This window comes from Planotetraspora thailandica (assembly GCF_016863335.1).
In the GTDB taxonomy this organism is placed as follows: Bacteria; Actinomycetota; Actinomycetes; order Streptosporangiales; family Streptosporangiaceae; genus Planotetraspora; species Planotetraspora thailandica.
Genome location: NZ_BOOR01000078.1, coordinates 1 through 51,884, shown reverse-complemented (window position 1 = coordinate 51,884; position 51,884 = coordinate 1). Strand labels below are relative to the sequence as shown.

General features: G+C 68.9%; 38 protein-coding genes, 1 other RNA gene and 2 pseudogenes. 16 read left to right on the top strand and 25 right to left on the bottom strand.

Features of this window, described 5'->3' with window-relative positions:
* Positions 1–227: 227 nt before the first annotated feature.
* Complete coding sequence (locus Pth03_RS37340) at positions 228–1,763, bottom strand: gamma-glutamyltransferase family protein (protein WP_203949213.1); 1,536 nt, start codon at positions 1,761–1,763, stop codon at positions 228–230.
* Between the two features lie 97 nt (positions 1,764–1,860).
* Between Pth03_RS37340 and Pth03_RS37335 the strand changes: the two genes are divergently transcribed.
* Positions 1,861–2,514, top strand: a complete 654-nt coding sequence (locus Pth03_RS37335; RefSeq protein ID WP_239119673.1) for an HAD family hydrolase — start codon at positions 1,861–1,863, stop codon at positions 2,512–2,514.
* Between the two features lie 13 nt (positions 2,515–2,527).
* Here Pth03_RS37335 and Pth03_RS37330 read toward each other — a convergent pair whose 3' ends face one another.
* Positions 2,528–4,078, bottom strand: a complete 1,551-nt coding sequence (locus tag Pth03_RS37330) for a serine/threonine-protein kinase (protein WP_203949212.1) — start codon at positions 4,076–4,078, stop codon at positions 2,528–2,530.
* A gap of 37 nt (positions 4,079–4,115) precedes the next feature.
* On the bottom strand, positions 4,116–5,381 hold the full coding sequence (locus Pth03_RS37325; protein WP_203949211.1) for an SGNH/GDSL hydrolase family protein: 1,266 nt from the start codon (positions 5,379–5,381) through the stop codon (positions 4,116–4,118).
* Positions 5,382–5,598: 217 nt separating this feature from the next.
* Between Pth03_RS37325 and Pth03_RS37320 the strand changes: the two genes are divergently transcribed.
* Positions 5,599–8,133, top strand: a complete 2,535-nt coding sequence (locus tag Pth03_RS37320; protein ID WP_203949210.1) for a tetratricopeptide repeat protein — start codon at positions 5,599–5,601, stop codon at positions 8,131–8,133.
* Positions 8,134–8,203: 70 nt separating this feature from the next.
* A complete protein-coding gene (locus Pth03_RS37315; RefSeq protein ID WP_203949209.1) occupies positions 8,204–9,001 on the top strand; it encodes a tyrosine-protein phosphatase in 798 nt (265 codons plus the stop codon).
* Between the two features lie 10 nt (positions 9,002–9,011).
* Here Pth03_RS37315 and Pth03_RS37310 read toward each other — a convergent pair whose 3' ends face one another.
* Together Pth03_RS37310 and Pth03_RS37305 are read right to left on the bottom strand one after the other, a co-directional pair.
* Entirely contained in the window at positions 9,012–10,085 is a 1,074-nt protein-coding gene (locus Pth03_RS37310; protein ID WP_203949208.1) for a Gfo/Idh/MocA family oxidoreductase, read from the bottom strand.
* Positions 10,086–10,108: 23 nt separating this feature from the next.
* Positions 10,109–11,014 (bottom strand): proteasome assembly chaperone family protein, encoded by a 906-nt coding sequence (locus tag Pth03_RS37305; RefSeq protein WP_203949207.1) that lies wholly within the window; start codon positions 11,012–11,014, stop codon positions 10,109–10,111.
* Between the two features lie 106 nt (positions 11,015–11,120).
* Here Pth03_RS37305 and Pth03_RS37300 point away from each other — a divergent pair, with 106 nt between their 5' ends.
* Both Pth03_RS37300 and Pth03_RS37295 read left to right on the top strand, forming a co-directional pair.
* The gene (locus Pth03_RS37300) at positions 11,121–11,516 is read left to right on the top strand and encodes an ankyrin repeat domain-containing protein (protein ID WP_203949206.1); all 396 of its coding nucleotides are present in this window, start codon (positions 11,121–11,123) and stop codon (positions 11,514–11,516) included.
* Positions 11,517–11,598: 82 nt separating this feature from the next.
* Entirely contained in the window at positions 11,599–12,621 is a 1,023-nt protein-coding gene (locus tag Pth03_RS37295; protein ID WP_203949205.1) for a terpene synthase family protein, read from the top strand.
* 1 nt (position 12,622) lies between these two features.
* Here Pth03_RS37295 and Pth03_RS37290 read toward each other — a convergent pair whose 3' ends face one another.
* Positions 12,623–14,725 (bottom strand): ATP-binding protein, encoded by a 2,103-nt coding sequence (locus tag Pth03_RS37290; RefSeq protein ID WP_203949204.1) that lies wholly within the window; start codon positions 14,723–14,725, stop codon positions 12,623–12,625.
* A gap of 218 nt (positions 14,726–14,943) precedes the next feature.
* On the opposite strand from Pth03_RS37290, the gene Pth03_RS37285 reads away from it, so the two are divergent.
* Positions 14,944–15,111 (top strand): hypothetical protein, encoded by a 168-nt coding sequence (locus Pth03_RS37285; RefSeq protein ID WP_203949221.1) that lies wholly within the window; start codon positions 14,944–14,946, stop codon positions 15,109–15,111.
* Between the two features lie 172 nt (positions 15,112–15,283).
* On the opposite strand, the gene Pth03_RS37280 is transcribed toward Pth03_RS37285, so the two are convergent.
* From Pth03_RS37280 to Pth03_RS37270, 3 genes are all read right to left on the bottom strand, one after another.
* Positions 15,284–16,552: an ATP-binding protein gene (locus Pth03_RS37280; RefSeq protein ID WP_239119671.1), complete on the bottom strand. Its 1,269-nt coding sequence runs from the start codon at positions 16,550–16,552 to the stop codon at positions 15,284–15,286.
* 188 nt (positions 16,553–16,740) lie between these two features.
* Positions 16,741–17,607 carry an ABC transporter permease gene (locus Pth03_RS37275; protein WP_203949203.1) on the bottom strand — a complete coding sequence of 289 codons (867 nt, stop codon included), beginning with the start codon at positions 17,605–17,607 and terminating at the stop codon, positions 16,741–16,743.
* The gene (locus tag Pth03_RS37270; protein ID WP_203949202.1) at positions 17,604–20,303 is read right to left on the bottom strand and encodes an alpha/beta fold hydrolase; all 2,700 of its coding nucleotides are present in this window, start codon (positions 20,301–20,303) and stop codon (positions 17,604–17,606) included. Before Pth03_RS37270 ends, Pth03_RS37275 begins: the two co-directional genes overlap by 4 nt.
* A 125-nt stretch (positions 20,304–20,428) precedes the next feature.
* Between Pth03_RS37270 and Pth03_RS37265 the strand changes: the two genes are divergently transcribed.
* A complete protein-coding gene (locus tag Pth03_RS37265; RefSeq protein WP_203949201.1) occupies positions 20,429–21,676 on the top strand; it encodes a hypothetical protein in 1,248 nt (415 codons plus the stop codon).
* Positions 21,677–21,769: 93 nt separating this feature from the next.
* On the opposite strand, the gene Pth03_RS37260 is transcribed toward Pth03_RS37265, so the two are convergent.
* From Pth03_RS37260 to Pth03_RS37235, 6 genes are all read right to left on the bottom strand, one after another.
* Complete coding sequence (locus tag Pth03_RS37260; RefSeq protein ID WP_203949200.1) at positions 21,770–22,801, bottom strand: CopD family protein; 1,032 nt, start codon at positions 22,799–22,801, stop codon at positions 21,770–21,772.
* Entirely contained in the window at positions 22,798–23,499 is a 702-nt protein-coding gene (locus tag Pth03_RS37255) for a copper resistance CopC family protein (protein WP_239119670.1), read from the bottom strand. Before Pth03_RS37255 ends, Pth03_RS37260 begins: the two co-directional genes overlap by 4 nt.
* Before the next feature lie 228 nt (positions 23,500–23,727).
* Entirely contained in the window at positions 23,728–26,298 is a 2,571-nt protein-coding gene (locus Pth03_RS37250) for a chitinase C-terminal domain-containing protein (RefSeq protein ID WP_203949199.1), read from the bottom strand.
* 612 nt (positions 26,299–26,910) lie between these two features.
* A complete protein-coding gene (locus tag Pth03_RS37245; protein ID WP_203949198.1) occupies positions 26,911–29,157 on the bottom strand; it encodes an alpha/beta fold hydrolase in 2,247 nt (748 codons plus the stop codon).
* A gap of 133 nt (positions 29,158–29,290) precedes the next feature.
* Positions 29,291–30,301, bottom strand: coding sequence for a LacI family DNA-binding transcriptional regulator (locus Pth03_RS37240; protein WP_203949197.1), 1,011 nt, complete (start codon positions 30,299–30,301; stop codon positions 29,291–29,293).
* A 526-nt stretch (positions 30,302–30,827) separates the two neighbouring features.
* Complete coding sequence (locus tag Pth03_RS37235) at positions 30,828–31,619, bottom strand: SDR family NAD(P)-dependent oxidoreductase (protein ID WP_239119669.1); 792 nt, start codon at positions 31,617–31,619, stop codon at positions 30,828–30,830.
* A gap of 340 nt (positions 31,620–31,959) precedes the next feature.
* Here Pth03_RS37235 and Pth03_RS37230 point away from each other — a divergent pair, with 340 nt between their 5' ends.
* From Pth03_RS37230 to Pth03_RS37220, 3 genes are all read left to right on the top strand, one after another.
* A complete protein-coding gene (locus Pth03_RS37230; protein WP_203949196.1) occupies positions 31,960–32,943 on the top strand; it encodes a 2-hydroxyacid dehydrogenase in 984 nt (327 codons plus the stop codon).
* Between the two features lie 98 nt (positions 32,944–33,041).
* Positions 33,042–33,629: a hypothetical protein gene (locus tag Pth03_RS37225; RefSeq protein WP_203949195.1), complete on the top strand. Its 588-nt coding sequence runs from the start codon at positions 33,042–33,044 to the stop codon at positions 33,627–33,629.
* A 6-nt stretch (positions 33,630–33,635) separates the two neighbouring features.
* The gene (locus tag Pth03_RS37220; RefSeq protein WP_203949194.1) at positions 33,636–36,386 is read left to right on the top strand and encodes an NACHT domain-containing protein; all 2,751 of its coding nucleotides are present in this window, start codon (positions 33,636–33,638) and stop codon (positions 36,384–36,386) included.
* Here Pth03_RS37220 and Pth03_RS37215 read toward each other — a convergent pair.
* From Pth03_RS37215 to Pth03_RS37175, 9 genes are all read right to left on the bottom strand, one after another.
* Positions 36,377–37,294 (bottom strand): SCO2521 family protein, encoded by a 918-nt coding sequence (locus Pth03_RS37215; RefSeq protein ID WP_203949193.1) that lies wholly within the window; start codon positions 37,292–37,294, stop codon positions 36,377–36,379. The genes Pth03_RS37220 and Pth03_RS37215 overlap by 10 nt on opposite strands.
* 14 nt (positions 37,295–37,308) lie before the next feature.
* The gene (locus Pth03_RS37210; protein ID WP_203949192.1) at positions 37,309–38,265 is read right to left on the bottom strand and encodes an SCO2522 family protein; all 957 of its coding nucleotides are present in this window, start codon (positions 38,263–38,265) and stop codon (positions 37,309–37,311) included.
* Positions 38,262–39,176 (bottom strand): SCO2523 family variant P-loop protein, encoded by a 915-nt coding sequence (locus tag Pth03_RS37205; protein ID WP_203949191.1) that lies wholly within the window; start codon positions 39,174–39,176, stop codon positions 38,262–38,264. The genes Pth03_RS37210 and Pth03_RS37205 overlap by 4 nt, the downstream gene beginning before the upstream one ends.
* Positions 39,177–41,018 (bottom strand): SCO2524 family protein, encoded by a 1,842-nt coding sequence (locus Pth03_RS37200; RefSeq protein ID WP_239119668.1) that lies wholly within the window; start codon positions 41,016–41,018, stop codon positions 39,177–39,179.
* A 224-nt stretch (positions 41,019–41,242) separates the two neighbouring features.
* A complete protein-coding gene (locus Pth03_RS37195) occupies positions 41,243–42,553 on the bottom strand; it encodes a HAMP domain-containing sensor histidine kinase (RefSeq protein ID WP_239119667.1) in 1,311 nt (436 codons plus the stop codon).
* 132 nt (positions 42,554–42,685) lie between these two features.
* Positions 42,686–43,789: an o-succinylbenzoate synthase gene (gene menC, locus Pth03_RS37190; RefSeq protein WP_203949189.1), complete on the bottom strand. Its 1,104-nt coding sequence runs from the start codon at positions 43,787–43,789 to the stop codon at positions 42,686–42,688.
* Positions 43,786–44,700 carry a GNAT family N-acetyltransferase gene (locus tag Pth03_RS37185; protein WP_239119666.1) on the bottom strand — a complete coding sequence of 305 codons (915 nt, stop codon included), beginning with the start codon at positions 44,698–44,700 and terminating at the stop codon, positions 43,786–43,788. Before Pth03_RS37185 ends, menC begins: the two co-directional genes overlap by 4 nt.
* Positions 44,697–45,812 carry a M20/M25/M40 family metallo-hydrolase gene (locus Pth03_RS37180; protein WP_203949188.1) on the bottom strand — a complete coding sequence of 372 codons (1,116 nt, stop codon included), beginning with the start codon at positions 45,810–45,812 and terminating at the stop codon, positions 44,697–44,699. Before Pth03_RS37180 ends, Pth03_RS37185 begins: the two co-directional genes overlap by 4 nt.
* Positions 45,809–46,858, bottom strand: coding sequence for a dipeptidase (locus Pth03_RS37175; RefSeq protein ID WP_239119665.1), 1,050 nt, complete (start codon positions 46,856–46,858; stop codon positions 45,809–45,811). Before Pth03_RS37175 ends, Pth03_RS37180 begins: the two co-directional genes overlap by 4 nt.
* An 83-nt stretch (positions 46,859–46,941) precedes the next feature.
* On the opposite strand from Pth03_RS37175, the gene Pth03_RS37170 reads away from it, so the two are divergent.
* The 6 genes and pseudogenes from Pth03_RS37170 to Pth03_RS37145 all read left to right on the top strand — a co-directional run.
* Positions 46,942–47,766, top strand: coding sequence for a Nif3-like dinuclear metal center hexameric protein (locus tag Pth03_RS37170; RefSeq protein WP_203949187.1), 825 nt, complete (start codon positions 46,942–46,944; stop codon positions 47,764–47,766).
* An 8-nt stretch (positions 47,767–47,774) separates the two neighbouring features.
* Positions 47,775–48,515, top strand: a complete 741-nt coding sequence (locus Pth03_RS37165; RefSeq protein ID WP_203949186.1) for a zinc ribbon domain-containing protein — start codon at positions 47,775–47,777, stop codon at positions 48,513–48,515.
* Entirely contained in the window at positions 48,512–49,702 is a 1,191-nt protein-coding gene (locus Pth03_RS37160) for a bifunctional RNase H/acid phosphatase (protein WP_373318668.1), read from the top strand. Before Pth03_RS37165 ends, Pth03_RS37160 begins: the two co-directional genes overlap by 4 nt.
* Positions 49,703–49,749: 47 nt before the next feature.
* Positions 49,750–50,137, top strand: an RNA gene (gene rnpB / locus Pth03_RS37155) — RNase P RNA component class A.
* A gap of 197 nt (positions 50,138–50,334) precedes the next feature.
* Complete coding sequence (locus tag Pth03_RS37150; RefSeq protein ID WP_203949184.1) at positions 50,335–50,547, top strand: putative quinol monooxygenase; 213 nt, start codon at positions 50,335–50,337, stop codon at positions 50,545–50,547.
* Positions 50,540–50,677 (top strand): annotated as a pseudogene (locus Pth03_RS37145) (helix-turn-helix domain-containing protein); the annotation flags it as partial. The gene Pth03_RS37150 and the pseudogene Pth03_RS37145, both read left to right, overlap by 8 nt.
* 75 nt (positions 50,678–50,752) lie before the next feature.
* Here the strand turns inward: Pth03_RS37145 and Pth03_RS41835 are convergent.
* A pseudogene (locus Pth03_RS41835) lies at positions 50,753–50,920 on the bottom strand (helix-turn-helix domain-containing protein); the annotation flags it as partial.
* Positions 50,921–51,884 lie beyond the last annotated feature (964 nt).

Here is a 51,884-nt window from a genome sequence, read left to right as displayed (position 1 = left end):
TCGCAGCCCGGCCACTTCGCCTGACCGACCAAGCCCACTCGGACCAAATGACGATCCGCCTCCCTTCTGAAGGACCGTCGGCCGCCCGAGGCAGCCGACCCGACAGGGTGCGGAACCCAGACGCTCAGCTGTCGATGCTGTGGGTGGTCCAGAACGGTGGGTGGTTCAGAACAACGGCAGGTCGTCCGAGGTACGGCCGGCGACCGCACGCAGAGGCCCTGAGATCGTCAGAGGCCGGCGACGGCGCCGATCAGCGCCCGGGGGTCGGCCGCTCCCGCGAGCACGCCAGAGGGGAGGACGTCGATCACGTGGGCGTGCCCGAAGTTGGAGCCGTACTCGACGGCGGTCACGGCGTGGCCCCGCTCGCGCAGGCCGTCGGACCACGGGGCGCCGTCCTCGACCTCGACGACAACCTCGGCGCCTGGCCGCCAGGTGTCGAAGCCGGTCTCGCCGGTGCCGAGCACCCACCGCGGCGCGGCGATGAGCTCTCCCGGCGTCTGGCCGAGGTCCAGCAGCCGGGTGACCAGCTGCAGCAGGATCTGCGGCTGGGCGTCGCCGCCCATCGTGCCGATGACCGAGCGCAGCCTGCCGTCCGGGTGGGTGATCAGGGCCGGGCTGAGCGTGTGCGGAGGCCGCTTGCCGGGGCCGTACTCGGCGGGGTGGCCGGGCGTGAGCGAGAAGCCGATGCCGCGGTTGTGGAGGTTGATCCCCGTACGGGGCTCGAACAGGAGGCTGCCCAAGCCGGCCGCGTTCGACTGGATCAGCGATACGGCCAGGCCGTCGCCGTCCACGACGCACAGGTAGGTGGTGTCGCCCGGAGCGGTGTGGTCCGCGAACGGGGAACGCCGCTCGGGGTCGATCCGTGCCCGCCGGGCGTCGGCCGACTCCAGAGGCGCGGTCGCGCCCTCGTACAGCACGTCGAGCCGGTCGTGCCCGGCCGCGCGCGCCGCCTCGACGAGCAGGTGCGCCCAGCGCGGGTCGGACGGGTCGGAGGGCAGGTCGAGCTTGCCGAGGATCGCCAGCGACAGCAGCAGCAGATAACCCTGGGAGTTCGGCGGGATGGTCCAGATCCGGTGGCCGAAGACCTCGACCTCGATCGGGTCGACCCAGTCCGCGTTGGAACGGGCGAGGTCCGCGGGGGTGTATTCGCCTGCCCCGAGCTCCAGCAGCCCCGCGCCGAACTCGCCCTCGTAGAACGCGGCGCGCCCGCCGGTCGCGATGGCCTCCAGCGTCCTGGCGACTCCGGGGCGGCGGATGACGTCGCCCGCCCGGCGGGCCGAGGCGAAGTCTCCGGCGCCCGGCAGGGAGCCGATGAACTCGCCTCCCGGCGCGAGCAGCGGCGAGCCCGGGAAGCCGCCCGCGGCGAGGCGGACGGCCGGGGCGAGCAGGTCGGAGAGCGGAAGCCGCCCCCAGCGCTCGTGCAGCGCGGCCCAGCCGTCGACGCAGCCGGGCACGGGCACCGACCTGATGTCGTTCAGGTGCGGCATGCGGTCCCGGCCCTCGGCGCGGAGCCGGTCGGGGTCCGCGCCCGAGCCGGCGCGGCCCGACGCGTTGAGCGCCGTGACCGATCCGTCGTGGACGAGGGCGAAGAGGTCGCCGCCGAGCCCGCACATGTGCGGGGAGGTGACGGCGAGGACGGCGTTGGCGGCGATGGCGGCGTCCACGGCGCTGCCACCACGGTCGAGAGTGATCACGCCGGCCGAGGACGCCAAATGATCCACGGTGCATACCATGCCGTTCACGGCGTATCGGGTGTCACTCATGAATCGGGACTCTACGACGAGGTGGGGGCCCGAAGGAGACCGCCCCCTAGAGTGTCCGCGATAGTGACGAAATAGTGACGAAAGATGAGGAGCGACAGTGATCCGGACGCTGGTCTTCGACGTGGGCGAGACGCTGATCGACGAGACGCGCATCTGGACGCGCTGGGCAGACAGGCTGGCCGTGCCCCGGTCGACCTTCATGGGCCTCATCGGCGCCATGGCAGCGGTCGACCGGCCGCTCCGGGATGCGTTCGAGCTGGTCAGGCCGGGCATCGACCTGGACGCCGAGATCGAGGCGTGGCGGGCGGACGACCCCGCCGGCCTGCGGGAGAACTTCGATCAGGACGACCTGTATCCGGACGTGCGCAGCGGGCTGGCCGGGCTGCGCTGCGCCGGGTTCCGCTTGATCGTCGCCGGGAACCAGCCGCCTCAGGCGTTCGACGCCCTCGTAGCGATGGACCTGCCGGTCGACTCCGTCCACACCTCGGCGGCCTGGGGGGTCGAAAAGCCCGATCCCGGGTTCTTCGCCAAGGTCACGGCGGTGGCCGGGCACGCTTCCGAGGAGATCCTCTACGTGGGGGACCGGCTCGACAACGACGTGATCCCGGCCAGGAAGGCGGGCATGCGGGCGGCCCTGCTGCGCAGGGGGCCATGGGGTTTCATCCACTCCACCCGCCCCGAGGCCGCTCAGGCCGACCTCGTGATCGACTCCCTCGACGCTCTGCTCCCCGCCCTCACCCCCAGGGCGTGATCATGCCGCCCGCCTACTCGACCTTGGTGAGATCCCCGTTCTCCGTGAGCAGGCCGAGGTCGTCGCTCCACTGGTATGAGAGGCCGTCGCCCTGGCGTGCCAGCCGTACCGTGCCGGGGACGCACTGTCCGGCATCCTCCAGGCGGAAGGTGAGCGCCGCGGCGGTCACTCCGGTGAGCGAGAGTTTGCCCTCGCAGTCGCCCGAGGTCTGCTTCCACTTGCCGGTGTCGTCGCCCGCGTCCAGGTCGATCTCGAGGTCGTACTCGCTCGTGGCGATGGCCGGAGTCCCGGTGATGTGCCCCCTCCAGGTGCCCGCGAACGCCGCGGGAATCTCACCGTTGCCGTAGCCGTCACCACCGTCGCCGGTGCCGGGAGTGGCCGGGTCGGTATACGTGTCGGTCCCGTGCGTCACCTCGGAGGCGGGCGGCTGCGTGGACTCCCTGGAGACGCCGCCCTTCGAGGAGGGGAGCAGGCTCGGCAGGACCAGGGCCGCCGTGACCACGGCCGCCGCCAGCACGACGAGTCCGCCGATCAGGCCCTTCCGCGACCTGCGGCGCCCGTTCCCCGCCGGTTCGGTGGCGAGCGGCTCGGCCGCCCGCGTGCCGTACGGCGCGGCCGGCTGCGGGTCGTACGGCCCGGGCATCGGCGTGGCTCCCTGCTGCGGGACCGGAGGCTGCGGGACGGGAGGCTGCGCGCCGTACGGCGTCGCCGGCGGCTGTGCCGCCGCGTTCGTGGCGTCGGCGACCGCCGCCCCCGCGGCGAGAGGGTCGGGGGTCGACCCCACCAGACCGAGCAGCAGGTCGCGGGCCGTGGGCCGTGCGGCGGGATCCTTGGCGAGGCACCGCTGCACCGTGTCTCTCAGTGGAGCGGGGACGGCGGAAACGTCGGGGTCGGTCGTCATGATCTGGTGCAGGACGGAGGCGACGGTGCCGCCGTCGAAGGCCCGCTTGCCGGTCGCCGCGAAGACGATCGTGGCACCCCACGCGAAGACGTCGGACGCCGGGCTCGCCGGGCTTCCCGAGATCTGCTCTGGGGCCAGGTAGGCGGGGGTGCCGATGGGGCCCGCCGTGATCGTGTCGCTCTCGCCCTGCCGTGCGATGCCGAAGTCGACCACACGGGGCCCGTCGGGGCCGAGCAGCACGTTGCCGGGCTTGAAGTCGCGGTGCACGATCCCGGCTCCGTGGATCGCCGTCAGGGCGGTGGCGGTGCCGACGGCGAGCCGGTCGAGCTCGCCGCCCCGCAGGGGCCCGCCGTCGGTGACGCGCTGCTGAAGGGAGGGCCCATCGACGAACTCCGTCACGATGTACGGCTCGCTCCGGTCGACCTCGGCGGTCAGCACGCGGGCGGTGCAGAAGGGGGCGATGCTGCGCATCGCGTCCAGTTCCCGGGACAGGCGAGTGCGTACGGCCGGATCGAGCCCGGTCTTGATGAGCTTCACGGCCACCGGCTCGCCGTCCGGGGTGTGACCGAGGTAGACGACGCCCTGGCCACCCTCTCCGAGGCGGGCGCTCAGGCGGAACGAGCCGAGGACGGTGGGGTCATCGGGGTGCAGGGGGGCGACCATGGCCATACGGTAGCGACCGCGGCGGGCTCCGCGCGCATCAGAGTTCGCGGAGCGGGATCGTGTAGGCCAGTTTGCGCCGCCCGGCGTCGCTCAGATGAAGGTGGTCGCCGGAGTCGTAGGCCGGGGCCAGGCGGTCGGGTGCGCCGGGGCGGCGTACCGCACGGTCGAAGTCGACGACGGTGTCGAAGGCGCCGCTCGTCCTGATCCAATGGTTGACCTGCTGGCGGAGCCGCTCCTTCTCCCTGGCCCAGGAACCGGCGCCGCGGAACGGCGTGAGCGTGGCGCCGATCACCTTGAGCTTCTTCGCGTGAGCCTCCCTGATCAGCTTTTTGTATCCGTTGATCAGCGGTTTGGCCGACGTGTAGGAGCCCCGGGCGATGTCGTTGATGCCCTCGTAGACGATGACGGTCCGCACGCCGGGCTGCGACAGCACGTCGCGCTGGAAGCGGGACAGGCCGCTCGGCCCCGTGGTGGGAAGCAGAACCCGGTTCCCCGCGATTCCGGAGTTGAGCACACCGAGCGTCTCGGAGGCGTCCACGAGCCGGCGGTGCAGGAAGTCGGTCCAGCGGCGGTTCACGTCGTTGGCCTGGCCCGTCCCGTCGGTCAGGGAGTCTCCGAGCGCCACGACCGAGCGCACGTCGGAGTCGGCCTGCACGGTGAGGCGGTCCACGAAGAACCACTGGTTGCTGACGTAGGTGAACTCGTCCGCCGACTCGTCGGCCGCGTGGTCTCCGGGGCCGGACATGTACGTGGTCGCGTACGCGCGATCGTGACCGGTCACCCCCTGGACGTACTCCGGCACGTAGACGCTGATCGCGACGTCCTCGCCGCCGGCGACCGGCTCGTCGAGCGGGTCGCTCCACACGCCGGCGCCCGCGGGCACGGTCACCGAGGACCGGCCGCCGAACGTGACCGGGCGGTTGCTTCCCGCCTCGATCCGCCCGCCTGTCCCGTGTCTGCCGAGGTGCACGTTCTCGAATGTCACGGGAGCACGGCCGTACGCGTTGGACAGGTGCACGCGCACGGCGGGGCCGCCGATGCTCACCCGCACGACCATCCGGACGGTCTGGCCGCCGACGGCCGTGAGGATCGCGTTGCTCGCCGTCGACCACGAGCCGACCATGTGCTGCGGCTCTGTCTCAGGTACGGCGGGCGGCGACGCCACCGGTGGCGACGGATTCGGAGTGGCCGGACTGTTCGGGCCGCCCGCCTGCGCCGGCGCAGGCGCGGCAGCAACGGTCACGACCATCGACGACGCGAGAGCCAGGGTCGCCACGGTCAGCCGATGAGCCGGTCGTGCCATCCGGTTCCTCCCCGAAGAGGCGCGCCTCGGATCAAACCGAGACGGATCTGCGGGGCCATACATTACCCATGTTTTGTGCAGTGCAGACGATCTACGGCCTCTCGCCGCGCGAACGTAGATCGATTCTGCTTGAATCACGGGTGAGACGCGGTCATCTTCGCGGCCCTCGACGCGCTCGGGGCCACGAAGCCACGAATGCCCCCGAAGGAAACGACGGATGCGCCGCTCCGACGACAAAGCCCTTGCCCGCCGCCGCCCGTCGATCGCGGGTCCCGCCACCGTGGGGACCCTCGCCGCCGTCGCCAGCGCTCTCGGCACCTCGCTCGGCATCTTGAACTTTCCGGTCACGGCCCGTATCGCGATCACCGTGGTCGTCGCCCTGCTGGCCGGCTGGCTCGCCTGGATCGCCGCGGCGCCCCGGCCCGACACGCGGCGGCCACCCCTCCCGGACGCGGTTCCAGCCCCGGGCCAGCTGCCCCCCGCCATCGCGCATTTCACCGGACGTGGCGAGGTGCTGGCCGAGTTGCGCGAGCGGTTCGCCGATCGCGGCGGGGACGCGCCGCTGGTGGTGTCGATCTACGGCCAGGGCGGGGTGGGCAAGTCGGTCCTCGCGACCAAGTTCGCGCACGAGATCATCAACGCGTTTCCCGACGGTCAGCTGTACTTCGACCTGCGAGGCCCGGACGGCACCGCCAAGCCGGAGGACGTGCTGCTCGGGTTCCTGCGCGCGCTGGGGGTGCGTCTCACCACGGACCCCGGCGGGCTGGCGGAGCTGCAGAAGCTCTGGTGGACGTGGACGAAGAATCGACAGATCCTGATTTTTCTGGACAACGCGCAAAACGGTGATCATGTTGCGGCGTTGATCCCGCCGGAGCCGCGATGCGCGGTGATCGTGACGTCGCGGCAGCCGTTGTTCCTGCGCAATCGGCACGACCGTCAACTCGGGGCGTTCACCGAGGCGCAGGGAGTGGAGTTGCTGGCCCGGCTGGCCGGCGACGAGCGGGTGGCGGCCGACCTGGACTCCGCGCTGGCCATCGTGCGGTTGTGCGACCGGCTGCCATTGGCGATCAGCATCTGCGGCGGCCGGCTGGCGACGCGGGAGAACTGGACGCTGCGGGAGCTGGCCGACCGTCTCGGCGACGAGCGGCGCCGGCTGGACCATCTGGAGCTGGGCCGCAAGATCGACAAGAGCGTCCGTGCGTCGCTGCAGCTCAGCTATGAGGACTGCACCGACGTCCAGCGCCGCCTGCTGCGGCTGATGGGCCTGCTCACCGCGCCCGACGTGCAGGGGTGGGTGGCCGGCGACCTGCTCGACACCTCGGAGCTGGACGGCGCGGACCAGCTCGAAGCTTTGGTCGACACCCAGCTCGCCGAATGCTCCGGCCAGGACGCGACGGGGGCGATGCGCTACCGCCTGCACGATCTGGTGCGGTTGTTCGCCCGCGAACTCGCGGCCAAGGAGGAACCGGAGGCGCAGCGGCGGGCGGCGATCGAGCGGGTGCTGTCGGGCTATCGGCGACGGGCCGAGAGGGCGGCGACGGACCGCTGGCCGCAGGACTGGCGGCGCCGGGGCGTACGGCGGGGCCCGGACACGGGCAGGCCGGCGTCGGAGGCGGAGACCTCGTCGGCGGGATGGTTCACCGCCGAGCGGGTGGCCCTGTTGTCGGCGATCCACCAGGCCCGCTCATCGGAGCTCTGGGATCTGGCGTGGGGCACGGGCCGGGCCTTCTGCTCGCTGAGTCACTCGCTGCGGGCGTACTGGTCGGACTGGAAGGCCGTCGCCGACATCGTCTGCGAGGCGGCCCCTCTGGCCGACGATTCCCGGGCCCCGGGCATCGCCCTGCTGGAGCGAGCCGCCGTCGTCGGCGGCCTCGGCCGGTCGCAGGACGCGCGGCAGGACGCCGAGCGCGCACTGGAGATCTTCACGGGCCTGGGGGAGACCTGGTGGGCGGCGCGGGCCACCCGGACGATCGGCATGACCCTCTTCAGCGACGGCAACCTGGACCGCGGCCAGGGCTACCTGATCGACGCCATCGCGGCCTTCCGCGCCGAGGACGACCGGTGGTGGCAGGCCAGGACCCAGCGCAACCTGGCCGAGCTGCGGCTGGCCCAGCGCCGGTACGGCGAGGCCCGGCAACTGCTGGAAGACTCCCTGGGCGTCTTCCAGTCCGACGGCAACCGGTACTCCGAGGCCCAGACGCAGCGCGTGCTCGGCGAGGTGCTCGCGGCCGAGGCGCGCGCCCTGGCGAGTGAGGGGCGGACCGCCGACGCCGAGCGCAGGTTCATCCTGGCCGGCAACGCCCTTCGCTTCGCGATCAAGGCGTTCCGCGACCGCCACGAGGAGTGGGAGGAGGCCCGATGTCTGCGGGCCGCGGGCGAGATCGGCGACCCCAACAACGGCCTCCAGGAATACGTCTCCATGCGCCGGGCCAAGGAGAAGCTGGCCAAGCTCGGTGACTCCTGGGGCGTCGCCAGGACCGGGCTGTCCGAAGGGCAGGTGCTCGCCCGGCTTGGCCGTACCTCCGAAGCCGTGCTCGCTCTCCGCGGCGCCGTACGCGACTTCGAGGAGCTCGGCGACCGTTGGTGGCTGGCCCGCAGCCTGCGCACGCTCGGGGAAGCCCTCCTCGACGCCGGCCGTCGGCAGGAGGCGCGCGAACCCGTGGAACAGGCGCTGGAGATCTACCGAAGCCTCGCCAACGAGGCCGGCGTATCCCGCGCCCAGGATGTGCTCGAACGCGCCATGCGTCCCTGATGCCGGGTATGACAGGCGTTCATCGTGGGATCACGCGGCCGTCACATACCTCTGGATACTCTCTTAAGTGATGAACAACAAAGAGCGTTGGATAGTTCTCGACGGTGCTGTCAATGTGCGAGACCTCGGAGGTCTCCCCACCGCCGACGGTGCGACCACGCGGTTCGGGCGGATCCTGCGAGCCGACAACCTTCAGGGGCTCAGCGGAAGCGACGTCACGCGGCTGGTCGGAGAGCTCAAGCTGCGGCATGTCGTCGACCTGCGGTCGGATGCCGAGGTGCGCATGGAGGGGCCCGGCCCGCTCCTGCGTCTCCCCGAGGTCGGCATTCACCACCTCAGCCTGTTCGCCGAAGGCGGCCAGTACACCGACGCCGAGGCCGACACGATCGACTCCCGGGCCCTGCCCTGGCAGAACCCGCAGGACGAGAGGGCCATGGCCGAGCTGCGGGTGACCGGCTACTACTACGGCTACCTCCGTGACCGCCCCGACTCCGTCGTCCACGCCCTGCGCGTGCTCGCGAAGGACGACGGCATGGCGCTGGTCCACTGTGCCGCGGGCAAGGACAGGACCGGTGTGGTGAGCGCCCTGGCGCTTGCCGTGGCCGGGGTCACCAAGGACGCGATCATCGCCGACTACGCCGCCACAGGCGAGCGCATCGAGCTGATCCTCGCGAGGCTGCGCGCCAGCGAGACCTACCGGACCGACCTGGACGGCAAGCCGGCCGACAGCCACCTGCCGCGGCCGGAGTACATGGCGCAGTTCTTCACGACCCTGGAGAACCGGTTCGGCGGGCCGCTCGGCTGGCTCGACGCCCACGGGTGGACCGAGCGGGACACCGAGGCCATGCGCACCCGCCTGCTCGTCTGAGCCTCTTCGATCAGGCCCCGGTGGGAGCCTCATTCAAGGTCTCGGTCAGGGCCACGGTCTGCCCGGTGGCCGCCGAATGCGCGGCGGCCTCCAGCACCGCGATCGTCTCGATCGCGCTGCCAGGGGCGACGGGAGGCGGCGCGCCCTCCAGGAGGGCCGCCGCGACGCCCGCGTAGAACTCCTGGTAGGCGCCCGGCTCGGTCGCGACCGTACGGACGTCGTCCCCGGCGCCGAACGTGCCCCAGCGCTCCGGCGGTTCGGTGCCCCAGCCGTCGTCGCCGGGCCGTGCACCCGCACGCAGGCGCTCCTCCTGGAGGTCGAGCCCCCATTCGACGTACGCGCCCGCCGACCCGAGCACCCGGAACCGGGGGCCGAGGTCGGCCGCGACCGCGCTCATCCACAGGTGGGAGCGTGTTCCGCCGGCATGGGTGAGCGCGATGAACGCGTCGTCGTCGGCCCGGACCCCGGCCCGCCTGACATCGCTTTCCGCGTAGACGTGGGTCACCGGTCCGAACAGCTGCAGCGCCTGGTCGGCCAGATGGCTGCCGAGGTCGTAGAGCACGCCCGCGACGTCGTCGGCGCCGCCCATCTCGCGCCAGCCGCCCTTCGGCACCGGGCGCCAGCGTTCGAACCGCGACTCGAACCGGCGCACCTCCCCGAGCTCCGGCAGCAGCCGGCGGATGGTGAGGAAGTCGCCGTCCCAGCGCCGGTTCTGGAACACCGTCAGCATCACACCGTGGTCGTCGGCCAGCCGTACGAGCTCGCGGCCCTGGGCGGCCGTGCCCGTGAGTGGTTTGTCCACTACCACGGGCAGGCCCTGCTTGATCGCCTCCTGCGCGAGCGGCACGTGGGTGCTGTTGGGCGAGGCGATCACCACGAGGTCGGAGCGGGACCACAGGTCGGAGGCGGAGCCCACGACCTCGGCGCCGGGGTGGGCCTGCCGTACGAGATCGGCCTTGGCGGGGTCACGGGTGACGACGGCGGCCAGGCGCAGGCCGGGGGTGGCGGCGATCAGGGGCGCGTGGAAGAACGAACCCGCAGGGCCGTAACCCACCAGCCCGACGCGGATCTCAGAAGTCGGCATGGGGAAACTTTACGTGGGATGTATCAGTTGTCGTGGTCGTCCCGTTCGGCGAGGAAAGCCTCAAACTGGGCGGCCAGTTCGTCGCCGGTCGGCATCGGGGTGCTCTCAGCGAGGAGGCTCTCCCGCTGGGTGCCGGTCTGGAAGGCGTCGTACTGCTGCTCCAGGCCCTGGATGGCGCCCGACAACTCGGACGAGGCGCTGATCTGCTCCTCGATCTGCTCGGTGGTCTCGGCGGCCGCACCCAGGAGGTTGTCCATGGGGAACACCAGCCCGGTGCCCCGGGTGATCGCCTCCAGCGCGGCGACGGCCGACTGGGGGTATTCGGCCTGGGCGAGGTAGTGGGGCACATGGATCGCGTACCCCAGCGCGTCGTGACCCTTGGAGCCGAGCCGCAGCTCGATCAGGGCTGCCGCACTGCCCGGCACCTGCACCCTGCCAAAGGGGCTCGGTTGCCCGGAGACGAGCTCGCCGCGGCTGGCGTGGGCGGTCAGGCCGAGCGGGCGGGTGTGGGGGACGCCCATGGGGATGCCGTGCACGGTCACCAGCTTGGCGACCTTCAGCCGGGTGGCGAGCATGCCGACGGCCTCGGTGAACAGCTCCCACTCCCGGTCGGGTTCGGGACCGGTCATGATCAGGAACGGCGTGCCGGTCACGTCATGGGTGAGGTAGACCGCGAGCTCCGGCCCGTCGTAGTCGACCCAGTGGTCGGAGTCGAAGGTCATAACGGGCCTGCGGGATCGGTAGTCGAGGAGCCGGTCCACGTCGAAGGTCGCCACGACCCGGTGCTCCAGCTCCGCGAGAAGGTGCCCGAGAGCGAGCCTGCCGGCGCCTCCCGCGTCCACAAACCCCTCGAAGTGGTAGAGCAGCACCGGATCGGTCAGCTCGGGAACATCTCCGTCGAGCCGGTAGAGATCCGTGGGGTCGAACACCGTGTTCCAGCCTTTCTCAGAGGGGTTCTTTACCTACTGCTACCTAGTGAACCCCTGGCGAGCCGCCTGGATTCCGCGCGGTTGTGGGTGACCCTACCGTTGGACTATGGGCGACATGGAGCCGGATCGGGAGCTGGAAGAGTTCGCGACCAAACTGTTCGGCCTCGCGCGGGCGGGGAAGGCCGAGCAATTGTGCGCCTACGTGGACGCCGGCGTGCCCGTCAACCTGCGGAACGACAAGGGTGACACGCTGCTGATGCTGGCCGCTTACCACGGCCACGCGGCCACCGTGCGTGCCCTCGCCGAGCGCGGGGCGGACCCCGGCCTCGCCAACGACCGGGGACAGACGCCGCTCGCCGGTGCCGTGTTCAAGAAGGAACCCGACGTCGTCAAGGCCCTCATGGACGCGGGCGCCGACCCGTCCGCGGGAACGCCGTCCGCGCTGGACACCGCCCGGATGTTCGGCAGCGCCGACATGCTGGCCTTGTTAAGGGTGCGTTAGGGTCCCGCTAAGGCAGAGGTCCGAAATTTCCTAAAAGCCTAGCGGTCTAGCGCTTTATCGGCGTAATGGTCATGCTTGGCGGATGGCGACTACCTCTGTGGATCAGATCGGTGAGAGCCCGATCCGCATCCCGCCTCTCACTTGCCCCTTCCCCAGCGCGGTAAATCCGCACGTCGACGAGGTGAACCTGGAGAGCTTCGCTTGGCTGGTCCAGACGGGCATGCTCGACAGGGAAGACCACATTGAGCGTTATCAAAGGGCGAAATTCGGATGGCTGACCGCTCGGGCCTACCCGCTGGCCGATCGGGAGATGCTCCGCCTTCTCATGGACTGGTGTATCTGGCTGTTCGCCTTCGACGACGGGTTCTGCGAATCCGAGCGGATGAGCCGTCACACCGGTCTCATCGCCCGGGCGCTTCCTGAGATGTTCCGGGTGCTCGACGACTTAGAGCGGCCGGACAAGGTGGATAACGTGTTTGCTCGGACGCTGCTTGAGCTCAAGGATCGAATCGCCGTCCACGCCCAGCCGGACCAACTCGACCGCTGGTGTACCGCCACGCGAGAGTACATATTCGCGCAGGTGTGGGAGGCGGCCAACCGCGAGGCCGACGTCGTGCCGACCGCTGACGACTACGTGTTCATGCGCCGGCGCACCGGTGCCATGTATCCGGTCTACGCGCTCATCGATATAGCAGGAGGCTTCCGGCTTACGGCGGAAGAATGGCATCACCCTGACATACGAGAGATCACAGAGCACGCCAACGACCTCGTTGTCTGGGACAACGACCTGTTCTCCTATGCCAAGGAGAAGCAACACGACGCCGCCCGGCACAACCTGGTGAATGTTCTGATCACCCATCGTCACTGTGCGCTACAAGCCGCTCTGGACGAGGTCGACAGAATGCACAACCGTGCGGTCGCGCGGATGATCGAACTCCGCGCCCACATCCAGCAGTGGGGTTCCCCTGCGGTGCTGAAGTATGTGGAAGGCCTCGAGCACTGGGTTCGCGGACATATCGACTACTCGCTGGGAAGCACGCGCTACATCGGTGCATGGCCGCAGTCCACCTACTGGCCCGCTGCCGCCGTGCCTCAGCAAGCATGAATCAATCCGTGAAGTTCAATTCCCCTAGGGCATAGGCGATGGCGTCTTCAAAGCTTCTTCGGGCCCCCACCTCGAACGCGGCCTGGTAGGCGTCCACGCCGAGGATGCGATGGCACTCCTTGACGGCCCGCTCGTGGTCAGCGGTGAAGAAGGGGGAACCGAATTGGGGGAGGCCGAACAGCTCCCAGTTCGTCTGAGCCGCGCCTAGAATCTGCGCCGCCTCCTCGGCCTCGCCGAGGTCGGCGGCGAGATTCGCCAGGCATTCCATGGTCATGACGGTTCCGAGGACATCGTGGAAGGAACGCTTGAGCCGTATCGCTTCACGGGCGCTACTCATGGCTTCGGGAATCCGGCCGGTGGCGCGCTGCGTCAGCGCCAGGGCGTAGTTCGCGTAAGAACGCAACCACAGCTCACCGCGCTCCTGGCAGATCTTCAGGCAATCCATGAGAAGCGTCTCGGCTTCCGAGAAGTCCTGCTGAGCGGTGAGGACGAGAGCCAATTCCACGATGGCGGGGAGCAACCCGGGGTTGAGTCCCCGGCCGCCGCGGTGGAATTCGATGGCGACTCCAAGCAGCGCCACCGCCTTCTTAAGGTCGCCCTCGAGAAACGCCGCGGTTCCCAGCATCTTCGTTGCGAGGATGACCGCACCGGAGTCACCGATCTGGATGGCGTCGGAACTGCACTGCTCGGCTGCTTCAACGGCCCCGCGAATGTCGCCCTGGGCGCTGCGAATGTACGAAAGAACCCAGAGCGCCTTGCAACGCTCCTGGCTCGGGGCGCGAGACGCAGCGACCGCGCGTTCCAGGTAGACACGCCCCTCGCGAGCGAATCCGCAGGCCATCCACAAGTACCAAAGGGATGACAGCAGTTCCAGGCCGACGCGAACCTCAGCCGGGTTGGAAAGGCAATGGTTGATCGCGACCCGGATGTTGTCATGTTCCTGGCGCATCCGGGTGTACCAATGCGCTTGGCGAGGACCGGACCAGGAGTTCTCGCCACGCTCGGCGAGTTGCAGGTAGTAGTCGCGATGCCGTACGCGCCGGATCTCGGTCTCGCCGAGTTTGTCCAGCCACTCCGCGCCGTATTGGCGAAGGGTGTCGATCAGCCGGTACCGCTGGCCGGCCGGCGTGGAGAAGCTCAGCAGGACGGACTTGTCCACTAGACCGTAGATGACGTCCAGGATCTGATCGCTGGTCAGGTTCTCATCCGCGCAGACGTGGCGGGCGCCGTCCAGTTCGAAGTCTCCGGAGAACACCGATGCCCGAGCCCACAGCAGGCGCTCGGCCGGTTCGCACAGCTCGTGGCTCCACCCGATCGCCGCGCGCAGCGTCTGGTGCCGCGGCAGTGCCGTACGGCTGGCACCGGCGAGCAGGCTGAACCGGTCGGCCAGCAGCGCCAGGATCTGCTCGACCGACAGCGTGCGCAGCCGCACCGCGGCAAGCTCGATCGCGAGGGGGATGCCGTCCAGTCGGCGGCACAACTCGGCCACGGCGTCGACGTTGTTCTCGTCAAGCACGAAGTCGGGCATGACGGCAGAAGCGCGTTCGACGAACAACGCGAGTGCTTCGTTGTCGTACGGGCTTTCCGACGGGTCATCGCCTGGGATCGTCAGCGGAGGGATTGTCAGGGTGTATTCGCCCCGTGCGTTCAGTGAACGCCGGCTCGTTGCGATGACCCTTAGACGGGGTGCCGCCTCCAGCAGTTCTTCCACCAGTTGCGCACATGCCTCGACCAGATGCTCGCAGGTGTCCAGCACCAAAAGGATTTCGCGGTCGGCGAGCCACTCCGTCAGCGAGTCCGAACCGGCCCGCGACGACTGGTCGGCGATTCCGAGGGCCGACGTGATCGCGTGGTGCACCATTCCGGGGTCCTGCAGCCGGGCCAGGTCGGCGTACCAGACGCCGTCGCGGTACTGCCTGCGGATCTGGTGGGCGATGCGAAGGGCTGTTCGAGACTTGCCGACTCCGCCGATCCCGGTCACCGTGACCAGCCGCGACTCCTGGAGCCGCTGTCTGAGCGTGGCGAGAAGCCGCGTTCGGCCGACGAAGCTGGTCAGCTCGTTGGGCAGGTTGCCCTCTCGTCGCCATCCTGATGGCGTTGCCATGCCGCCTCACGGGGGGGGGTCGTCCGGCGTGCTGTCTGTTCACGCATCGTACCTTTGAGGACCGATAGATGTCCGGATGTGCGCTGGCGAGGTTTCCGCCCCGGGGGAAAAGACCCCATGGGCGGTCCGTTTTCCGAGTAGGGCCCGCCCGGGGGCTGGTAGGGCGGAAGTCATCCGGTCTTTGCCGCGCCGTCGCGCCCGGTGGATAGCATTGGAGCGTGACTGCGCAGCATCCGGATGACATGCGTCCGGTGGACCTTTTCGACGAGGGACTGCCGGTGCTTCCCGACCAGACCAGTGACGACACCGACCTCGGGTGGGGCGAGTGGAGCTCGGGCTCCGACGATTCCCACTACCTGGAGGAACGCCCGCCTCACTGGGACTGATCATCGGCCTCGGGTGGCGCGACGGCCGATCCGAGCGCTGATGCGGGGTAGGAGCCGAACGAGGGCCGCCTGCCCCGCCGTACACATCTCCGTAAGGGTCCTCCACCGCTCCGGGCTCTGCGCATCCTCTGGTCGTACGGAACCTCCGGCAGCAGACGCGCGAATCGCCGGGTCAGGTGTCTGCCTCCGCTTGCCACAGGGCAGACAGCGGAAGGGCACGCAGCCGATCCCCGAAGGGGAGCGTTTCCTGGCCGGCATAGAGGACATATCCGGCAGTCATTCGGTCGCCGAGTTTTCGAGCGAGGTGCCGCAACCCTTTGAAGTCGTCGGCGCGTACGGTCTCAGCCGCCTTCACTTCGATGCCGACGACCTCGCCGGAGGCTCGTTCGAGAATGCCGTCCACCTCGACGTTGTCGCGATCGCGATAGTGGTAGAGGCGGGCTGGTTCCTCAGACCAGGTCAGCTGACGGGCCAGTTCACCGAGGACGAAGTTCTCCAGCAGAGGCCCTACGGGCACGGATAGGTCGGTGGTCCGCGCCGGAGTGAGGCCCGCTAGGTGTGCTCCCAGCCCGGAGTCGACGACGAGAAGCTTCGGCGTCGCGATGGCGCGGGTGGTCGCATTGGACGACCAGGCCGGGATCCGCCTGACGACGTAGACGAGGTCGAGCAGGTCGATGTATCGCTTCACCGTGTTGCGAGGCAGTCCGAGATCGCGGCTGATGTTGTCGACGACCGCCAGCCCTGCCATCCGGGCGCAAAGCACGTTGAGCAGACGCCGCATGTCGATGGGGCGTTCGATGTCGGACAGCAGTTTCACATCGCGACTGATCAGATCGGAGATGTAGGACTCGAAGAAGCGTGCCCTCCGCCGGTGAGACGAGCGGTGAACGGCCTCGGGGTAGCCGCCTCGCAGAGCTCGATCCACATAGTCGGCTCGCCGCAACCGGGACTTTGGAGCTTTGATGTCGGGACCTTGCAGAAAGGCCGCATCGACGAATCCGTCGGGGCTCCGTTCGATCTCACCCTGGGACAGCGGCCACAGCTCGATCGTCTCCGACCGGCCTGGAAGGGCGTCCGGAAGATCGCGCAGTCCCAGAAGCCTGGCCGAGCCCGTCAACAAGAAGCGCCCAGGGCGTGGATCGGCGTCAACTTCGCGCTTGATGGAAAGGAGGAGGTCGGGCACGCGCTGGATCTCGTCGATGAGGAGGAGCCCGTCGTGACGCACGATCCCGTCAGGATCTTGCCTCGCGGCGGCGCGGACCGCCGCTTCGTCGAGGTACAGCTCGCGTGAGCCTGGCCTGCTTCGCGAGATCCGCTGAGCCAGCGTGCTCTTGCCTACTTGCCGAGCACCGCTGATCACAACCACTCGAGTGTCGGCGAGCGCCTCCGCGGCCATCTCTTCCGCGCGCCGAGGGAAGACCGTCAGCTCATCGATGTCCACGCGCCTAGATTACGAGAGCGTAATCATGTGTGTGGCAGATCTGCCGCAAGTCTCGTGGCAGATTTGCCGAAGGGTCTGTGGCAGATCTGCCGAAGCTTCCGTGGCAGATCTGCCGTGGCCGAGGACGCAGTGTCAGCAGATGAAGCATTCGCTTCTGCAGGTGCCCGGCCGGCTTGCCGTACGGAAGGTCATGAGACCACGTCCTTGCGGCGGAACCGGCGGAACGCGAACGCGATCAGGATTGCGGAGTATGTAACCGAGATCGAGACGCCTTTGATCATGCCGCTGTAGTCGGGCTGGGGGGAGAGCGCGTCGAGCCAGGCCGTGTTCCAGAACGTGGGCAGGAACTCGCGGACCGACCCCAGCGCCTCCACCGCCTGCAGGATGCTGCTCACGATGACCAGCCCGACCGCGCCGCCGACCGCGCCGAGCGGGGAGTCGACGCTGACCGACAGCAGGAAGGCCAATGATGCGACGACGAGCTGGCTCACCAGGGCATATCCGATGACCAGGGCGAACTTCGGCAGCGCGTCGGTCGCCGAGATGATCTCGCCGGTGCCCGGCACCCTGATGTCGTGCCAGCCGAAGGCCAGGGTGCCCGCCGCCAACGCCATCAGCGGCAGCACGGTCACGGCCGCCGCCGAGTAGCCCAGTGCGACGATCAGTTTCTGGCGCAGCAGCCGGTCGCGGGGGATCGGGGCGGCCAGCAGGTAGCGCAGCGACGACCAGCTCGCCTCGCTCGCCACCGTGTCCCCGCAGAACAGCGCCACGGCGACGACGAGCAGGAAACTGGCCGAGACCGACAGCGCGAACGCGGCGAAGTTGAGGCCGCCCGCGGTCGCCAGGTCCGACAGCCGCACCGAGTTTCCGTTGTTCGTGTTCGGCCCGAACTGGAAGGCCACCACGAGCACCCACGGCAGGGCCAGCAGCAGCCCGAACATCGCGAGCGTACGGCGCCGCCTGAACTGGCGGACGATCTCCACGCGCAGCGGCAGCGTCTTGCTGGGGGCGTACCCGGGGGCGAACCCCTGGGCGTTTGCCACGGGGGCGGTCATCGGCTCTCTCCGATCAGGTCGAGGAAGACGTCCTCCAGGCGGGGGCCGGAGCCGTTCGCGGCGACGGAGGCGCCGAGCAGGGCCTCGACGGGCCCCTGCGACACCAGCCGGCCGCGGTGCATGACGACCACGTGGCTGCAGGTCTGCTCGACCTCGCCGAGCAGGTGACTGGACACGATGACCGTACGGCCACGCTCGGCGTAGGCCTTCAGCACCTTGCGCATTTCCGCGATCTGGGGCGGGTCGAGCCCGTTGGTGGGTTCGTCGAGCACGAGGAGGTCGGGCAGGCCGAGCATGGCCTGGGCGATGGCCAGCCGCTGCCGCATGCCCTGCGAGTAGGTGCGCACGGCCCGCTCCAGGGCGCCGCCGAGACCGGCGATCTCCAGGGCCTCGTCCAGGTGCGCGTCGCCGGGCGGCCGTCCGGTGGCCTCCCAGTACAGCTCCAGGTTGGCCCGGCCGGAAAGGTGCGGGAGGAAGCCGGGGCCCTCGACGAACGAGCCGAGCCGCGACAACACGGGCGCCCCGGGCACCACCGGATGGCCGAAGATCCTGATCTCTCCCTCGTCGGGGAGGATGAGGCCCATCAGCATGCGCATCGTGGTGGTCTTGCCGGCGCCGTTCGGGCCGAGGAGGCCGAGCACCTGGCCCTTCTCGACGCGGAAGGACAGGTCGTCGACGGCCTTCTCGCCGTTGCTGTAGCGCTTGCCCAGACCCGTGATGACCAGGGGCACCTCGGCGAGGTCGGGACGGCTTCCAGCCTTGGCGGGCCGCGCGCGGCGGGTGAGGACGAGCGCCGCCGCGATCAGGACGGCGGCCAGCGGCATCGCCCATGTCCACCAGGCGGGGCCGGTCGCGGGCGTGATCAGTCCCGGGTCCACGGGCAGCTTGAGGTCCGGGGAGGCGAGCCCGATCCGGTGGACCGAGGGCTCGGCCGGCGTGGAATACCCGAGGTCGGTGGTGGTGATCACCAGCCGCAGCCGGTGACCGGCGTCGAAGGTGTGGTCGATGGCGGGCAGCGTCACCGTGACCGGGGTGCCCGCCTCGCTCGCGGTCACCCGGAACGGCGCGACCAGGCTGTCGGGCAGCACGGCGATGGGGCCGCCCGAGGAGTCGTAGAGCTTGGCGAACAGCGCCGCGTCGCCCGTGCCGTACACCTTGATCTGGACGGTGGCGCTGCCGGTGACGCGCGCGGGTTCGGCCACCGGCGCGGACTCGAACGCGGCGGCCTGCCCGGGGACGTCGACCGAGACGCCGGAGCTGGACGAGCCGCCGCCGAGCAGGCCTCCGAAGCCGGGCACCGAGGAGATGGAGGCCGGTGAGCCGCCGGGCGGGTTGGCGACCTGCTGGTCGGGTCCGGAGAGCTTCACCGTCTGCGTGGTCGCCCCGGAGATGCCGGGGTAGGCGTCCGCGGCCGCGTGGACGACCGTGGGCCTGCGGGTGCCGGGGTCGCGCCCGCCGTCCCGGCTGACCGCGAACACGTCGGAGCCGGCGGGGGCGGCACCGGACGGGTTCTTGAGCCAGCGGTCGAACCAGGAGGCGGTGCGGTCGAAGACCCAGTCGGGCTCACCGTCCCCGCCGTCGTGCCCGCCGCTGATCCAAGCCACCTCGACGGGGGCTCCCGTGGCGGCGATCTGCCGGGCGTTCGCGTCGGCCTGGCCGAGGGGGAACAGCGAGTCGCGCTGCCCCTGGATCAGCAGGGTGGGAATCCTGATCTTCCCGGCCACCGAGACCGGGCTCGACCTGCGCAGCAGGTCGAGGGCCTCGGGCGTGGCCCGGCCGGTCGCGGCCACGGTCTGGTACATCGCGCAGATCTCCGGGAGGAAACGCCCGCACTGCACCTGCTGAGGAGTCAGAGCCTGCTGGACGTCCGGAGGAGTGCCCGTCCCGGACCCGGAGGCCGTCCCCGCGCCGCGCGACTCGGAGCCTGACCCCGTGTCTGACCCCGTGCCCGTGGTGCCGGTGTCCGCGACGCCTGGGTCCGAGGCTCCGGACGATCCCGCCGCACCGGCCAGCGCCGCCAGCCCGGACTCCCCGTCACCGGTCGACAGGCCGTTGCCGCCCGAGCTGAAGAAGATCCCTGCCCACATCTTCTTGAAGACGCCGTTCATGGGGCCCTTGCCACCGGCGTCGGGGAAGAGCGCGTCCGCGAGGTCGTTCCAGGTGATCTCGGGGGCGATCGCGTCGATTCTGCTGTCATAGGCCGCCGCCATGAGGGCGATGGCGCCGCCGTAGGAACCGCCCGCGATGCCGACACGCGGGTCGCCCGCCCGGTCCAGGCGGACCTCGGGCCGCCTGGCCAGCCAGTCGACGAGCTGGCGCACGTCCTTGACCTCGTAGTCGGGGGAGTTGAGCGCGATCTCCCCGGTCGACCTGCCGAACCCGCGGGCCGACCAGGTGAGCACGGCATAGCCTTGCCCGGCCAGCCGTACGGCCTCGTCGCGCACGCTCTGCTTGCTGCCGCCGAAACCGTGGGCCAGCAGTACGGCGGGGGCCTTGCCGCCGGAGGGCGGCGGGAAGAACGTCGCGTCGAGCGTCACGTGCTGGTCGTCGGCGGGGCCGTCCACGACCGGGATGGCCACGTCCTGCCCCCGGACGGGTGGCCCGGACGGCCAGAATGCCCAGACCAGGCTGCCGGCGACCAACAGGATCAGTGCGGCCACGGCTGTCAGGGCCCGCCGCCCGCCCGGAAACGTCATATCGCGATGCTACTTAGCCAACCGGGTAGATCGGTCCGCGCGACTCCGGCGGGCCGATGCATAAATTTCGCATAGGGGACATCCCCGATTGCGCCCGCAACCACGGGACCGGCATCATTTCGCGCGTGACAACAGGAACGACGCTCAGGCAGGCCCCCCGCCGCTTCATCGAATGGGCGCTCCCTTATTGGACGCGTGGAGATGCCGGCAGGCAGACTCCGGCGGATCTCTTCCGGGTTCTCTACCTCGGCTGGCTTGTGGCGTTCGTGCTCAAGGTGCTCGGGGCGTCCTGGGACGTCTCGTGGCATTTCAAGTGGCTGCGCGACGACCTCGCTCCGCCGCACCTGATCAACTCGGTCGGCACCGTCATCGCCGTCGGGCTCGCGATCGTGCACTGGTACACCGGCTACGGCGTCGACCGCATCGCCTCCCGGTTCATCCAGTGGGGTGCGGGGATCTTTCTCATCGCGATCCCGCTCGACCTCATCAACCACCGGGTCAACGGGCTCGACATCACCGCCTGGAGCCCGTCGCACGCGCTGCTGTACCTCGGAACCGCTCTGATGATCATTGGAGTGACCCGCGGCTGGTACCGGGGGGCGGCGGCCTATCCCGTCATCTCCGAGCGGCGGCGGACCGTCGTGCTGGTGGCGCTTTTCACGTTCATCCTGGAGAACGTGCACTTCCCCCAGCAGCAGCAGGAGTACGGCGTGCTCGAGGTGGCCTCGTGGGACCGCGGGCAACCGTACGCGGAGCCGAGCCTGCTGCAGTTCGCGGCCAACCAGATGGGCCGGGCGGTGGACCGCGCGATGATCCTCAAGTTCTCGCTGCCGGTGCCCGAGTGGGTCTACCCGGTCTACGCGGGCGTGGCCGGTGTGGCGGTGCTGGTGCTGGCCCGGATGTTCGTCGGCAGGCGCTGGACGGCGACGACCGTGACGGCGATCTACGTCGGCTACCGCTGCCTGGTGTGGCCGCTGCTCGTCGGCACCACCTTTCCGCCGTCGGCGATCCCGTTTTTCTTCGTGCTCGCCGGGCTCTGCGTCGACCTGGCGTTCTTCGTGCGCGTGCCGTACCTGCGGCCGGTGCTCGGGGCCGTGCTCGTGACGGCAGGCGTGTACGGCGGGCTGGCCGTGCAGGACCGGCTCCTGGAGGCTCCGCCGTACGCGGCGGGTTCGTGGCCGATCGCGGCCGCGTCGCTGGCGGTCGTGTGGCTGGCCATCGAATGGTTCGCGGGCCGGCACCGGTCGGCGGCGGACGAGAAGGACGGGGAGGCGGCTCTCGCGGCCGCGGGCACGGGCGGCGCCCCGGCTCCGGAGACGAGTACGTCCGGAGTGGCGGCGCGGCCGGTGGCCGACGGAGGCTCCGACCGGTAGGCCGTCTCCGGCGAATGCCCCCCAAGTGAACCCGCCGCCTCCGGGGACCTCCCCGGGGGCGGCGGCGTGTTCGCGCGGGCCCTCATGACCCGATCAGGTGACGGGCGCCCTGGTCAGCGCCACGGCGACGCCGAAGGCCAAACCCATCACCGCGATCTCGAACGTCGCCCACTTCGCCAGGGCGGTGGGCGCCTGCCGGCTGATCGCGGGCAGCAGTCGCCAGCGGATGTTGGCGCCGAGCAGCGCGATCACGACGACGAAGACGGTCTTGGCCAGCACGAGCCAGCCGTACCGCGTCGTGACCAGTGACTCGGGGAACGCCCGGTCGGGCGACAGCAGAAGCTCCACCAGGGCGTTGAAGACGCCCGACAGCCCCACGACGATCAGCGCCACCGTGGCCAGCCGGGAAAACCTCGGCAGGGCGCGGGCCAGCAGGGCGCGGTCGCGCACCAGCAGCACGGTGAGGGCCGCCAGCCCGCCCGTCCACGCGCAGGCCCCGATGACGTGCAACTCCATCGAGACCATGGTCACGTCGTGCCAGTACCAGTTCGAGGCATGGCCGGTCACGGGGATGGGCAGCAGGCCGAACCCCGCGACCAGGACGCGCAACTCGGCCGGGACCTTCTCGCCGAACCTGACGGCCAGCATGCCGACCGTGGCGCAGGCCAGCGCGCAGGAGGCGCTGACGACCAGGCCCTGACCCGAGCCGATGCGGTCGACGTAGTCGGCGACGTCCGGCACCGTGCCCGGCTGCACCTCGGCCGCGCTCAGGACGGTCGCGACGAGTGCGGCGGCGCACCAGATCAGCGCCGACAACACGGCCCAGTGCCTGGCCCTGGCCGCGATCGGCTCGGTGCGATCGGGATCGTCGAAGCCGAGCAGCTTGGGCAGCAGGCTGAGGCCGAGAGCCGCCGTCGCCGCCAGGTCGACGACGAGCCGGGAGACGGGCAGGCCGTACTCCACGAGGCCGCCCGGCATCGGGATGCCCGGCGTCGGGCCGGGCCGGGTGAGCCAGGTCGCGATGAGCACGGCGAGGAGCCCGGCCGCGATCCCTCCCGCGACCGGCAGCCGGGACCGGGAAGCCTCGGCGGATCCGCCGAGGCGCCTCTGCGCTGCGACGGTCATGATCCGCCCCCCGTGGTCCCGGTTCCCGGATTCGCCGTTCGCGTTCTCTGGGGGCTGACTGCGCCCGCGGAGGCCGTTCCGCCGGCGGCCAGGCCGACGCGGCGGTCGTGCCGTACGAGGCCGAGGGTCGCCAGGGCGAGCAGCACGCCGGTGGCGACGAGGAGGCCCCACACCCAGGCGCCGCCGGAGGGGGCGACGGGAGGCGGCGTGCCGAGGCCGGGCGGGTTCGCGCTGAGGTGAGTGCCCGATCCCGGGGCCGTTCCCGGTCCTGCGGCGCCCGGCGTCCCCGCAGCCGTTCCGCCGACGGTGAAGGGCACGGTGCCCGTGACCGGGTGGCCGTCGTTGGAGACGATCCGGTAGGAGACGACGTAGGCTCCCGCGGGCCCCTGGGGACGCAGGGCGATGAAGACGCTGTCGCCGCTCACGCCGACGTCGCCCTGCTCATACTGGGCGCCGTCCGGGCCGGTCACCGCGATCCTGGCGAAGTCTGGCCGAACCGCCTGATCGAAGGTGAGTGTCACCTTGCCCGGTGTGGCCGGTAGCGACGCGCCCTCGCGGGGATCGCTGCCGATCAGCACGTTGTGCGCCTGCGCAGGGGTCGCCAGGAACAACGACGCGGCGCAGGCGATCAGCACGACGACCGCCGTGCGAACGATCGGACTGCGGCCGGACGCTCCGGGACGCGCGACCTCGAACACCTCTATGTCCTCCGCTGGGTGAGTCGTGACCCAGCCATGGTCCCACTGATCACGCCCGGCCTCTCCCGGGCGGTGGGACACCGATGCCCGGTGATCGGTCGATCACCGGGCATCGGCTGGGGGGTGCTCCGGACCGCGAGAGCGTCACCGGTCTCGCGCGGCCCGGAGGCGTCTGCCCGCCGCGGGGTGGTCACCCCTCACGCCGGGCAGGTCGGTGTCGCCGGCGGGTCAGAGCCTCTTCCAGAGCGCCGGGACGTTCGGGGGCTCCCAGCCGGATATCGCCGTATGCGACTGGAGGCACTGGTAGTTCGCTCCGCCGTAGCTCACGCGTGTACCCGCGGCGTACGCCGTGCCCGCGGCCCAGGCGGGATAGGTGCCGGGGACGGTCGGCGTGGGCGTGGGCGTGGGCGTGGGCGTGGGTGTGGGTGTGGGTGTGGGTGTCGGCGTGGGTGTCGGCGTGGGTGTCGGCGTGGGTGTCGGTGTGGGGCTGGGTGTCCCGCCCGAGCAGGCGCCCTGGTCCTCCCAGACCTGCGCGGAGCCGGGGGTCTCGCCCTGCGTCCACCACTTGGCCTTCCACGTGTGGCCGTTGTGGGAGACCAGGTTGCCGCCGGTGTAGACCTGCGTGGAGGACCAGGCGGCCGCCGCACACGACCCGGTCGGTGAGGGGGACGGCGTGGGGGAGGGGGTCGCGACCGTGCCGCCGCGCGCGTAGTCCTGAAGGAGGCCGTAGGTGGCGCCGCCGAACGTCACCGTCCAGTTCGACGGGGTCGAGGTCGGCAGGTAGTAGACGAAGGCGACGTCGACCGAGGCGCCCGGCGCGAGCGTCTGCCAGCTCGGCAGTTTGAGGGAGACCCGGTTGTAATCGCCCTTCAGGCCTCCGATGTTGTTGGCCGCGGTGTGGTCTCGGCGGATCACCGAGGAGCCGAAACCGGACTGGTCGGCGGCGTTTCCTGGAGCCGAGTTCGCGTAGTCGAACTGGAACTCGGTCCCGCCCGGAAGCGTCACGGATGAGTTGTTCGTGATGTGGATCTTCGGGTTGATCGGGTAGTTGTTGTCGCCCAGGGCGAAGTCGCGGAATTCGACAGAGATGTCCAGCTTCTGGCTCGGGATCGGCGTGGTGGCCCGGACGTTCCCGTACGGCGACGCCGTCTTGAACTTGTCGTACATGACCGTCGTGAGGGTCGATCCGGGGTCGTACTGTCCCTTGGCGGCGTTCCAGCCGTAGTCGCCGGCCAGCTCCCAGACCATGGTGCCGCCGAGGCCCTTGGACACCACGTAGTCGGCCTTCGCCGCGACCGACTGGTCGTCCTCGGTGGACAGGAAGACCTTCTTCGTGGAGTTCCACAACCAGGGGGCGACGAGCGCGGAGCTGTAGTTGCGGGTGTAGGTGCCCGTCAGGGACGTGTCGGTGACGCCGTACGCCGGCAGGTAGTCGCCGAGGATGCCCTGCTCGAGATTCTTGGCGTGCCACATCGGGTTGGAGCCCGCGGGGGACTCCTTTCCCGCCGTGTCCAGGTCGTGCCAGATGTTGTCGATGCCGACCGCGCCGTCGCCGCACGTCGTCAGGCCCGCGCCGGCCGGGCAGGCGGAGGAGGACGCCGTACCCCACATGCCGTTGGTGCCGCCCGCGACGTTCTTGAAGCCCCGTGTGTAGTACGGCAGGCCGATGTTGATCCTGCCGGCCGGCATCGACCCGCGGAAGTAGTGGTAGGCCCAGTCGGTGTTGAGATAGCCGATGCCGCCGTACTGCGAGGTCGTGTAGACGCCCGCGGCGGCGAGCTCGGCGTCCTTGCCGTCGTCGAAGAGGGAGGCGTTGGGGCCGACGTACTTGTTCCATGCGCCGTGCAGGTCGTACGACATGATGTTGACGTAGTCGAGGTACTGCGTGACCTGGTAGGTCTCCATGCCCCGCAGCAGGTAGCCGGACGACGGCGCGGCGACCGACAGCAGGTAGTACCTCCCGTCGGCGGCCGAGGCGGTGTCGAGCTTCTGGCGCAGGGTCTTCATCAGCGCCGCATAGCCCTTCATGAGGCTCGCCCGCTTGGCGTTCGCGATCGTCCAGTCGAACGGGTTGCCCGCGTCCTTCATCGACGTCGGGTACTCGTAGTCGATGTCGACCCCGTTGAAGCCGTACGTCCGCAGGAACGCCACGGCGGAGTCGGCGAAGGTGTCGATGCCGGCCTGGTTGACCGAGCCGTCGGGGTTGACGGTCATCGTGTAGAAGCCGCCGCTCGACTGGCGGTTTCCGGCGTCGTCGAAGTAGCCGCCGGTCTCGGCCCAGCCGCCCACGCTGATGAGTGTCTTGGTGTTCGGGTACTGCTTCTTGAACTTGCTGAGCAGGTTGAAATGTCCCTTGTAGGAGTAGGCCGGGTCCATCTCCGCCCCCGGCACGCCCGGCCAGGTCTCGCCGATCGCCGGGTTGGCCGCGGTGTTCGAGCCGACCGACAGCTTGTTGTCCGGGCCCACGTGGGCGAACGCGTAGTTGATGTGGGTGACCTTGCCCCACGGGATGTCGTCGACCAGGTAGCGCGTCTGCCCGTTTGCGCCGTCTCGCCAGCCGGTGAAGTAGCCGATGATGCGGCGCGGATGGTCGGCTCCGTTCTTCTCTCTGCCGGTCTCGTCGTAGGCCAGGCAGTAGGGGACGTCGACACCGGGAGTGCGGTAGAGGCCGTCGGGCCTGCAGGTCTCGTTGTCGGCGGCGGCGGCGCCGGCGGTCGTGATGCCGCCGAGTCCGCCGGCCAGGATTCCGGCGAGGAGAGCGAGCGTCGCCGCTCCCGTTGCTGCTGCGCGCAGGCGCACAGGTCCACCTCCGATAGGCGAAGCTTGCGAACACCCCGCCCCCAGGGGTTGATCGGAAAGTAAACCGCCGTGAACTGGCCCGTCAATGTCTTCTATTAAGAAACTTTCTTGATAGTAAGCCTTTGATCCCCCCTTAAGCCTCCATTAAGAGCCCCGAGCCAAACCCCCCCATGGGTGGACCCTCCAGGGGAGGGCTGCCCATGGGGCGTGGGTCACCCCACATGGGGCGTGATCATGCAGAAGTTCGGGGAATCGGGCTTTGACCAGGGCGTTCATCGACCGTGATCATGCAGAAGTTCGCCGAGATGCCGTACGGCCTGCGCAAACGCCCATCGTGATCATGCACAGTCTCGCGGAGGGCGGCGTGGTGAACGGCCTGGGACGCGGGTCAGCCGTGTGGGCACTCGTCTCGACCACGCGAACCCGGGCGCACGCCCGGCATCACGCCCGGGCGATATGGACCGTCCGCATGATCACGTCTGGCTTTTCTCCTGCTCGCGACGCATATCGCCGAACTTCTGCATGATCACGATCGGGATTTATGCAGGCCATGTGTCATGTCCGCGAGCTTCTGCATGATCACCACCGATGGGGGCCTTCAACGCCCCGTGATCAGCCGATCAGCCAGCCGTACGTGTAGGCGATGAAGGCCAGCCCGACCATGCTCGGCACGATCGCGATGCTCCGGGCGTGATCCCGGAAGGCCGCCACCGTGGACGCCACCGTCGCGACGACCGTGAGGACGGCGAGCCAGGGAAGCAGCTTCGGGATGCCGATGGTCAGCATGGCCTCCGTGCTGTTCCCCAGACTCAGGGCGGCCAGCCCGATGAAGACAACGCCGGACACGCCGGCCACAGCCGTGATCCAGCCGCCACGACGGCGGACCATCCCGACGAGGCCGCCCAGGAGCTGAACGACCGACATGAGCGCGAACAGCACCAGCGGAGCCACCATCACCGGCTCTTGCATGATCTTGTACACCGACGAGGTCAGGAACAGCGTCCCCGGGCGCACCATCGGCTCCGGCACCTTCGCCGGATCGCACGGCGCGGCGGCGTGAGGATCGTCAAGGAAGGTGCTGATCGTACGGCGGCCGCAATCGCTGGACTGGAACACCCCGTGCCCCACACCGGCGAACTCGACGAAACGGGCCGACGGGGCGCGCGAAGTGGACTGCCGGGCCGCCTCCGGCGGCGTCGTGGCGTCGAACTGGCCCCCGACGACCAGCATCGGCGGCAGGGGAGCCTGCGCGGCGCGTGTGGGAACCGTGGAACCGGTCTTGGTGCCTGTCCTGGTTCCGGTCTTGGTGGTCCCGTTCACGCCCGTCTTCCCCGTGCCCAGGGATGCGGTGCCCGCGCCGCCGTTCGCGCCGGAACCGGTCCCGCGCGTACCGCCGGGCGTCGCGCCCGGAGTCGCTCCGGTAGCCGGACGGCGCGTGCCGGTCTGCGTCGTCGTGACCCCGCCTGTGGTCCCCGTCGTGCCGTGGGTCTTCGTGCCGGTGGAGTTCCCGCCGGTGCCGGTGCCGGTCGTGGGGGTCTTCGTGGTCGATCCGGTGCCCGTCTTCGTTGACCCCGTGCCGCGGGCCGAGCCAGTCGTGCCCGAGCCGGTACGCTCCCGGCCCGCGCCGGCGGTGCCGGACTTGGCGCCGCCGGAACCGCTGGGCGTCGTTCCCGGAGTGGCCGGGGTCGTTCCCGGAGTGGCCGGCGTCGTGCCCTTCGGCACCGGAGGAAGGTCCCACGCCTGGCACACCGCGCGGTCGACCGTGTCGGTGAACAGTTCGGGACGGTTCGGCGCCGTCGTGGTCGCGGGCTCGTCCTGGCATCTCACGGCGTAGTACAGGCCCCACTCGCGCGAGGTCAGCGCATCGCCCGCCTGGTCGACCAGCGGCTGCAGCAGCCCGGTCTTGCCGTCGGCCACGCCGTCCACGAGCGACGGGATGATCGGGATGGCCCGGAAGTCGTCCAGCGACTCAGCCAGAATCGTGGCCACGTCGTTGCCGTTCAGGGTCTCCGCGACGCGCCCGTCTGTGAGGGGATCCCTGGTCTCGAACGTCGCCGGACTCGCGTTGAGACGGGCGACCATCGCATCGAATCGCCCGGTGAGGCCCATCTTGGCGATGGCCGCCGCCAGTTTGGGCCACGCGTCGCCGTACGACGACGACCGTGCGGGGAGGAAGGAGTCCAGAACGACGCTCCGGGTGCCCCTGGGGTCATGGGACGCGGCCTGGAGCATCACCCGGGTCGAGTAGCCCACGCCGAAGAGGTTCCACTGGGTGTACCCGAGCGCCCTGCGCAGGTCGACGAGGTCGGAGGCGATTTCGGCGGTCCGGTAGCCGGTGAGGTCGATTCCCTGGCTGCGCAGACGGTCGCGGCATGCCACCGCCTGCTGGATGATCGCCGGAGTCTCCTGTGCCGTCTGGCCGGGGGTCCGGAGCGTCTGCACCAGGCCCGTGACGATCTCGTCGCACTTCAGCTGGGGCGAGGAATAGCGGTCGCCGCGCTGCTCGACGATGACGACGTCGTGGTCGGGGACGGACTGGACGAGCAGCTTGGCCTGCTGCAACGACGCGGATCCGGGGCCGCCGCTTTCGTAGACGACGGGGTCGGGCTTGCGGTCGGCGGCGGTCGACTTGTGTACGGCGTAGCCGACCTTAATGATCTTGCTGTCGGGAACGTCCCGCCGTTCAGGCACGAGCAGGAAACCGCAGGTCGTGCCGACCGGCACCGCAGCCGGGCACGGCCGCTGCTCTAGCTGGGCTTGGCGTTCACGCACGTTGGCGTGCTGGGCGAGCTCAGTGGTCTGCCCCTGCCGGGGTTGCCCGGTCGCCAGCGCCGTGGCCGGCAGTCCGACAGATGTCAATGTGAAAGCCGCGGCGAATGCCGTGACGGCCGCTCCACGTACGCCCCGCAACCGTCAGCTCCGTCTCGCGAAACCCCAGCAAATAACGGGGAAACTTTAGCGCGAAACATCGGCAACCCTGGACAAACCCCAGTCATCGCGGAGGGGCGGTGCTCTCGCGCACAATGAGGTCGGTGGCGAGTTCGACGCGCCGAGCCTCCAACGTCTCCCGGCGGCCGAGAGCGAGCACCATGCGTGCAGCCAGGGCGGCCATTTCCTGGAGCGGCTGCCTGACCGTTGTAAGAGGCGGCCAGGCGGACCTGGCCAGCGGCAGGTCGTCGAACCCGACCACGCTCAGGTCGTCGGGCACCCGGAGTCCGCGTTGGCGGGCCGCCTCGAAGACGCCGAACGCCTGCAGGTCGCTGCCCGCGAAGATGGCGGTGGGCGGGTTGGGGAGGGACAGCAGGCTGTGCCCGTGGTCGCGCCCGGAATTGACCAGGAAGTCGCCGAACCGGATGAGCTCGGGATCGGGCTCGACCCCGGCGGTCTCCAGCGCGGCCCGGTAGCCGTCGATCCTTGCCCTGCTGCACAACATGTCGGCCGGGCCGCCGATCACGCCGATCCTCGTGTGGCCGAGCTCGAGGAGATGCCGGGTGGCGGCCAGGCCGCCGTGCCAGTTGGTGGCCCCCACGGAGGCGACGCCGGGAGCCGGCTCGCCCTCCGGGTCGACGACGACGAACGGGATCGCGCGGGCGGTGAGCTGCCCCTGCTGTCGTACGGAAAGGCGGGAGCCGACGATGATCACGCCGTCGGTACGGCGGGCCGCGATGCGCTCCAGCCAGTCACGTCCGGGCCCGGCGTGTGTGTGCAGCACCGAGATGACGACGTTGGCCCCGGCCTCACGGGCGGCCGCCTCCGCGCCCCGGACCAGTTCCATGGCCCATGGGCTCTCGATCTCGGTGAAAACCAGGTCGAGCAGCCCCACGGGCCCCTCGCCCTGTGCCGTCCTGCGCTGGTAGCCGTGCTTGTGGAGCAGACGTTCCACCCGTTGGCGGGTGTCGGGCGCGACCTCGGGGCGGCCGTTGATGACTTTGGAGACGGTCGGCACCGACACCCCCGCCTCTTGGGCGATGAGGGCGATCGTGACCCGCCTTTTCGCTGGCATGGCTGAGAGCGTATCCGAAAACTTTCGGGGCCATTTCTGCACGCAAGAGCGGTTTTGGGGGCGATGGACGATGGGATCGCTCCCACAGGCGTATTGACGAGAGTTCTTTACTTTCATGCTCTCCGGCTGCGAAACATTCGAAGATTGTTCGAAACTTGCGACCCCCAGCGCCAGCCCCTTGCCGTGATCATGCAGAAGTTCGGGATCATGGCGCGTGGCCTGCAACGACGACGATCGTGATCATGCAGAAGTTTGCGGACGTGCCGTACGACCTGCGACGACGGCGGTCGTGATCATGCACGTCGGCCGCCTCTCTTCCGGGGGAATGGCAGCCGCATTGCATGATCACGACAAGGGTTCATGCAGGTGAGGGGGCGTTTCCTCGAACTTCTGCATGATCACGATTTGAGACGGGCCTGGTCAGCGCGCCCGTACGCGAACTTCTGCATGATCACGCGCGGAGGGTGGGCCGGTCGGCGCGCCCGTACGCGAACTTCTGCATGATCACGGCGAGGGGGGAGGGGGCTCAGGTGAGTGCGCGCCGCGCCGCCCGCTCGGCCAGGCGCAGAATCAGCCGCGGCGAGAGGCGGGTGATCCACCACGCGTTCCTCGCCCATCCCGGGCTGATGACGATGGGCTGATCACGCTCCAGCCCACGCATGACATCGCGAGCCACGGCGTCGGGTGGATACAGCGACCCCTGGGCCGCCACGGCGATCTCGCGGGTGTGACGGCCCACGTTCGTCTGCGGCAGGCCGGGGTTGATGTTGTCGAGCAGCGGAGTGTCGACGAACCCGGGACAGACCGCCATCACCTTCACCCCGTGCGCGCTCGCCTCGGCCCGCAGCGCCGTCGAAAGGCCCACGACCGCGTGTTTGGCCGTCACGTACGGCACCAGCAGGGGAACCGGGATGAGCCCGGCGAGAGAGGCGGTGTTGACGATCCATCCGAAGCCCTGCTCGATCATGATCGGGTAGGCCGCGTGCACGCCGTGGACGACCCCGACCAGATTGACCTCGATCGACCGCCGCCAGTGCTCGAGGGTCATCTCCTCCGTGCGTCCGTTGACGCCGATGCCGGCATTGTTGAAAAGGAAGTCGAGCCGTCCGTGCCGCGCCTTCACCCCGGTGATCAGGTCGTGTACGGCTTCCGCGTCGGTGACGTCGACCCGGGAGCCGTTGCAGCCGAGCTCGTTCGCGACGGCCTCGTGGTCCTTGATGTCGGCGACGGTCACGTCGACGCCTCGCCGTACGAGTTCGGTCGCGAGAGCCTTTCCGATCCCGGACGCGCCACCGGTGACGACGGCGATTCTCGTCAACGGAGGCCTCCCTTCGCCGGCACGCGAAGTGACTGTCTGACGCGCGTCCGGAGCGTCGCATGACGCCGCCAACATACCCGTCATGGCGGGACATTATGGTCAAGATGATCCGATAACTATCTCAAATACGGCAACCGGCATCACACATATTGGACGGCCGAAACATGACGATGTGCTATCTCGTAACAATCTCCCCGCCGCCGCATATGTAGCTGATGCGTGACGCCGATATGAGGCGCGGGATCCGGCTCGGCATCGCTCGTATAGTCGAGGATGACGATGGGTCCGTAGGTACGGCGCTTGCTCGGCACTTCTTGGGAGGCCGGGCGCAGGGGTGGCGATGAAAAAGAGGCGTGTAGTCATCACCGGGGCCGCGTTTCCCGCTGAAATCGCCCGTGTGCTTGAGGCTCACGGCCTGGTCATTGAAGCGATTCCCGGGACTCTCGACAGAGACGAGATCGTCTCGACTCTCTCCGGCGCGTGGGGTTACGTCCAGGGCGGTTCTGAGCGGATGACGAAGGATGTCTGGCAGAAGGTGCCGGAGCTTGCGGTCATCTGCTTCATGGGCACCGGCTATCACTCATTCATGCAATTGCCCGAAAATCCCGTCGGCATGCAATTCACATATACGCCGCACGCGAACGCCGAAGCGGTCGCCGAATTCACCATTGCGCTCATGCTGGATATGACTCGGCGGGTGACGGAGCGCGCCAACGAGGTTCGCGCAGGCGGCTGGAGCGAGGTCGCCACACCATCGTTGATCGGCGCGCGCGTCGGAATAGCGGGGATGGGCAGGATAGGGCAGGAAGTGGCGCGCATGGCGTCGTCGGCGTTCGGCGCTCGCGTCGCCTATTGGAACCGCTCGATCCGGCCGGAGCTTCGCGGGCTCGGTTACACGAGAGCCGATTCCATCCGGGAACTGTGTGCGCAGGTGGACCTTCTCAGCCTCGGCCTCGCGTACAAGCCCGGCGACAACGACGGCGTGATCGCAGAAGAGGAACTGACCCTGCTTGGAGGCTCGGGAATTCTCGTGAACACTGCGCGCGCGGAGCTGGTCGACCCGGTTGCGCTGCGCGAGGCGCTCATGGCCGGTCGCATCGCGGGAGCGGCGATGGACGGGTACTACATCGAGCCGACTCCAGAGCCGCACGACGACCCCTACGGTCTCCTGGCCATGACGCCACGCCTTCTTGTCACGCCACACTGCGCCTACCTGAGCCACCAGGCGGTGCACCGGATGGCCGCAATGGCCGCGGAGAACCTGCTTGCCGTGCTGGAACAGCGAGTTCCCCCCTACCCGGTCCCGGCGCTCGGCACATGCTAGGGAGTGATGGACCGGTGCGGAGCAACGGTAGGAAGAGGCTGAACCGGGCTCGGGTTCCAGGATGGTTGCGATGGCGATCGCCGGTATGGACGCTCGCGTTGCTCGTGGCGGTGGCCTTTCTTCTGCTCCTTCACTTATGGGGGCTCCGTATCTTCGGCTTCGGCGTGATCGACTATCAGCGCTTCGGTGACGTCGGCTCATGGGCGCAGGGAATCGGGACCGTGGCCGCCGTCGCCGTCGCGTTCCGGCAGATCAAGCAGCAAGAGGCCGCGCGGTTGGACGACATCGCCCGGCAGGACCGGCGGGAACGCACGCAAGTGTTCTGCTGGATGTCGTTTCTGGACGACGACTCTCAAGGTCAGCTGGGTTGGTATCTGTGCTTCAACAATTTGACCCCGCTGCCCATCAACGCCTGGACCCTCACTGTTCGGGAGAGGGGGACCGGTAAGCAGGTCGGCAAGCTGGATGTCACTCACCTTGACCCGATCGCGCCGGGGTTCAGTCGTATTCGTACACGCATACCGGTGCACGCGTTGACAGAGCCGGTGTGCGAACTCGATTTCGTCGATCTGGCGGGTGAGTGCTGGCGCAGATCGTCGTTGGGACCTCTCGCCTACATCCCCGAGGTGACAATTCATGGGCAGGTGGCCGGCCGGAGCGAGGCCGTACGGTTCGAAGCGGATTGATGTGCCGTGACTGACGAGACCATTCCCATCGACGCGGAGCGTGAGCCCAGGAGGGCACTCAACGTGACGGCGGACCTCGCCGCCTATCTCAGCGTCGTCCTGGCCGACACCGAATATCTCGCCTTCGGCAACCCGCAAGGCATCGGCGCGGACCGGATCCGGCTCGAAGATGTGTGGATCCCGCCGACGGTGACCGTATCCGAATTCGGGAAGGCACTTGCGCTGGCTCCTCCTTCGGAGCGTCGTGGCATCTCCGAACGCACTGTCATGCAGGTCGACGCCGCGTTGAACATGGTGACCTTCAGAAAGGCGGTCATTACGGCCCCGCCGGGTTTCGGGAAAAGCACCCTCTGCCGTCGGCTCGCCAATCTGTACGCCTACGAGGCCAACCTGCACCGCCACGGGTGGATTCCTGTCCACGTGCCGCTGTCGAGCGTGAACGATTCGGGCGTCTGGACCTCTCTGGAGGAATTGTTCGGCAGGCTCCGAGGCGCGCAGGGCCGCCCTGGAGTCGTCAATGTACTCACGGAAGCCAGCGCGGCGGGGCATCTGTGGTTCTTTCTCGATGGGCTGGACGAAGTAGACGCCGGTCTTATTCAGCCGCTGCGCACGTTTCTGAATGCCGCGATTCTTTCGACCCGCAACAGGGTTTTGATCACATGCAGGATCGATGACTATTTCGCCGAACGACCGCGGCGGTCCCTGAGGAACATGCCCGTACTGGAGATGGCCGGTTTCACCGAGGACCAACTCGACACCTATGTGGAGCAATGGCACAGCTCGGCCGTCGGAGGGCAGAGCACCTTGATCGCACAGAGGGTGTCGGCCACGCGAGAAGTACTGGACGCACACAGTGAGCTGAGAGAAGTGGCGGAAAGCCCGCTCCTCGCCGCCGTTCTTTGCATGGTCGATTCTCAGCCGTTGCGCGCGCAGTCGGGCAGGGCGGAAGTGCTCAGGCAGGCTGTCGACTACCTGCTCGTGGATCCGCGATGGCGGGGCGAGAGCGCGCGCCGGGTCCGGGACCGTCTGGACCCGGTTCTTCTCAAGGATCTGGTCGGCCGCCTGGCGTTTGACGCCCTCGACCGCTCGATCAGCGGACAGGACGGCAACCGGATCGAGTGGTCGACGCTTCGCCGGTACGTCGAGACCGGTCTGCCGGCCAGTTCGCATTACCTCAATGCGGCTGATCTCGCTCAGTACATCGACGCATATGTCGACCAGTTGGTGGGAACGTCGTCCGCCGGTCTCGTGCAAGAACGGCAGGCCGGAGTGTTCGAGTTCGCGCACCGAAGCTTTCAGGAGTACCTCGCGGCCCAGCATCTCATCAAGTTCGTGGACCGTTCATATCGGTGGGGCCTCGCTCTCCGTCCCGAGTGGAACGAAGTGTTCGCCTACGCCGCGAGCATCGCTCAGGCGTCGGGGGAAAACGTCACCGACATCTTCATGTTGTCGCGGGGTCTTCTCAGGCGCGCCCGGCGTTTCCTGACCGAGCACTCCGAGCAGGAGGCTCGATCCCTGGCCGCGATCGGGGCATGCCTCGCCGGCGACATGCTGGCGGAGATCGGCAGCGAAGCGGCCATCCGTTACGGGTTCAGCGCCGCCGTGACCGGACAGACGGAACCTGATCCTGATGACCCGGCGTTCACCGGGCTGTGGACCTTCTGCGCTCACACCCTCCTGGCCGTGGCCTCTCGATCCGACCTGATTCGCGACACGCGCATGAGGGCGCTTTGCGCCGTCAGCCGCGTGCGCGATTCCCGCTTCGTCGACGAATTGGGCCGCCTGCGTGATGACATGGGAAGTTTTGTTCGGATTCCCGGTGGTGACGGAAAGGTGGGGACCGACCGCCCCCTGGAAATGAGTGAGCGGAAGAGGCTCGCGTCGAGCCCGCCGCGGAACGTGAGCGTCGCACCGTTCGAGATCGCTCGTTTCCCGGTGACCAACGTCGAGTACCGGCGGTTCGTCGATGACGGCGGCTACGACGATCCTCAATGGTGGGTGGGGCACGACGCCGGCCGCTGGCAGCGGCAGGATCCTGAATTCATCGGCCGCCTCGTTCTTCTGTGGGACCAGCAGAAGGATCTGAACTTCGTCAAGGAGTTTGGAGAGGACGAGTTCGCTGCCTATGCACAGGATCAGCCCGAGCGCATCGCCCGGCGGATCATGCAACGCCGACATCCTCTGTACTGGCAGGACTCCCGATTCAATCTGCCCACGGCTCCGGTCGTAGGCGTCAACTTATGGGAAGCTCACGCCTATTGCCGGTGGCTCCAGGCACGGCTTCGCCAGTCCGGCAGGGTCGGACCTGCCGACGTCGTTTCTCTTCCCACCGAGATCGAATGGGAGTGGGCCGCCGGTGGATACGGCGCAGGCGAGCGACGCGACTATCCCTGGGGCGACGCCTTCGACGACACTAAATGTGTCGTCCGTGACTTCAGTAGTTCTTCTCCCGAACCCTGGATCGTCCATTTCGGTGCCATTCCCGTAGGTTTCTTCGGCGGCGGCGCGAACGACGGACCGCAGGACATGGGCGGCAACGTGTGGGAATGGGTCAGCAGTCTGTCACTGCCATGGAGTGATGACGGAGACCGTGAAATTGCCGACGGACTGAGCAAGCGGGTGGTGCGCGGCGGGTCGTGGTACAGCAGAGAGAGGCTGGCCACTCACGTTTCGTTCAGATTGGACGACCCGCCCTGCAACGCCTACTGGGATCTGGGCTTCCGCCTGGCCCTGCGTCGCCGCACGGCTCACGGATGACGGGCAGAGCGCAGCATGGCCGCGTCATTGAGAGTGAGCTGGTCGCGGATTCGGCGGACGAGCCGTTCCCACTGGGCGGTGAATCTCATCCGGTCCTCGAGGCCATGCCAGTAAGGAACCAGAGCCTCGTCGACGCGGGCTGCCGGCATCCACAGATGCAGGAGATGGTCGACTGCGGGAGCCAGTTTCGCCACCACCTCGGGCCCCGCTCTGCCGCCGATCCGCGCCCGTTCGACGATCAGGAGCAACGTCGTGAGCAGCCAGTCGTGCAGCGCGAGGTCTTCGCAGAGGTCGACGACGGCGGGGGTGAAGTCGCCCGAGTGGGCTATGCGGATGGTTCGGGTCTGATCGGCGTTCAGGGTGAACCGGATGGCCGGATCCCCGGGCTGCGCCACCCACCGGACCTTCGTACGGGCGACCTTGAACGGTGCCCGGCGGTCGAGGAGCGGGGATGACTGCACCACGTCCATGAAGCGGGCGCTGATGGAGCCGAGGTCGAGGCCGTTGGGCTGCGGATCCCCGATGAAGCCGTCGCCGAGGTCGGAAGACTTGGCCTTCCCCAGCACCTCGATCACCCCCGGACGGGCGAGATAGTGCGACCAGGCCAGGCGGCGGTCGGTCTCGGCGCGCTCCACCCGGGCGTAGGACGAGCCCTGGACGACACGTCCCCCCGTGATGGACGAATGGGACACCACGGTGCCGACGCCTCTGATCCGTGACCGCGACGCGGACGGCAACCGGCAGTCGACGCCCGTCAGCAGGTCGGGCGAAACGGCGTAGATCATCGGCCGGCGCGACAGGCGTACGGTCTCGCCCGACATCAGGTGCAGCACGTCACGGCACGCAGATTCGGGAATCTCCCCGGAGCTCTGCAGCAGTCCCGTGTGGACTTCCCCCATAACCAGCATCAGCTCGAAGGCTCCTAGGTGAAGACGTAGGAGATGCGATCCACGAGCTCGTCCTCGAGCTTGATGCCCTCGCCGCCGCTACGGGCCGCAACCTGCTCGAGGACGTCGCCGTCCACCGCCACCTGGCTCAAGATCGTGCGTACGGCCAGCTCGACGGGCAGGAAACGAGGGGAGAGGACGGACAGGGTGGTGTACGCGCTGAACGGCGCCGCTGCCGGATTCAGCTGGACGATGGCGGGGAGGGACTCCCAGTCTTCGGGAAAGGCGTCGTCGCGCGGGACCGGCCGTACGGGCAGCCGTCCCTCCCTCCGCAGCAGGCCGAGACGCAGGAGTTGCCAGACGGCGGCGAGGAAGGGGCACGACCATGTGCGTTTCCCGCCGTGCTCGTCCCACAACTCCACATCCACGAAGACGGAGTGCCCGCGCTTGGCGTTCTGCACAGGAGGGGCCCACCGCTGGGCTTTGCCCATCGCCTGGACGGATCCCACCTGCGGCGATCGCGAGCCGTTGCATAACCAGCCGGTCTCCTTGACCGGGGGCCGCGAGCCGTTGGTGTCCGGCGACGGGTCGTCGACCAGCCGGTCCTCGACCAGTTTGGCCAGCTCGACGCCGTCCGACACGGCGCAGGCCGACTCCCTCGCCAGGTAGTCGATGGTGAGGTCGCATTCCGCCGCGGCCTCGAGCACCATCGGGATCAGCTCGGCCGGCGTGCTGAAACGGCTGAAGTAGTCGTCGATGAGAAAGCACGTGCTCACCCGGGCTCTGCGTCCGGGCACGCGGTCCTGCCAGCTGGTCCGCACCGTGGCGGCCCACGGGGCGACCCGGCGGAACTGCTGGCGCAACCTCTCGGGACCGGCCTCGAAATCCTCCATGTAGAGGTGTCCGAGCTCGATGGACACGTGGGAGAGAGGGGCCGACGCCGTCCGGCGCTCCGCCGCGACCTCGCCGAACGTCGCGTCGACCGACGTCACAGGCCCTCCCACGCGGTGTCGTCAACGATCTTCTTGGCCAGTTCGTCGAAGGCCGACGCCGTCTCGGCATTGGCGATCTTGCTGGCGAGCACGTCTTCGTCGGAAATGATTTGCTCACGCCACTGGAGGATGGGGTCCAGCGGGATCTTGCCGAGCATGGCCGTACGGCCGACCTTGTGGCGGCCGGCCAGCTCCCGAAGCTCCTGGTCGCAGGCGAACAACCAGGCGCGCTGCTCGTCGCGCAACCCCACCAACTCGGCCGCGTCAGGCTCGAGCACTGCGGTGCGCACGAAGCGGATGCGGTCGCGAAGGGCCTCCGGATCGTGACCGAGTCTGGCGCCCGCGTCGAGCAGCCCGTCGTCTCCCCTGACCAGACCGTCGGCCGCGATGATGTGCTGCCGGGTCCAGCGGTGGAAGACCAGCCAGCGGAACGGTATCGAGGGCAGCCGGGCCGTGGCGTTCAGCACCAGTTCGGCTGTGTAGGAACGGCCCGCGCTCACGTCGACCATGCACAGGTCGAACTCCTCGTTCAGCCGGCTGAAGAGCTGGACGCACCTGCGGACCATGTCCTCGTTGCCTCCGGACAGTTCGCCGCCGCCCTCGCTGCCCGGCAGCAGCACGAGCCGCCCCGCTTCGGGCGGTCGGGTCCTGAGCCCCTCGCGGTCGGACTCGGACCAGACGTCCACCTGGTGCGGCTCCGCGCAGTCACCCCGGAGGTATTCGTGAAGCCCGTGCCGTCTCGTGCCCCGGGCCACCGCGCCGACGCTGAAGATCGCCCCGGCGGTGGGGGAGCCGAAGTCGAAGTCGAGATAGCAGACGTCGTTTCCCTGCAGGGCGTGGCGGTACACGATGTTGGTGCTGGTCACCGAGCGCCCGGTGCCGCCCTTGCCGGAGATGGCGAAGATCAGCATTCAGATCGTCTCCGTGGCGCTGTCCCTGGCGGTGGCGAGGCCCTCCAGGTCGAGGAGGGCGTTGATGACGAGCGCGTTGGCGGTGGCGGGCTTGGAGCTGATGATCGACCGGGCCCGGTTGAGGGTGGCCTGGATGCTGCGCAGCTTGGGCTGGATCGTCTGCCCCGCGGTGAGGGGCCGGGTGACGAGTTCCTGGTCCAGGAGGTGCTCGGCCTCGCCCAGCATCTGGTAGGCGAAGTCGACCAACTCCTCGCTCCGCAGCGGCGACTCCGTGCTCGCCGTGGCGGCCGAGACGAGGAACTCGACCACCCGCTCACTGAAGTACCACGACGGCTCGTCGTGGTGGGTCTCGAGATTGGGGAAGGCGTTGTCCGGTTGGTCCCACAGGCCGCGCCCCGCGCCGTCCTTGCTCCGGCGCAGCAGGATGTGCTGCCAGATGCCGTCGGCCAGGCGCAATAACCGCTCTCTGGTCTCGGTGTTCTGCGCGATGGAGGCGGCCCAGATCGTCCTCTTGAGCAAAGTGATCGCGAAGTCGGAGACGACCCAGATCATCTTCGGGCCGAGGGAGTCGCTGCCCTGCAGGTTGACGCTGACTCCGGGCGCATGGAGCTGGACCGGCGGATCGCCCGACACCGCTCTGCGGATGATCCTCGCCCGGATGGCGAGCTCCTCGAGCACGGCGGCCACCCGGCTCAGGTCGACGTCGCCTGCCCGGCTGTTGACGAGGCTCTGCACGACCATGGCGGTGACGCCGAGACTGTAGTAGTCCGACTCCTTCTCGTCGATCGTCCTCCAGGGGATGTCCTCCAGCGGCCACTGGCCCTTGCCGTACATGGCGACGGTGCGCCAGTAGAGCTGCGTGATCTCCCAGCGGCGCTGGAGCGCCGTGGACAGAGTGAGCTGGGCGTCGTTGAGCAGGCCGAGAACTCTGGTGCGGGTCGACCACAGGTCCTGGACGCCGACGAGGGCGTTGACGGTGAAGTACAGGAAGGGCTGGTCGGCGGCGATTCCCTTCGGCTGCGGGCCGACGTCCTCGCTCGTCTCGACGCGGGGGGCGTCTTTCACGATGCCCCACGTCCAGCCGCACTCGAACAACAGGTTCTCGTTGTCGAGGTCGACCTCGGCGCCGGATCCGATCGTCAGGTCACGCACGTTCGCGCGAATGGGGCGCAACTCGCGCCGCAGATCCTCGAGCACCCGGCGTTCGGGAGCGCCGGTCTGGTTGACCGTTCGCAGCAGGGCGCGACCCGCCGCCGAGCCGGGATCGAACACGTTGACCGTGAAGCTGCGCAGCAACCCCACCATGGCCGCGGACAGGCGCTTGCCGGCGAGCTCCTCGAGTCTGCGGATCTCCGCGCGGATGTCCTCACGGCGCACGCTCTGACGGAAGACCTTGAGGAAGCCCAATGCGCCGAGGGAGAGCGTGATGGACATTGAGAAGGAGTCCACCACGTCCAGTTGCTGCTGTTCCGGCGTGACCTGCGCGTCGTCCTCGCCGCTCTGGAAATAGCTGCCGCCGGAGAAGATGGGGCGTCCGTCGACACCGGTGTAGGCGGCGAGATATTCGCCGATCACCTTCAGCAGCAGGCGGGGGATCTCGACGCTGTCTCCGAATCTCTCCAGCGCCGCCAGCACGTCCTCGGCGGTCTCATCAGGGGTGTCGAGCCGAAAGCCCGGCAGTTCGGAGGCCGGATGCATAAAACACAGGAGTTGCTCGGCATCGGAAACAGAGTTGGAGCCGTCTCGGCCTCCCCACGTCCATGTCCCGTTGCGAACCGAGGCGCGGGCGGCTGCCCCCCAGACCTCCAGAAGTTGTTGCCGAGGTTGCAGCTTCACGCGCATGACCTCTCTCTTGACGGCTCATCCACCTACAGCCGAAACGCCCCTTTTGCGCCGTTGTAAATGTGATTCGCGTGGCATTCGCTGCGAACGCGTCGGCACCACAATGAAGCCGATTGGGCTATTTGTAAATGTGGTAGTTCACAGCGTTATCGCGTCCCGAGGCTGATATTCCTGGGCCATGGCCGAGAAGCCTCCCGCGGCCGCTCCAAGGTTGGCGGGACGGGTCAACATTCGCTGTGCGTGATGGGGAGGCGCAGCACGAAGCGGGCGCCGAGCGTGCTGTCCTCGATCGTCAGCGTGCCGCCGTGACTCTCGGCGATCTGCCGGGCGATAGACAGGCCGAGCCCGGTGCCGCCCGCGTCCTTGTTGCGCGCGGCGTCGAGACGGGTGAAACGCTCGAACACCACCTCGCGCTGGCTCGCGCGAATGCCCGCCCCGTCGTCGACGACCTCCAGTGCGCCACAGCCGTCGACGCGGTACACCTTGACGATCATCATCGAGGTGGCGTGGCGCTCGCCGTTGTCCAGCAGGTTGTTCAGCAGACGGGCCAGGCGGAGCCGGTCGCCGGTGACGAGCACGCCGGGGTCGAGTTCCCTGACAACGTCGACCTTGCGTTGGCGGCGGTCCAGCTCACAGGCGGCCAGGTCGGCCAGGTCGACGGCGACCAGCTTCGGCGCCGCCCCCGCGTCCAACCTGGCTATCTGAAGCAGGTCGGTGACGAGGGCCTGCAGGCGGTCGAGGCTCTCGAGCAGGGCGTCGCCGGTCTTTGGCCAGTCGGCCGCCTCCGGGTGGAGCAGGGCTTCCTCGATCTCGGTGCGCATGGCCGTAAGAGGGCTGCGCAGGTCGTGGGACGCGTCGGAGGCGAACCGCCGCTGCTGCTCCACGGCGAGCTCGGCCCGGTCGAGCGTCTGGTTGGCCGTCTCGGCGAGCCGTCTGATCTCGTCGTCGAATTTGGGGACAGGCACCCGCTGGCCGAGGTCCGTCGTGGTGATCACGGCGAGTTTGTCGGCGATCGCATCCACTGGAGCGAGTGCCTTCCCCACGGTCTGGTACGTGCCGAACGCCGTGAGGAGGATCAGCAACAGTGAACTTCCGATGAGTGCCGAGAACAACTGGCGGTTGACGTACCACGGCACTTGGGCGTCGGTGGCATAGACCAGCCACTGCCCGTCCGGCTGCGGCACGCGCAGAGCGACCACGATCATGCATCGCTCCGGGAACGCCGATGAGCGGCAGAGCACCTTGTGGTCCTGCGCGCTCGCCTCGTTCGGGCGGAAGGCGGCAATGCGAGGACGGCCGACCAGCTCGGAACTGGTCGACACGATCTGGCCCCGGGGGTTCACCACCTGAACCCCGGAGATGTCCTCGTCGAGGATGACCGGCGGGAGCCGTTCGCGTCTCACGAGATAGCTGACGCGGACGGCTGAGGCGACGATCTCCTCGGTTTTGTATTTCTCGGCGGTGCCGCGCACGGCCACAAGGACGAAGACGGTCGCTGCTGTGCAAAGGAGCACCATCACGATGCTCGCGATCACCGTCAGGCGCGCCCTAACCGACCAACTGTGCCACAAGCTCACCTGATCCCCCCGTGATCAGATGACTACACTAGGTCAATTTGCCCTCGCAAATGGAGATTTGATATCAAAATCGGACAAATCACCCACAGTTTAACCGACCAGCCACTGTGTCGACGCCGTCACCTTGGCCAGGACGCCCGGATCGGGCTCGACCCCGATGCCAGGGCCGGTGGGAACGTCGAGATGGCCGTCGCGCAACTCGAAGGGCTTTGTGATGTCCTGGGCGAAATAGCGCCGGGACGCCGACGTGTCGCCGGGGAGGGTGAAGCCCGGCAACGCCGCGAGGGCGACGTTGGCCGCCCTGCCGATTCCGGTCTCCAGCATGCCGCCGCACCACACGGCGATCCCGTGGGCCCGGCACAGGTCGTGGATCCGCCGGGCCTCCAGGTAACCGCCGACCCGGCCCGGCTTGATGTTGACCACCGAGCACGACTTGAGGGAGATGGCGGCGGCGGCGTGCGCCGCGGAGTGGATCGACTCGTCCAGGCAGACCGGCGTCTTCAGCCGCCTGGCCAGCTCCGCGTGCTGAACCAGGTCGTCGTCGCCGAGCGGCTGCTCGATCAGCAGCAGGCCGAACGCGTCGAGCCGGGCCAGATGCGCCGCATCGGTCAGCGTGTAGGCGGCGTTGGCGTCCACCTGGAGCAACACGTCGCCGAACCGCTCCCTGACGGCGCGGACCGGCTCGATGTCCCAGCCCGGCTCGATCTTGAGCTTGATCCGGACGTATCCCTCGGCGATGTAGCTGCCGACGGCGTCGAGCAATGCGGGGATCGAGTCCATGATCCCCACGGATACGCCGCAGGGCACCGCGTCCCGCGTCGCGCCGAGGAAACGCGCGAACGACTCGCCCGAGGCCCGCAGCTGGGCGTCCAGCACCGCGGTCTCCAGGGCGGCCTTGGCCATCCGGTGGCCCTTCAAGGGCTCCAGCGCCCGCTCGACGGCGTATGCGTCCACGTGCGGCAGCGCCGTCACCGCCGGGACCATGAACCGGCGCAGCACGTCGGCGGCGCCGTCGACGTATTCCGGCGAGTAGAGGGGCGCCTCCTGCGCGACGCACTCGGCCCAGCCCTCGGCCTCGGGCGTCACCACCCGCACGAGGAGTACGTCGCGGGTGTGCTCCGTGCCGAAGGACGTGCGGAACGGGGAGACCAGCGGCATCGAGATCCGCCGCAGCTCCACCCCTGTGATCTTCATGTGCGCTCCACCACGTAGCAACCTTCGGCGAATCCCGTCACACGGGCGCCCTGTGTCATCATCGTGCCCAGCACGTCCCGTACGGCATAACGCCAGGCCCTGGCGAGGCCCGCGTCGCGCCGGCGCAGGGACTCGATGTCGGCCGGGATCGCGACCAGCACGACCCGAGCGTCCGTCGCGCCGACCCGAGGCCGTCCCTCGTGCTCCGCCACGCCGACGACCGCGTCCGGCGGGATCGGCGGCACGTACGGCCGGCCTGCGCAGGCCTCGGCGACCAGCGGCTCGTCCAGCCGCCAGACGGCGAGCACCCGGTCGGACTCGTCGCCGGCGTTGAGGAGGTCGGCCATCGAACCGTAGAAGTCCCGCAGGTACTCCTCCGGGCGGGCCCCGAGTTTGGCCAGGTTGAAGTAGGCGTTGCGCCGTACGAGGGGGTCGCAGGTCCACGTGACCACGTCGATGCCCCGGGCGAGTGCCCACGCGCGCTGGTGCAGCTTGAGGGCGAATCCCGCGCCGCGCCTGACCGTTCCCGTGACGTGGGAGTGCAGGACCCGGCCGGGGGGAGCGGCGAAGAAGGCGGCCGAGGCGCCCACGAGGGTCGCGCCGTCGAAGGCCCCGGCGAGGTAGTTGCCCGCGTGCGACATCGCCCGCATCAGGTCGGGGGTGAGGGCGGGATTGGAGGGGTCGGGATGCCAGATGTCGTCGAACAGCTTCACCACCTGCTTGAAGGCGGAGAAGTCCGCCAGTTCGCGGATCCGCACCCCGCTCCTGATCGCCGCGTCTGAGGCCTGCCGAGCCGGTCCAGGCCCTTCGGTCGCGAGGTCAGGGCCCGGCACGTGGCCGGTTCCATGAGGAGCCCCGCCGCCGGACGGGAAGGCGGTGCCGTTCGCGTCCCCCGGCGCGGACCCGGTCATCGGGACCCTCCGTCCAGCACGTGTGAGGTGAGCGCCGCGACCAGCCTGGCCCTGGCCGGCATCTCCTCGACGATGACGTGCTCACCGGCGGCGTGGGCTCCGCCGCCGACGGCGCCGAGGCCGTCGAGGGTGGGGCAGCCGACGCCCGCGGTGAAGTTGCCGTCGGAGCCGCCGCCCACGGACACGCCGTCCAGCGGGCGCATCCCGAGATCGCCGGCGATCCGCCCGGCGATCTCGAAGAGCCCGGCCGAGGCGGACGGGTCGAGCGGCGGGCGGTTCGGTCCGCCCCTCAGCTCCAGACGTGCGCCGGGCGTGTGCGGGGTCAGTTCGTGCATCAGCTCGTCCACCCGCCGCTGGGCGGTGGCGTCTGGCACCCTGACGTCAATGGCGACCCGGCCGGCCGCGGGAACCGTGTTCGTGCTGGTCCCGGCCGACATCAATGTCGGCGTCACCGACACCAGCCCGGCACGCGAGGACGATTCGACCTTCTCGGCGATCTGGGTGACGGCGATGATCTGGTGGGCCAGTTCGACTCCGGCGTTGACCCCGAGCTCGGGTTCGAGGCCCGCATGGGCGGCTTTGCCGTACACGAGGAGTTCGTAGCGGGAAATGCCCTTGCGTGCGGTCTTGAGCGCGCCGCCGTCGGCGCTGGCCTCCAGCACGAGCGTCGCCTCGCAGCTCGCGGCGCTCGCCTCGATCAACGGCCGGGAGGTGGGGGACCCGAGCTCCTCGTCGCCCACGATCAGTACGGTGACACCGGCGGGGGAGGGCAGCGACGCCACCGCGTGGAACATCTGCACCAGGCCGGCCTTCATGTCGAAGACACCGGGCCCCCGCGCGACGCCGTCGACGACCGACCACGGGTGTTGCCGCAGCGAGCCGATCGGCCAGACGGTGTCGTGGTGGCCCAGAAGCAGCACCTTCGGCGTGCCGAACGACCAGCGCAGGTGCGTGACTCCGCCGATCACGGCAGTCTCCGGCTCGGCTCCGAGCAGCCGGCGCCCCTGCGCGGCGACGACCCGGGCGCTGCGTGCCACGGCCTCGTGGTCGCTGGAGAACGACTCGCAGACCACGAGCTCCTCGAGGTCGGCCAGCATGGCGTCCAGGCTCACGGGCGGCCTTGCCCCAGTCCGGCGCGGAACAGCCGCATCACGTTGCCGCCGAGGATCTTGACGATCTCCTCTTCGGAGAAACCGTGCTTGAGCAGCCCTTCGGTCACCAGCGGCAGCCCCCGGGGCCCTTCGAGTCCGGGGATGGCCGCCATGGCGTCGATCTCGCTGTAGCTGAAGCCTTCGCAGCAGGGCGGGGTCAGGTCGAGGTGGACTTCCCGCATGAAGTCGGGCCCGAGGCCGACGTGGTCGATGCCGGCGACTCCCACGATGTGCTCGATGTGGTCGACCAGATGGTCGACCGTGGCGGTGCGGGCATCCAGGGTCAGGAAGGCCGCGAGGAAGTTCACGCAGATCACGCCGCCGTTCGCGGCGACGGCCCGGAGTTGGTCGTCGGTGAGGTTGCGGTGGTGGTCACGCAGCGCACGCGCGGAGGAATGGGTCGCGATGACGGGGCGCGTGGCGAGCTCCAGGACGTGCGCGACGCCCGACGCGCCGAGATGCGAGACGTCGAAGATCATGCCGAGCCGCTCCATCTCCTGGAGGGCCTCGACGCCGTGGCTCGTCAGCTTCGACTCAGTGCCGTCCTGGCCGCTGCCGTCCGCGAGCGGGGTGCGTCCCCAGTGGGCGATCGAGGCCACCCGGACCCCGAGCCGGTGAACGGTGGGAATGAGCTCGACGCTCTCGTCGATGCCGGGCATGCTCTCCATGGCGAGCACCAGGGCGATTCTGCCGCTCGCCAGCGCCTCGTCGATCTCCTCGGCGTCGCGGCAGAGCCGTACGGTCTCGGGGTTCTCCTCGGCCAGGACATGCGCGCACTCGATCATGCGCAGCGTCTGGCGCAGCGCACCTTCGGGGCGGAAGCCGCTGTCGATGAACACCGGGAGCACCTGGACGTCGACCCCGCCCTCGACGAGCTGGGGCAACCACTGCTCGCGGAAGAACGAGCCCCATTTGCGCGGGGGCCGGGCCGACACGGCCATCAGCAGATCGTTGTGGGTGTCGGCGACGATCGCGTCCCTGTGCAAGTCGTGCTGGTCAAGGGCCACGTGGATCCTCCTCGGCAGCGTGTTGTTCAAAGGGACGTTACCTCTCTTTTCTGGGATCCTCCCGTTCTCGATAGTCTGCGCGGATGCCACCTAGCTCTCTCGCCGAGATCATCGCCGAGATGGAAGCCCAGTACGACCCCGCCTGGGCGGAGCCCTGGGACGCGGTGGGCCTCGTCTGCGGCGACCCCGCCCTGCCCGTACGGAAGGTCCTCTTCGCGGTCGACCCGGTCGCGGTGGTGGTCGACGAAGCCCTCGAGTGGGGCGCCGACCTGGTCGTCACCCACCACCCGCTCTATCTGCGCGGCACGACGACGGTCGCGGCGAGCACGTTCAAGGGGCGCGTGATCCACCGGCTGATCAGGAACGACGTCGCCCTCTACACGGCGCACACCAACGCCGACGTCGCCAGCCCGGGGGTGTCGGACGCGCTCGCCCGCGCAGTCGGCCTCTCTCCTGATCTGCGGCCCCTGCAGCCGTCCGCCGACGACCCGCGCCGCGGCCTCGGCCGCATCGGGACGCTTCCCTCACCCATGGCGCTGCGGGAGTTCGCCGCCCGGGCCGCCTCGGGTCTCCCTCCGACGTCGCTGAAGGTCGCCGGCGATCCGGAGCGTACGGTGGAGACCGTCGCCGTGAGCGGAGGAGCCGGAGACTCTTTGCTCGGAGCGGCGCGTGCCGCCGGAGTCGACGTGTTTTTGACGGCGGACCTGCGCCACCACCCCGCCAGCGAGTTCATGGAGGCGGGAGGCGGTCCGGCCCTGGTCGACGCGTCCCACTGGGCGACCGAATGGCCCTGGCTGGCCGAGGCGGCCGAACGTCTGACGTCGGCGATGGCGGCCAAGGGCATTACTGTTGAGGCGCGTATCTCCGATGTCGTCACCGACGTGTGGACGACCACAGACCTGGATTGAGGATGGGGATGAAGGCCGCACCCGAAGCACAGAAGCGTCTGCTCGATCTGGCGGAGCTGGATGCGGGGCTCGACCGTCTGAGGCATCGCCGGCGCACCTTGCCGGAGCTCGGCGAGATCGAAGAGATCTCCAAGCGCCTCGCCCAGTTCGCGACGCAGGTGATCGCGGCGGAGACCGAGGCGGGCGACCTGGCGAGGGAGCAGTCCAAGGCCGAGTCCGACGTGGACGCGGTGCGCACCCGAGCCGAGCGCGACCAGAAGCGGCTCGACTCCGGCCAGGTGTCGTCTCCCCGGGACCTGGCGAGCCTCCAGTCGGAGATCGCCTCACTGCGGCGGCGCCAGGAAGACCTCGAAGAGGTCGTGCTCGAAATCATGGAGCGGCGCGAGACCGCGGATGCCCAGGTGACCACCCTCAGCTCCGAGCGCGACAAGGCGAGCGCCTCCCTGGCCGCCGCGGGCGACCGCCGTGACGGGGCCTTCGCCGAGCTCGACAAGGAAACCGCCGAGATCCAGGGCAAGCGGGCCGCGATGGTCGGCGACGTCCCGGCCGACCTGCTCGCCCTCTACGAGAAGCTGCGCGACCAGTCCGGCGTCGGAGCCGCCATGCTGCACGGCGGGCGATGCCTCGGCTGCCGCACGAGCCTGTCGATCGCCGACCTCAACCGCATCCGCTCCTCTGCCCCCGACGAGGTCGTCAGGTGCGAGGAATGCCGCCGGATCCTGGTCCGCACCGCCGAGTCGGGGCTGTGAGCGGCACCGGCGTGCGGTTCGTCGTCGAGGCCGACGGGGGCTCGCGCGGCAACCCCGGCCCCGCCGGATATGGCGCCGTGGTGAAGGACCCCGACGGGCAGGTCCGCGCCGAGGCCGCCGAGTCGATCGGCGTCGCGACCAATAACGTCGCCGAATATCGCGGGCTGATCGCGGGTCTTCAGGCGCTGCTCGCCCTGGGCGCGGAAGGCGAGCGGATCGAGGTCCGAATGGACTCCAAGCTGGTCATCGAACAGATGGCCGGCCGATGGAAGGTCAAGCACGAGGGCCTGCGTCCGCTGGCCTTGGAGGCGGCGGCGCTCGCCCGGCAATTCACGGTCGCGTGGTCGTGGATCCCGCGGGAGCGCAACACCCACGCCGACCGCCTCGCCAACGAAGCCATGGACGCCGCCGCCCGCGGAGAGAAATGGCAGGCCAAGACCCTTTCCGCCGCCACCACGACCTCCTCGGGTTCCACGACCGTGACGACCCGGCTCGATTCGCCGGACTCGGTCTCATCGACCGCCGGGACGTCTCGGGAGGGCACCGGGTGGATGCCCCGGCCGACCCGCTCGGCGACCTCGCTGATCATGCTGCGCCACGGCGAGACGCCGCTGTCGGCGGAAAAGCGGTTCTCCGGCCTCGGCGACCCCGCGCTCACCGCCGGCGGCCTGGCTCAGGCGCAGGCCGCCGCCGTACGGCTCTCGCGCGCGCCGTACGCGGTCGATGTGATCGTCAGCTCTCCGCTCGCCCGGGCGCGGCAGACCGCCGAGGCTCTCGCCGGCCGTACCGGCGTCACCGTGGTGGTGGAGGACGACCTCCGCGAGACCGACTTCGGCGCGTGGGAGGGCCACACGTTCGCCGAGATCCAGGAGTCGTGGCCGGGCGAGCTCGCGGCCTGGCTGGCGGACCCGGAGACCGCCCCGCCGGGCGGGGAGAGCTTTGCGGCGGTGGCCCGCAGAGTCGAACGGGCCCAGGCCCGAATCGTCGAGAAGCACCAGGGCAAGACCGTGCTCGTGGTGTCGCACGTGACGCCGATCAAGATGCTCGTGCGGTCGGCCCTGCAAGCACCCATCGAGGCGGTCTATCGCATGCATCTCGACCTGGCGTGCCTCTCGGTGATCGACTACTACGCTGACGGCCCCGCGGTGCTGAGGGCGTTCAACGACACCGCACATCTACAGGTGTGACTTCTGTGGCAGAGGTGAACCGGCCGACACGCTAGGCTGGAAGCGGATGAGTCGGCCGGGCGGCCGCGTCAGGGCTTTCGGCCCTGCCGAGGAAGGTCCGGGCTCCACAGGGCAGGGTGGTCGGTAACGCCGACCCGGGGTGACCCGCGGGACAGTGCCACAGAGAGCAGACCGCCCCTTCGGGGGTAAGGGTGAAACGGTGGTGTAAGAGACCACCAGCGCCCACGGTGACGTGGGCGGCTAGGTAAACCCCACCCGGAGCAAGGTCAAGAAGGGGCGCTTCGCAAGAGGCGTTCCGCGCGCGACGTTTGAGGGCGGCTCGCCCGAGCCGCGCGGGTAGACCGCTTGAGGCCGCCGGCAACGGCGGTCCTAGATGGATGGCCGCCGATCAGCTCCGGCTGATCACAGAACCCGGCCTACAGGCCGACTCGTCCGCTATCACTCACCTGACCTGCGGCTATGCGGCTACAAGGTGCTGCTGTTCCGCCAGCGTGGCGGCGATCATGGCTTCGACCGCGCCCCGACCGAGATCTTCGTCGTCGGGGAACAGGTGCCCGTAAGTGTCCATCGTCTCGGCGATCGTGGCGTGCCCAAGGCGCGTTTGAATCACCTTCGGGTTCAGATTCGCCCGATTGATCTACACCTGCCACGAAGTAGAAGGCGCGCCCAATGAGCGGATCTTCTACGAGCTGTACCGCGACCGCGCCGCGTTCGAAGAGCACGAGGAGCAAGACCACGTTCGACACTTCCTGACCGCTCGCGAGTCCCTGCTCCAAGACGTCAGCGTGGACTTCCTGGCACTCATCGACGGCAAGCAGAACGGAGCGATCACCACTGATGCCTGACGCGCAACTCATCGGTGAGCGCATCGCGTACCACCGCAAGCGACTTGGCCGGTCTCAAGTCGAGTTCGCCGGCCTCGTGGGCCGGTCCGAGAGCTGGGTGTCTCAGGTCGAACGTGGAGTACGCCCGGTTGATCGGCTCTCGGTCATCCAGAAACTTGCCGACGTCCTCAGCGTCTCGGTGGCGGAGATCCGTGGAACCCGAATGCGGCCGACGCGAGCGGTCCACCAAACCACCCAGACCCGACTCGCGATACCGCGACACACAGCCCGACAACGTCTGCCGAGCCACCCCCACCTCCCGGGCGACCTCGGTCACCGACGCACCAGCCAAAACCGCCAGCACAGCCCGATACCGCTGCTCGACAACGGACATATCCACCAGGGCCAATCCCGGCCTCCTGACGCGCGACGCCCGCAAACGACGCACGACAGACTGGCCGACAAACGGCACCTGTCACCGATGTCTTGGGACTGAGGTGTCAAGCATGTCCCGGGACAGGACAAGCCTTTAGCTGAACCCCTCTGTGAGAACTTTCTGTACGTCTTCAAGGCGGCCCTAACCGGACCGCACGCGCCGCCGTCACGGCGCACGCCGCCGCCTCCCGCTGACGCTCCCGGCGGACAGCGCGCAAACAACGCCGGACGGCTGGCGCGGACGAGGGGATGGGCCGCCAGGCGACAGTACAAGTCCGCTCACAGTGCGTCGGGCTGAGCTGGAAGTGCCCGTCAGGTGCCGGCCGCGCGTGGTGGTGCCTCCGGCGGGGGCTCTCCGGCTCCGGGATGGCGTTCGAACAGGTGTGCGGGTTGTGGAGTGGCTGGGGTTGGTGGCCATCCCGCCCGCCATCGACCCAGGCAAGCCCAGCAGACCGCATCCTCCGCCGCAAGCCCGGCTGTGACCGTTGGCGTCCCATCACCGTGGAAGGTGCACAGGCGGAGGGACACGTCAAGCCGAGCTTGCACCTCCGTCGCCGGCCCGCTGCCGCTCCGCGGTTGGGTCGACGGCAGACGGGATGGCAAAGACCGGTGGTTAGTTGCGGTAACCGAACCCCGTCCGTTTGCTGGTTCTTCGTGCCGCGGAGCGGGTCTCCAACGCAAGGCTAGGCTCCAGCTGACAGGGCGTGGTTGAGGAGGCGAATGTGGCTGGGGTTGCTCGAAAGCCAAGATGGTCGCGTCGGCGCTTGGGCATGCGCGTGTTAGCCGTTGTCGTGCTGGCTGCAGCTCTCACTTGGACGATCAACACCATCAGAGGGCGGGAGGTGCGTACTTCCACTGTCACTTCGCGTACTGCTGTCGTCGGCTCCTGGAAGGAGCAAGAGGATGCTGGGCGGATCGAGTTC

Bases quoted from the DNA above. Each gene is read 5' to 3' on its own strand.
- Pth03_RS37240 (WP_203949197.1), bottom strand. From the start codon at position 30,301: ATGCCAGCGAAAAGGCGGGTCACGATCGCCCTCATCGCCCAAGAGGCG.
- Pth03_RS37215 (WP_203949193.1), bottom strand. From the start codon at position 37,294: ATGCTGGTTATGGGGGAAGTCCACACGGGACTGCTGCAGAGCTCCGGG.
- Pth03_RS37185 (WP_239119666.1), bottom strand. From the start codon at position 44,700: ATGACCGGGTCCGCGCCGGGGGACGCGAACGGCACCGCCTTCCCGTCC.
- Pth03_RS37165 (WP_203949186.1), top strand. From the start codon at position 47,775: ATGAAGGCCGCACCCGAAGCACAGAAGCGTCTGCTCGATCTGGCGGAG.
- Pth03_RS37330 (WP_203949212.1), bottom strand. From the start codon at position 4,078: ATGGTCGCCCCCCTGCACCCCGATGACCCCACCGTCCTCGGCTCGTTC.
- Pth03_RS37205 (WP_203949191.1), bottom strand. From the start codon at position 39,176: ATGCTGATCTTCGCCATCTCCGGCAAGGGCGGCACCGGGCGCTCGGTG.
- Pth03_RS37200 (WP_239119668.1), bottom strand. From the start codon at position 41,018: ATGCGCGTGAAGCTGCAACCTCGGCAACAACTTCTGGAGGTCTGGGGG.
- menC (WP_203949189.1), bottom strand. From the start codon at position 43,789: ATGAAGATCACAGGGGTGGAGCTGCGGCGGATCTCGATGCCGCTGGTC.
- Pth03_RS37270 (WP_203949202.1), bottom strand. From the start codon at position 20,303: ATGACGTTTCCGGGCGGGCGGCGGGCCCTGACAGCCGTGGCCGCACTG.
- Pth03_RS37290 (WP_203949204.1), bottom strand. From the start codon at position 14,725: ATGGCAACGCCATCAGGATGGCGACGAGAGGGCAACCTGCCCAACGAG.
- Pth03_RS37310 (WP_203949208.1), bottom strand. From the start codon at position 10,085: ATGCCGACTTCTGAGATCCGCGTCGGGCTGGTGGGTTACGGCCCTGCG.
- Pth03_RS37230 (WP_203949196.1), top strand. From the start codon at position 31,960: ATGAAAAAGAGGCGTGTAGTCATCACCGGGGCCGCGTTTCCCGCTGAA.
- Pth03_RS37340 (WP_203949213.1), bottom strand. From the start codon at position 1,763: ATGAGTGACACCCGATACGCCGTGAACGGCATGGTATGCACCGTGGAT.
- Pth03_RS37300 (WP_203949206.1), top strand. From the start codon at position 11,121: ATGGGCGACATGGAGCCGGATCGGGAGCTGGAAGAGTTCGCGACCAAA.
- Pth03_RS37295 (WP_203949205.1), top strand. From the start codon at position 11,599: ATGGCGACTACCTCTGTGGATCAGATCGGTGAGAGCCCGATCCGCATC.
- Pth03_RS37170 (WP_203949187.1), top strand. From the start codon at position 46,942: ATGCCACCTAGCTCTCTCGCCGAGATCATCGCCGAGATGGAAGCCCAG.
- Pth03_RS37325 (WP_203949211.1), bottom strand. From the start codon at position 5,381: ATGGCACGACCGGCTCATCGGCTGACCGTGGCGACCCTGGCTCTCGCG.
- Pth03_RS37260 (WP_203949200.1), bottom strand. From the start codon at position 22,801: ATGACCGTCGCAGCGCAGAGGCGCCTCGGCGGATCCGCCGAGGCTTCC.
- Pth03_RS37275 (WP_203949203.1), bottom strand. From the start codon at position 17,607: ATGACCGCCCCCGTGGCAAACGCCCAGGGGTTCGCCCCCGGGTACGCC.
- Pth03_RS37320 (WP_203949210.1), top strand. From the start codon at position 5,599: ATGCGCCGCTCCGACGACAAAGCCCTTGCCCGCCGCCGCCCGTCGATC.
- Pth03_RS37315 (WP_203949209.1), top strand. From the start codon at position 8,204: ATGAACAACAAAGAGCGTTGGATAGTTCTCGACGGTGCTGTCAATGTG.